This window comes from Moritella sp., from assembly GCF_013215705.1.
In the GTDB taxonomy this organism is placed as follows: Bacteria; Pseudomonadota; Gammaproteobacteria; order Enterobacterales; family Moritellaceae; genus Moritella.
This window is the reverse complement of the sequence record NZ_JABSQR010000012.1, coordinates 57,672-115,342: the sequence shown is the minus strand read 5'-3', so window position 1 is coordinate 115,342 and position 57,671 is coordinate 57,672. Positions and strand designations below refer to the sequence as shown.

Annotated in this window: 52 protein-coding genes and 2 pseudogenes (1 of these 54 only partly in view); 53 read left to right on the top strand and 1 reads right to left on the bottom strand. The window is 36.0% G+C overall.

The genetic code is table 11. From position 1 onward, the window contains the following. Positions 1-163: 163 nt before the first annotated feature. The 5 genes from HRT96_RS09975 (at position 164) to HRT96_RS09955 (ending at position 3,600) form a co-directional block, all read left to right on the top strand. Positions 164-1,090, top strand: coding sequence for an ABC transporter ATP-binding protein (locus HRT96_RS09975; protein ID WP_293155746.1), 927 nt, complete (start codon positions 164-166; stop codon positions 1,088-1,090). Positions 1,091-1,237: 147 nt separating this feature from the next. Beyond that, positions 1,238-2,008: an ABC transporter permease gene (locus HRT96_RS09970; RefSeq protein WP_293133509.1), complete on the top strand. Its 771-nt coding sequence runs from the start codon at positions 1,238-1,240 to the stop codon at positions 2,006-2,008. Positions 2,009-2,080: 72 nt separating this feature from the next. Further along, positions 2,081-2,368: a type I toxin-antitoxin system antitoxin YafN gene (yafN, locus tag HRT96_RS09965; protein ID WP_293155743.1), complete on the top strand. Its 288-nt coding sequence runs from the start codon at positions 2,081-2,083 to the stop codon at positions 2,366-2,368. A 37-nt stretch (positions 2,369-2,405) separates the two neighbouring features. Then, positions 2,406-2,699: a type II toxin-antitoxin system YafO family toxin gene (locus HRT96_RS09960; RefSeq protein ID WP_293155740.1), complete on the top strand. Its 294-nt coding sequence runs from the start codon at positions 2,406-2,408 to the stop codon at positions 2,697-2,699. Between the two features lie 199 nt (positions 2,700-2,898). Next, the gene (locus HRT96_RS09955; protein WP_293155738.1) at positions 2,899-3,600 is read left to right on the top strand and encodes an SAM-dependent methyltransferase; all 702 of its coding nucleotides are present in this window, start codon (positions 2,899-2,901) and stop codon (positions 3,598-3,600) included. Between the two features lie 404 nt (positions 3,601-4,004). Here the strand turns inward: HRT96_RS09955 and HRT96_RS09950 are convergent, their stop codons facing one another. Then, the gene (locus HRT96_RS09950) at positions 4,005-4,220 is read right to left on the bottom strand and encodes a hypothetical protein (protein ID WP_293155735.1); all 216 of its coding nucleotides are present in this window, start codon (positions 4,218-4,220) and stop codon (positions 4,005-4,007) included. Between the two features lie 279 nt (positions 4,221-4,499). On the opposite strand from HRT96_RS09950, the gene HRT96_RS09945 reads away from it, so the two are divergent. The 48 genes and pseudogenes from HRT96_RS09945 to pseC form a co-directional block, all read left to right on the top strand. Next, positions 4,500-5,666 carry a polysaccharide export protein gene (locus HRT96_RS09945; RefSeq protein ID WP_293155732.1) on the top strand — a complete coding sequence of 389 codons (1,167 nt, stop codon included), beginning with the start codon at positions 4,500-4,502 and terminating at the stop codon, positions 5,664-5,666. Beyond that, positions 5,666-6,097 (top strand): protein tyrosine phosphatase, encoded by a 432-nt coding sequence (locus HRT96_RS09940; RefSeq protein ID WP_293155729.1) that lies wholly within the window; start codon positions 5,666-5,668, stop codon positions 6,095-6,097. Before HRT96_RS09945 ends, HRT96_RS09940 begins: the two co-directional genes overlap by 1 nt. A gap of 144 nt (positions 6,098-6,241) precedes the next feature. Then, positions 6,242-8,431 (top strand): polysaccharide biosynthesis tyrosine autokinase, encoded by a 2,190-nt coding sequence (locus tag HRT96_RS09935; RefSeq protein WP_293155726.1) that lies wholly within the window; start codon positions 6,242-6,244, stop codon positions 8,429-8,431. Positions 8,432-8,630: 199 nt separating this feature from the next. Next, complete coding sequence (gene rfbB, locus HRT96_RS09930) at positions 8,631-9,710, top strand: dTDP-glucose 4,6-dehydratase (RefSeq protein WP_293155723.1); 1,080 nt, start codon at positions 8,631-8,633, stop codon at positions 9,708-9,710. A gap of 1 nt (position 9,711) precedes the next feature. Beyond that, positions 9,712-10,584 (top strand): glucose-1-phosphate thymidylyltransferase RfbA, encoded by an 873-nt coding sequence (rfbA, locus tag HRT96_RS09925; RefSeq protein ID WP_293155719.1) that lies wholly within the window; start codon positions 9,712-9,714, stop codon positions 10,582-10,584. Then, the gene (locus tag HRT96_RS09920) at positions 10,581-11,696 is read left to right on the top strand and encodes a DegT/DnrJ/EryC1/StrS aminotransferase family protein (RefSeq protein ID WP_293155716.1); all 1,116 of its coding nucleotides are present in this window, start codon (positions 10,581-10,583) and stop codon (positions 11,694-11,696) included. Before rfbA (HRT96_RS09925) ends, HRT96_RS09920 begins: the two co-directional genes overlap by 4 nt. Positions 11,697-12,612: 916 nt before the next feature. Continuing rightward, positions 12,613-12,802: pseudogene (locus HRT96_RS09915) on the top strand (ISAs1 family transposase); the annotation flags it as partial. A 63-nt stretch (positions 12,803-12,865) separates the two neighbouring features. Then, positions 12,866-13,441: an acyltransferase gene (locus HRT96_RS09910; protein ID WP_293155713.1), complete on the top strand. Its 576-nt coding sequence runs from the start codon at positions 12,866-12,868 to the stop codon at positions 13,439-13,441. Positions 13,442-13,681: 240 nt separating this feature from the next. Further along, positions 13,682-15,154, top strand: a complete 1,473-nt coding sequence (locus HRT96_RS09905) for a hypothetical protein (RefSeq protein WP_293155710.1) — start codon at positions 13,682-13,684, stop codon at positions 15,152-15,154. Next, complete coding sequence (locus HRT96_RS09900) at positions 15,151-16,140, top strand: glycosyltransferase (protein WP_293155707.1); 990 nt, start codon at positions 15,151-15,153, stop codon at positions 16,138-16,140. Before HRT96_RS09905 ends, HRT96_RS09900 begins: the two co-directional genes overlap by 4 nt. 803 nt (positions 16,141-16,943) lie before the next feature. Then, positions 16,944-18,056: an acyltransferase gene (locus HRT96_RS09895; RefSeq protein ID WP_293155704.1), complete on the top strand. Its 1,113-nt coding sequence runs from the start codon at positions 16,944-16,946 to the stop codon at positions 18,054-18,056. Next, positions 18,053-19,243, top strand: a complete 1,191-nt coding sequence (locus HRT96_RS09890; RefSeq protein ID WP_293155701.1) for a hypothetical protein — start codon at positions 18,053-18,055, stop codon at positions 19,241-19,243. The genes HRT96_RS09895 and HRT96_RS09890 overlap by 4 nt, the downstream gene beginning before the upstream one ends. A gap of 70 nt (positions 19,244-19,313) precedes the next feature. Then, the gene (locus HRT96_RS09885; RefSeq protein ID WP_293155698.1) at positions 19,314-20,150 is read left to right on the top strand and encodes a hypothetical protein; all 837 of its coding nucleotides are present in this window, start codon (positions 19,314-19,316) and stop codon (positions 20,148-20,150) included. Then, complete coding sequence (locus tag HRT96_RS09880) at positions 20,147-21,055, top strand: glycosyltransferase (protein ID WP_293155695.1); 909 nt, start codon at positions 20,147-20,149, stop codon at positions 21,053-21,055. The genes HRT96_RS09885 and HRT96_RS09880 overlap by 4 nt, the downstream gene beginning before the upstream one ends. A 1-nt stretch (position 21,056) precedes the next feature. Further along, positions 21,057-22,160 carry a glycosyltransferase gene (locus tag HRT96_RS09875; RefSeq protein ID WP_293155692.1) on the top strand — a complete coding sequence of 368 codons (1,104 nt, stop codon included), beginning with the start codon at positions 21,057-21,059 and terminating at the stop codon, positions 22,158-22,160. Positions 22,161-22,617: 457 nt separating this feature from the next. Next, positions 22,618-23,037 carry a MaoC family dehydratase gene (locus HRT96_RS09870; RefSeq protein WP_293155689.1) on the top strand — a complete coding sequence of 140 codons (420 nt, stop codon included), beginning with the start codon at positions 22,618-22,620 and terminating at the stop codon, positions 23,035-23,037. 357 nt (positions 23,038-23,394) lie between these two features. Next, a pseudogene (locus HRT96_RS09865) lies at positions 23,395-24,289 on the top strand (IS5 family transposase). A 118-nt stretch (positions 24,290-24,407) separates the two neighbouring features. Next, positions 24,408-25,523: a glycosyltransferase family 4 protein gene (locus tag HRT96_RS09860; protein WP_293155686.1), complete on the top strand. Its 1,116-nt coding sequence runs from the start codon at positions 24,408-24,410 to the stop codon at positions 25,521-25,523. Between the two features lie 28 nt (positions 25,524-25,551). Next, on the top strand, positions 25,552-26,718 hold the full coding sequence (locus tag HRT96_RS09855) for a nucleotide sugar dehydrogenase (RefSeq protein ID WP_293155683.1): 1,167 nt from the start codon (positions 25,552-25,554) through the stop codon (positions 26,716-26,718). Positions 26,719-26,855: 137 nt separating this feature from the next. Next, complete coding sequence (locus tag HRT96_RS09850) at positions 26,856-27,863, top strand: NAD-dependent epimerase (protein WP_293155680.1); 1,008 nt, start codon at positions 26,856-26,858, stop codon at positions 27,861-27,863. A 296-nt stretch (positions 27,864-28,159) separates the two neighbouring features. Next, positions 28,160-29,206, top strand: a complete 1,047-nt coding sequence (gene wecA / locus HRT96_RS09845) for a UDP-N-acetylglucosamine--undecaprenyl-phosphate N-acetylglucosaminephosphotransferase (protein WP_293155677.1) — start codon at positions 28,160-28,162, stop codon at positions 29,204-29,206. A 78-nt stretch (positions 29,207-29,284) separates the two neighbouring features. After that, positions 29,285-30,292 carry a UDP-glucose 4-epimerase GalE gene (galE, locus tag HRT96_RS09840; protein WP_293155674.1) on the top strand — a complete coding sequence of 336 codons (1,008 nt, stop codon included), beginning with the start codon at positions 29,285-29,287 and terminating at the stop codon, positions 30,290-30,292. 157 nt (positions 30,293-30,449) lie between these two features. Next, positions 30,450-31,874, top strand: a complete 1,425-nt coding sequence (locus tag HRT96_RS09835) for an MBL fold metallo-hydrolase (RefSeq protein WP_293155670.1) — start codon at positions 30,450-30,452, stop codon at positions 31,872-31,874. A gap of 208 nt (positions 31,875-32,082) precedes the next feature. Continuing rightward, a complete protein-coding gene (locus HRT96_RS09830) occupies positions 32,083-33,999 on the top strand; it encodes a nucleoside-diphosphate sugar epimerase/dehydratase (RefSeq protein WP_293155667.1) in 1,917 nt (638 codons plus the stop codon). 92 nt (positions 34,000-34,091) lie between these two features. Continuing rightward, entirely contained in the window at positions 34,092-34,538 is a 447-nt protein-coding gene (locus HRT96_RS09825; protein WP_293155664.1) for a GDP-mannose mannosyl hydrolase, read from the top strand. A 38-nt stretch (positions 34,539-34,576) separates the two neighbouring features. Further along, positions 34,577-35,989 (top strand): mannose-1-phosphate guanylyltransferase/mannose-6-phosphate isomerase, encoded by a 1,413-nt coding sequence (locus HRT96_RS09820; protein ID WP_293155809.1) that lies wholly within the window; start codon positions 34,577-34,579, stop codon positions 35,987-35,989. A 29-nt stretch (positions 35,990-36,018) separates the two neighbouring features. Further along, complete coding sequence (locus HRT96_RS09815) at positions 36,019-37,434, top strand: phosphomannomutase CpsG (RefSeq protein WP_293155661.1); 1,416 nt, start codon at positions 36,019-36,021, stop codon at positions 37,432-37,434. Positions 37,435-37,456: 22 nt separating this feature from the next. After that, positions 37,457-38,581: a GDP-mannose 4,6-dehydratase gene (gene gmd / locus HRT96_RS09810; RefSeq protein WP_293155659.1), complete on the top strand. Its 1,125-nt coding sequence runs from the start codon at positions 37,457-37,459 to the stop codon at positions 38,579-38,581. Positions 38,582-38,590: 9 nt separating this feature from the next. After that, a complete protein-coding gene (locus HRT96_RS09805; protein WP_293155657.1) occupies positions 38,591-39,517 on the top strand; it encodes a GDP-L-fucose synthase in 927 nt (308 codons plus the stop codon). Then, positions 39,510-40,682, top strand: coding sequence for a DegT/DnrJ/EryC1/StrS aminotransferase family protein (locus HRT96_RS09800; RefSeq protein WP_293155654.1), 1,173 nt, complete (start codon positions 39,510-39,512; stop codon positions 40,680-40,682). Before HRT96_RS09805 ends, HRT96_RS09800 begins: the two co-directional genes overlap by 8 nt. 50 nt (positions 40,683-40,732) lie before the next feature. Continuing rightward, positions 40,733-41,389, top strand: coding sequence for an FkbM family methyltransferase (locus HRT96_RS09795; protein ID WP_293155651.1), 657 nt, complete (start codon positions 40,733-40,735; stop codon positions 41,387-41,389). Then, positions 41,389-42,417: a glycosyltransferase family 10 gene (locus HRT96_RS09790; RefSeq protein ID WP_293155648.1), complete on the top strand. Its 1,029-nt coding sequence runs from the start codon at positions 41,389-41,391 to the stop codon at positions 42,415-42,417. The genes HRT96_RS09795 and HRT96_RS09790 overlap by 1 nt, the downstream gene beginning before the upstream one ends. 1 nt (position 42,418) lies before the next feature. Then, a complete protein-coding gene (locus HRT96_RS09785) occupies positions 42,419-43,288 on the top strand; it encodes an alpha-1,2-fucosyltransferase (protein ID WP_293155645.1) in 870 nt (289 codons plus the stop codon). A gap of 65 nt (positions 43,289-43,353) precedes the next feature. Then, the gene (locus HRT96_RS09780; protein WP_293155642.1) at positions 43,354-44,280 is read left to right on the top strand and encodes a glycosyltransferase; all 927 of its coding nucleotides are present in this window, start codon (positions 43,354-43,356) and stop codon (positions 44,278-44,280) included. 211 nt (positions 44,281-44,491) lie between these two features. Further along, on the top strand, positions 44,492-45,898 hold the full coding sequence (locus tag HRT96_RS09775) for a hypothetical protein (protein ID WP_293155639.1): 1,407 nt from the start codon (positions 44,492-44,494) through the stop codon (positions 45,896-45,898). Between the two features lie 111 nt (positions 45,899-46,009). After that, positions 46,010-46,789, top strand: a complete 780-nt coding sequence (locus HRT96_RS09770) for a glycosyltransferase (RefSeq protein ID WP_293155636.1) — start codon at positions 46,010-46,012, stop codon at positions 46,787-46,789. A 47-nt stretch (positions 46,790-46,836) separates the two neighbouring features. Beyond that, on the top strand, positions 46,837-47,913 hold the full coding sequence (gene rfbB / locus HRT96_RS09765) for a dTDP-glucose 4,6-dehydratase (RefSeq protein WP_293155633.1): 1,077 nt from the start codon (positions 46,837-46,839) through the stop codon (positions 47,911-47,913). Then, positions 47,913-48,791, top strand: coding sequence for a glucose-1-phosphate thymidylyltransferase RfbA (gene rfbA, locus HRT96_RS09760; protein WP_293155630.1), 879 nt, complete (start codon positions 47,913-47,915; stop codon positions 48,789-48,791). The genes rfbB (HRT96_RS09765) and rfbA (HRT96_RS09760) overlap by 1 nt, the downstream gene beginning before the upstream one ends. A gap of 9 nt (positions 48,792-48,800) precedes the next feature. Continuing rightward, complete coding sequence (rfbD, locus tag HRT96_RS09755; RefSeq protein ID WP_293155628.1) at positions 48,801-49,679, top strand: dTDP-4-dehydrorhamnose reductase; 879 nt, start codon at positions 48,801-48,803, stop codon at positions 49,677-49,679. A 27-nt stretch (positions 49,680-49,706) separates the two neighbouring features. Further along, complete coding sequence (gene rfbC / locus HRT96_RS09750; protein ID WP_293155625.1) at positions 49,707-50,246, top strand: dTDP-4-dehydrorhamnose 3,5-epimerase; 540 nt, start codon at positions 49,707-49,709, stop codon at positions 50,244-50,246. A 47-nt stretch (positions 50,247-50,293) separates the two neighbouring features. After that, positions 50,294-51,001 carry a glycosyltransferase family 2 protein gene (locus tag HRT96_RS09745; protein WP_293155622.1) on the top strand — a complete coding sequence of 236 codons (708 nt, stop codon included), beginning with the start codon at positions 50,294-50,296 and terminating at the stop codon, positions 50,999-51,001. Between the two features lie 2 nt (positions 51,002-51,003). Continuing rightward, complete coding sequence (locus tag HRT96_RS09740; RefSeq protein ID WP_293155619.1) at positions 51,004-51,978, top strand: SDR family oxidoreductase; 975 nt, start codon at positions 51,004-51,006, stop codon at positions 51,976-51,978. Next, positions 51,971-52,525, top strand: a complete 555-nt coding sequence (locus HRT96_RS09735) for a sugar transferase (protein ID WP_293155616.1) — start codon at positions 51,971-51,973, stop codon at positions 52,523-52,525. The genes HRT96_RS09740 and HRT96_RS09735 overlap by 8 nt, the downstream gene beginning before the upstream one ends. 245 nt (positions 52,526-52,770) lie before the next feature. Next, positions 52,771-54,075 carry an O-antigen ligase gene (locus HRT96_RS09730; protein ID WP_293155613.1) on the top strand — a complete coding sequence of 435 codons (1,305 nt, stop codon included), beginning with the start codon at positions 52,771-52,773 and terminating at the stop codon, positions 54,073-54,075. A gap of 29 nt (positions 54,076-54,104) precedes the next feature. After that, positions 54,105-54,884, top strand: a complete 780-nt coding sequence (locus tag HRT96_RS09725) for a glycosyltransferase family 2 protein (protein ID WP_293155610.1) — start codon at positions 54,105-54,107, stop codon at positions 54,882-54,884. Between the two features lie 65 nt (positions 54,885-54,949). Further along, positions 54,950-56,029 (top strand): glycosyltransferase family 4 protein, encoded by a 1,080-nt coding sequence (locus tag HRT96_RS09720; protein ID WP_293155608.1) that lies wholly within the window; start codon positions 54,950-54,952, stop codon positions 56,027-56,029. Between the two features lie 193 nt (positions 56,030-56,222). Beyond that, positions 56,223-57,224, top strand: coding sequence for a UDP-N-acetylglucosamine 4,6-dehydratase (inverting) (gene pseB, locus HRT96_RS09715; protein WP_293155605.1), 1,002 nt, complete (start codon positions 56,223-56,225; stop codon positions 57,222-57,224). A 64-nt stretch (positions 57,225-57,288) separates the two neighbouring features. Further along, positions 57,289-57,671: the 5' portion of a UDP-4-amino-4,6-dideoxy-N-acetyl-beta-L-altrosamine transaminase gene (pseC, locus tag HRT96_RS09710; protein WP_293155602.1), read on the top strand. It continues 847 nt past the right edge of the window; 383 of the gene's 1,230 nt are visible here — the first part of the coding sequence; its start codon is at positions 57,289-57,291; its stop codon lies off the right edge, out of view.

Here is a 57,671-nt window from a genome sequence, read left to right as displayed (position 1 = left end):
CAGCAACCGCTGATCTTACTTTAAGCGACTCTCTTAAGTTATCGTTTTACTCGTCTTTAAGTTTTAGAGCCATGATTACAGGGAGGGTTAAGAGTTCACCCTCGCATTTCTACACCATTCCAGTATAATTCATCTCCCATTCTTCACTGGATCTATTCATCACATGACGTTAGCACTTGAAATAAAAGGTTTACGTAAAGTCTATAAAGGCGGTGTTGAAGCCGTTAAACGTATAGATCTGACGGTAGCTAAAGGCGATTTCTATGCGCTATTAGGGCCTAACGGTGCGGGTAAGTCGACGACTATCGGGGTGATGAGCTCACTGGTCAATAAAACCGCCGGGCAAGTAAAGATCTTCGGGTATGATATTGATACAGACCTTGAAGCGGCAAAGAGCCATATTGGTTTAGTACCACAAGAGTTTAATTTTAATCCGTTTGAAAAGGTTGAGAATATTATCGTCAATCAAGCGGGTTATTACGGTGTACCACGTAAAGAAGCCTTAATTCGCTGTGAAGCATTATTGAAACAACTGGAGTTATGGGATAAACGCCATGAAACGGCGCGTAATTTATCTGGTGGCATGAAGCGTCGATTAATGATCGCGCGGGCGTTGGTACATAACCCACAATTGCTTATTTTAGATGAACCGACTGCAGGTGTTGATATTGAGTTACGCCGTACCATGTGGGAATTCTTGAAACGTAAGAATGAGCAGGGTATTACTATTATTCTGACCACCCATTATTTAGAAGAAGCAGAAATGCTGTGCCGTAATATCGGTATTATTGATAAAGGTCTGTTGATTGAGAATACCTCGATGAAAACGCTATTATCTAAGCTAAATAGTGAGACCTACCTGCTAGATATCAACAGCCAATTAGTTAAACCTGAGTTAGAGGGTTACAGCTGTCGATTATTGGATGATCATACCTTAGAAGTGGATGTGGCGAAGAGTCGTGGTTTGAATTCGTTATTTGCGCAATTAGCGACGATGAATATTCAGATACAAGGTATTCGTAATAAAGAGAATCGTTTAGAAGCGCTGTTTATGGATATCGTGGATCAGGGGCGTCAAGCTCAAGATTAACACGAGTTAAGTAAAGACGAGAGCTCGCCGTAAACCCATCCATGGGGGCTTGCGTTGGCATCCATGCCAACAACAGTTGTCTTTCTTTATTTAACTCTCCACTAATTTGTATCGCCGTTTGCACCATATTTGAGTAGGTTAGTTAAAATGAAACAAAATTATTTAATTGCGTTTAACAGTATTCTGAATAAAGAGATCACCCGTTTTACCCGTATTTGGGTGCAAACCTTAGTACCGCCAGCGATCACCATGTCGTTATATTTTGTCATTTTCGGTAACCTGATCGGTTCTCGCGTCGGGCAGATGGAAGGCTTTAGCTACATGGCGTTTATCGTTCCTGGCTTGATCATGATGTCGGTGATCACCAACTCGTATTCGAATGTGGCCTCGTCGTTTTACAGCGCTAAGTTTCAAGGCAATATTGAAGAGTTATTAGTATCGCCGGTACCGACTTATATCATTATTGCCGGTTATGTCGGTGGCGGTGTTACCCGCGGCTTATTAGTCGGTTTTATCGTGACTTGCGTATCACTGTTTTTTGTACCCTTGCAAATACACAGCATAGTCGTGATCGTGGCTACGTTATTACTTACGTCGATCTTGTTTTCATTAGCGGGTTTATTAAATGCTATTTTTGCCAAAAGCTTTGACGATATTTCTATTATCCCCACGTTTGTATTAACGCCGTTAACCTATTTAGGCGGGGTGTTTTATTCAACGTCACTGTTACCACCAGTATGGGAAACCATTTCACACGTGAATCCAATCATTTATATGGTCAGTGCATTCCGTAATGGTTTCTTAGGTATCGACAACATCCCATTATTCTATTCATTTGCTGTCATCATCGGTTTTATCGCTGTGCTTTATGCATTGGTATACCGCTTGATCAGTAAAGGGGTAGGGCTAAGAAGTTAAAACACATCTATACCTTTGCAAATGTTTTATTTAGTACATAATTAAGTACACATCATGCAGGGGCGTGTAGTTATGACAATCCAAACAATTTATGCTGAAAAAACCGTATCAGTCACTGACGTTAGAAAAAACCCGTGTCAGTACTTCATAGAAGAGCCTGTTGCAGTACTGTCGAATAATAAAACGGCTGGTTATATGGTAAGTAAAGACATGTTTGAGAGTATGCTGGAGCTGATTGATAGTAAATTAATTCAAGCTAAGTTCCGCTTATCTAAAGATAGGTTGAAAGAGCTCGCAGTATTAAACGAAGAGTATTTACTTGCAGCTAGCGATGATGATTTAAATGAATTTATCGAATAATATTCGCATCTTTAAATCGAGACCTTTAATTGAGTAATTGAATGAATCAGAGCTTAGTTCGCTTGTCAGTGATTTTAAGCTCTATAAATTAACAGGTCAGTTACCTGATACCTTTGGCCGTGATGTTCCTTATGATCATCCCAATACGATGCCGACATTAAAGAATGAAGATGTACGGCATATCCATTTACTTGATGAGGATATGAAATGGCAGGTAAATAAACTGCAATTTTATAGAACCAGTGATACACATCTAGTCTATTGCCAAGGTGGAGTGGATGAAAATTGTTACTTATTAATCGCGATCTTATCTCCGAATGCTCATGAGTAGGCTAGAAATAACCAAGTTATGTTTAAAATAGCTATAATGGCGGAAAACTTTAGACGTAAATTCTGAAAATATATAAAGCCCTCCCTAGCCCACCCCTTACTTTTTATTAATAAAGAATAGGGGGAGGTAGGGGGTCGGCTCTTAGCTTTTTTGAAAGGGAAGCTGGGGTCATCACTAATATTTAAAATCGGTAATAAAAATGAATACTGAACAACAAGCAATGCAAGACGAAGCCGCTGGCAACTCTCGCGAGATCACCACCAACCAAACAGGCTTGAACGAGCATCTGGATGAAGTGGTATTAAAACATCTTAAGCACAAATTCCGTAAACCGTATCGCCAGCATACTGTTGAAGCCTTTAAACAGATGCAAGCGATTGTTGCGGCCGATCCGCGTCCAATCATCTTTGATTCTTGCTGTGGTGTGGGTGAAAGCACCGCCAAGATCGCACAGCTGCATCCTGACTGTTTAGTGTTTGGTATGGATAAATCGGCAGACCGGTTAGATCGTAACGACCAGCACCGTCATGCGCACCAAGTCGATGGTCAGGTTTATCATTTATTCCAGGTTGATTTAAACGATCTATGGCGTTTAGCGGTTGATGCCGGTTGGCTGTTACACAAGCACTACATTTTATATCCAAACCCTTGGCCAAAAGCCAAACATTTACAACGTCGCTGGCATGGTGCCGCAGTATTCCCGTCTATCTTAGCATTGGGTGGTGAATTAGAGCTGCGCAGTAACTGGGCGTTGTACTTGCAAGAGTTTCAACGTGCGTTGGCGTTGGCGAAGGTTAAGAGTGAATTACAGACTTATACGGCAGCAGAAGCAACAACGCCGTTTGAACGTAAATATTGGGCGAGTGGTCAAACCTCATGGCAATTATTGGCTGATTTATGAACATGATAGGCAAACTATGAAGTGGGTGTATGTGTATTTCTTACAAATGCTTACATGTTTAATGTTGACGACCTGCCAATATCAAGTGATAGCTGTTTTTTTGCGCATAAACCAAATTAAAGTGTAATTAAATCTGTGGTTTTATGTTTATTTTTAATTTTATTTATTATATTTCATAGTTGTGAGATATAGCTAATAATGAGTATGTTCATTACTTGCTCAACCTTATTATTTGTGCGAATATTGCGCGGACTTTATAAGTTGAATTCAAGAAGAGTAATTAGATAGAAATTCATACTATCTAATACTCTTTTTATTTTGGCTTGAAATGAACAATTGGCGAAAAATATCGGTCTTGGGGTACTGCTACCTTAGGGCGGTAGCGTGCATTTTTTAACAATAAGCTATTTATTCGTCGCTAAAAATTTACGTTTATAATCAGATGCACGCGCAAACATGACCACCGATAATAACGCGAAGGCGATACCGTTCGCATAGACTAGCTGTTCATTTTCAACTAATTGATAAACACTTACCAGCATGACGAATATAACGATCATTAAGTTTATATTATGTAACATCGGGAACTTGTTAGTGAAAATGGCATAACGTCTGAACATAAAAGCTCTCTATTGTGTATTGCGTTGACATTGAAAATCACCTCATTGTTGTACTTTTTATGCTTAACTATACAAGTTGAAGTGTAAGCTTGAGGCCGTTAACGCATATACGTAAATATGCATATGGCTAAAGTAACATATTTAGTTAAAATAGAATAAAATAAAAGTGGAAATAGAGACCTGTAAACGTGATTAGTGTCTCGTTGCTTTGCTCACTTTAGTTATGTTCTCATCATCGCGGTATAATTCCGCCAATTTTAAAAATAAAAAATGGATCATATGAAGCATTATAAAAAATTGCTGGTGGCGGTTGCCTTACCGGTAATCTTGGCTGGCTGTACCGTTCCAGGCGCTTACCTAAATTTAGACGATACGAATGATTCTGCAAATAATACTGAAACGGTGGATATTTTAGAACGGGTTAATGTGTATCCGTTAACGGCCGACAAGATGGCCAGTTATAAAGCCCCACGTCTGAGTGCGCGAATTAATCCTGAATTAGATGCCAAATTAGCCGTTTATGAATACCGGGTTGGTGCGGGTGACATTTTAAATGTGACAATTTGGGACCACCCTGAATTAACTATTCCAGCAGGCTCTTACCGTAGTGCCAGTGAATCGGGTAACTGGGTACATGCCGACGGTACTATTTTTTATCCCTATATTGGCTTTGTGCCGGTCGCAGGTAAAACCGTGGTTGAAATTCGCGCCATGTTAACCAAAAAACTAGCCAAGTATATTGAAACCCCTCAGGTTGACGTTAACGTTGCCGCATTCCGCTCGAAAAAAGCCTACATTACCGGTGAGGTTAATGAGCCTGGTCAACAATTTATTACTAATGTGCCATTAACACTACTTGATGCGGTCAACAATGCCGGTGGTTTGGCGGAAGATGCCGACTGGCGTAATGTCACCTTAACCCGTCAAGGTGTTGAGCAAAAATTGTCTTTACATGCCTTGATGCAACGTGGTGATTTAACTCAAAACCGTTTGTTAGTCCCGGGTGATATTGTGCATGTGCCACGTAACGATGGCCAAAAAGTGTTTGTAATGGGCGAAGTAAACGAACCTAAATTATTAAAAATTGACCGCGCTGGCATGAGCCTTACCGAAGCATTAAGTAGCGTAGGTGGTATTAATCAACTGGCTGCAGATGCGACTGGTATCTTTGTGGTCCGTGCTAACCGAGCGACTGTAGCAACAAATAGTGTAGCAACAGATACTGGTCAGGCTAAAAAGACGACCATTGCCGACATTTATCAATTAGACATTAGTAATGCGGCGGCGCTGGTTATCGGTACTGAATTTGAATTACAGCCTTATGATATAGTTTATGTAACTGCGGCACCTATTACCCGCTGGAACCGTGTGATTGGTCAGATATTACCAACTATCTCAGGGTTTAATGAAATTACTGAAGGCATTAGTCGAGTGAGGAGCTGGTAATGTTTAATAATATTTTAGTGGTGTGCGTGGGTAATATTTGCCGCTCACCATCAGGCGAGTATTTACTTAAGTCGTTATTACCAAATAAAAATGTGGAGTCTGCCGGTGTTGGCGCTCTGGTGGGTAAACCTGCGGATAAACTGGCTTGCCAGGTTGCAGAGGAACACGGTATTAGTTTAGCGGGTCATCAAGGCCGGCAGTTAACCTCGGCCTTGTGTCGTGAGTTTGATTTGATCTTAGTCATGGAACAAGGGCATATCAACGCGGTAACAAATATTGCCCCAGAAGCACGTGGTAAAACCATGTTGTTTAGTCAGTGGCTGCAAAAGCAAGACATTCCTGACCCGTACCGCCAGCGTAAAGAAGCGTTTGATCATGCTTACAAGCTGATTGAAGCCTCGGCAAAAGCTTGGGCCCAAAAACTAGGTTAAAAGTAACTCGGCTAAGAGTAGCTAGGTTAATCGCAGCTAGGTTAAAAGCAATTAGCTTAATACAAGATATGTTAGTAAAGCGAGATTGCTCAACAATCTCGCTTTTTAGCGCTTAAATTTAAACATTGGAATTAGATCACTATTATGAACAGCAATACTCTTAATCAGAGCAACAAATCGCAGGCGTCACCAAGCGGTGATGCGGACGAAATCGATTTAGGCAAGTTATTCGGCATATTACTCGATGCGGGTTGGAGCATTATTGCTGTTACCATTATCTTTGCTGTATTTGGTATTAGTTATGCGTTATTAGCGACACCGATTTATAAAGCTGATGCCTTGATCCAAGTCGAACAAAAAAGTAGTGGTATGTCTGCCCTTGTTGGTGACATGGGCGATATGTTTTCCAGTGAGTCTTCTTCGTCTACCGAAATTGAGATCATTAAATCCCGTATGATCTTAAGCCAAACCGTTGAAAAACTCAATTTAACCACGTTTGGTGTGCCTAAATACCTGCCTGTGGTCGGTAAAGGGCTAGCACGTATGAGCGGTCAACAGAATGACATCGTCATTAGCCGTTTTGAAATTCCAAGTTATGCTTCACCGGCATTTACTCTAATCATTGATGATGCCAGTAACGGTGCTTATTCATTATATGACGGTAATGAGCGCAAGATTTTATCCGGTGTTGTGGGTGAATTAGCCCAAAGCAATGATTATCGTTTATTTGTGCAAGCCTTGGTGGGTAACAACGCCGATGAGTTTTCGGTAATTAAACAATCTAAACTCGATGCCATTCAATGGCTACAGCGGGATTTATCGGTAAGCGAACGTGGTAAACAAACTGGTATTTTGCAACTGTCATTCAATGGTGAAGATAAAACCTTAATTGAAGATATTCTGAATGATATAAGTCAAAACTACTTCTTACAAAATGTACAACGTAATTCGGCAGAAGCAGAAAAAAGCCTGGCATTTTTACAAGGTCATTTACCCAACATTAAAATTGAGTTAACCGCGGCTGAAGATAGGCTGAACCGTTTTCGCCAAGACAACGACTCAATCGACTTAGGCTTAGAAGCCGCATCTACCTTAAAAGTGATGGTGGCGTTAGAGTCAAAGTTAAACGAGTTAACCTTTAAAGAAAGTGAAATAAGCCAACGTTTTACCAAGGATCATCCGGCTTATAAATCGCTGTTAGATAAACGCCAAGTGTTATTGGCGAAACAAAACGAGCTGAATGCACAAGTTCAAAAATTACCAAGAACCCAGCGTGACGTATTGCGCATGAAGCGTGATGTTGAAGTGAATCAACAGATTTATATTCAGTTATTAAACAAGGTGCAAGAGCTGAATATTTTAAAAGCCGGTACCGTAGGTAATGTACGTATTCTCGATAAAGCACAAGCGTATAGCAACGCGGTTAAACCGAAAAAGTCACTGATTGTAGTATTAGCGACGTTACTGGGTGCCATGTTAGCGGTAGCTGTTGTGTTGGTGCGCGCTGCGTTGCATAAAGGGGTCGAAAACCCGGATGAGATTGAAGCATTAGGGCTACCCGTTTATGCCAGCATCCCAATGTCAGATTGGCAAGCTGAGATGGACGTTAAGGTTAAGCACAATAAGCGTAAGAAGCATTTTGAATTACATGAAACCTTGTTAGCAGAATCTAACCCAGCGGATTTAGCGATTGAAGCATTACGTGGCCTACGTACCAGCATGCACTTTGCCATGATGGAAGCGAAAAACAATGTAGTGATGATCTCGGGTCCGGCACCTGGCATTGGTAAGTCATTTGTATCGGTTAACTTTGCGGCTGTGATTGCAAAAACGGGGCAAAAAGTACTGCTGGTCGATGGTGACATGCGTAAAGGTTACCTACAGCGCCACTTTAATCTGGCCTGGGAGAACGGTTTATCAGAAATGCTGTCGGGTAAATTAGAACCCAAAGATGTGATCAAAACATCAGGTATTGACAACCTCGATATTATTACTCGTGGGCAAGTACCACCGAACCCGTCTGAACTATTAATGCACCCACGCTTTGCTGACTTTATCACTTGGGCATCAAGTGAATATGATTTAGTGTTGATTGATACACCACCGGTACTGGCAGTAACAGACCCAAGCATTGTTGGCGCATTGGTGGGCACAACCTTAATGGTCGGCCGCTTTGGTCAGAATTCGGTAAAAGAAATTGAAGTTGCAAGGCATCGCTTTGAAATGGCTGGGATTGAAGTGAAAGGCTTTATTCTGAATGCGGTTGAGAAGAAAGCCAGTGCGTCTTATGGGTATGGTTATTATAACTATAGCTACGAGAGTGATAAATCATAACCTATTGGGGCCTGTTACTAAAAACCCGTAATAGCTAGGCTGTACAAGGGATTGTCCGATATGGAATGTCTCAAAATAGATAAAATATGTCTCAGTGGTATAAACATCACTGAGATATAAAAATGAATAATATCAGTTAATCTTCATTTATATACTCGCTTTCGTGAGTTAATTTTAGAATTTAATACAAGAGAAAAGTATGAAAATCCTCGTTACTGGCGGTGCTGGTTTTATCGGCTCAGCTGTTATTCGTCATGTTATCAACAACACAAATGACAGTATCATCAATGTAGATAAATTAACCTATGCTGGCAACTTAGAGTCATTAGTTGATATTGAAAACAATGACCGCTATGTGTTTGAACAAGTCGATATTTGCAGCCGTGAAGAGCTAGATAGAGTGTTTTCGGAATATCAGCCTGATGCCGTAATGCACTTGGCAGCAGAGTCGCATGTAGACCGTTCAATTGATGGTCCCGCAGCATTTATTGAAACCAACATTGTTGGTACGTATACCTTACTTGAAGCGACACGTTCTTACTGGAATAAGCTTGAAAAAATTCGTAAGGATGCATTTCGTTTCCACCATATCTCTACTGATGAAGTATATGGCGATTTAGAAGGAACGGATGACTTATTTACAGAAACAACATCATATGAACCAAGTAGCCCTTATTCAGCGTCAAAAGCATCAAGTGACCATTTAGTTCGCGCATGGCAGCGAACCTATGGTCTACCAACCTTGGTAACTAATTGCTCGAATAACTATGGCCCTTACCATTTCCCTGAAAAACTAATCCCGTTAGTTATTTTAAATGCAGTCGAGGGTAAACCTTTGCCTGTTTATGGTAATGGCATGCAGATCCGAGACTGGCTGTTTGTTGAGGATCATGCTCGTGCGTTATATAAAGTAGTTACTGAAGGTGAGGTAGGAGAAACCTACAATATTGGTGGTCATAACGAGAAAGCAAACATCGATGTTGTGAAAACTATTTGTAATTTACTTGAAGAGTTAGTGCCAAATAAACCAAACGGTGTTACTAACTATCAAGATTTAATTACTTACGTAACAGACCGACCTGGACATGATGTTCGGTACGCAATAGATGCATCAAAGATTGAGCGTGAACTTGGTTGGACACCAAAGGAAACGTTCGAATCAGGTATTAGAAGTACAGTTGAATGGTATTTAAATAATAAAACATGGTGGTCTCGTGTACTAGATGGTTCATATAGTCTTGAACGACTAGGCGCATCTGAAAATAGTAAGGAAAAATAAGATGAAAGGAATTATTCTTGCTGGAGGTTCTGGTTCTAGATTATATCCAATAACAATGGGTGTTTCTAAGCAACTACTTCCCGTTTATGATAAACCGATGATTTATTACCCACTTTCAGTTTTAATGCTGGCGGGGATTCGTGAGATATTAATTATTACAACTCCTGAAGATAATGAAAGCTTTAAACGTTTATTGGGAGATGGTAGCCAGTATGGCATTCAGCTTGAATATGCTGTACAGGAAAAACCAGAAGGTCTAGCGCAAGCATTCATTATTGGTGAAAAGTTTATTGGTGAGGAAAGTGTTTGCTTACTTCTTGGCGATAATATTTTTTATGGTCAGACATTTAGCCCAAAACTAATTGCTGCAACACAGCGGGAATATGGTGCGACAGTTTTTGGTTATCAAGTGAAAGATCCAGAGCGTTTTGGAGTAGTTGAATTTGATGAAAACCGTAGAGTATTGTCTATTGAAGAAAAACCAAAACATCCCAAAAGTCATTATGCAGTGACAGGGCTTTATTTCTATGACAATCAAGTTATAAAATTTGCTAAAGAAGTTAAACCATCAGAAAGAGGGGAACTTGAGATAACTAGCATTAATCAAATGTATCTGGAGCGAAACATGTTAAATGTTGAAATGTTAGGTCGCGGATTTGCTTGGCTAGATACTGGTACATATGAAAGTTTATTGGAAGCTGCTCAATTTGTAGAAACAATAGAAAAACGTCAAGGGTACAAAATTGCCTGTTTAGAAGAGATTGCTTTTAGAAATGGTTGGCTAACATGTAGTGAAATTATTAAAAGTGGCAAATTAATGAGTAAAAATAGCTATGGTAAATATTTATTAAGCCTAGTTGAGGAAACATCATGATTCCAGTAACCAAAGCTTATTTGCCTCCTATAGATAAGTATAAAAAATATGTTGATCGTATTTATGAGTCGGGCTGGTTAACAAATAATGGTTTTCTGGTACAAGAGTTAGAGCAACGCTTGAAAGAACATTTAGGAGTTAAGAATCTTATTCTTGTAGCCAATGGGTCATTAGCGCTGCAGTTAGCCTATAAGGCAATGAAATTGAAGGGAGAAGTTATTACAACACCTTTTAGTTTTATTGCAACTACAAGCACTTTAGTGTGGGAAGGTTTAACCCCTATTTTTGCGGATATAAATAAAGAAACATTTAACATTGTACCTGAACTTATTGAACAGAAAATAACATCTGAAACATCAGCAATATTACCAGTACATGTATTTGGCAATGCGTGTGAAGTAGAAAAAATACAAGCAATAGCTGATAAGCATAAGCTAAAAGTTATTTACGATGCCGCTCATGCATTTGGTATTAGATATAATAATAAAAGTATATTTAATTATGGCGATATTAGTACCGTTAGTTTCCATGCTACAAAATTGTTTCATTCTATCGAAGGTGGTGCTGTTATCACTAACGATGATGATGTAGCAGACAAAGTAAGGGAGTTAATTAATTTTGGAATTGTAAGCAGTGATAGAATTGGTGACGTCGGTACTAATGCTAAAATGAATGAATTTGAAGCTGCGATGGGTCTATGTGTTCTTGATGATATAGATTATATTACAGAACAACAACGAAAGTTAATTGAAATCTATAAATCGGAACTTAATGGCTTCGTCGATTTTCAGATAACGAATTCAAAAAGTACTGAAAGTGTTTCTTATATGCCGGTATTATTAAAGAATGAAAAACAAGTTTTAGATATACTAGAAAAATTAAAGTTGATTAATGTTCATCCTAGACGATATTTTCATCCGAGTTTAGACACCATTAAATATCTACAACCGCAAGTCAGTTGTGATTGTTCTAGGGATATATCATCAAGAATCCTTTGTTTACCCTTATACACAAGCTTAAGTGAAATGCAGGTTGTTGTGATATCTAAAATAATTAAAGAATCGATATCTGTAGGGCTGAATAACGTAGAGCTTGAAAAAGATATAGCCTAACTTCTAAAGTAAAGTGATTAATATCCAGAGTAAGATCATAATACCCTTATGTGGCAAGGGCTTCAAAGGGGGAAGCATTAATCTAAGTGAATCATTTTAGACAATATTATTAATTAATAATATTGCCAGTTCTGTACTCTCATTTGGGAGTAACAAAAGTGAACGGATTTAGGCCTTTTGAGCCAATTATCAATCGATGCCAAGCTTGGAAAATAAACCAAAAGCTATTAGATATTTTTTTGACAATTATAACTGTGATTGGTGGAGCTGAAAATTGGGAATAGATTGAAGGTTTAAGAATCGATCATCTTGAATGGTTAAAAAAGTACGATGATTTTGAAAATGCTATTCCGGTTCAGGATACTATTACGCGTGTTATTTTAATGATATCAGGTGAGATTTTACAGTTTTTTTTGCTACGTGGATGAAAAGTGTCCGACGTCAGCAAAGGAGACTACATATCGATGGAAAAACGATAAATCAAAGCGCAAAGGCTTGAACCACATGTCTATCGCCTTTAGTGCAGCGAATAGAGTAGTGTTAGTTTAGGCTGAAAAGTTTAACTAGATAACGGCTATCACTGAATGACTTAACTTGTTGAATATTGGTGGTTGTTTAATCACAATGGATGCAATTAGCTGTAAAAATAAGATCTTATCAAAGAATGTAGAGTACATTTTAATTGTTAAAGATGCCCAAGGTCGACTAAACAAGCCTTAATGATTACTTTAGTTTTGAATTGCTTGGTGTCGATACTGCAGTATTAAAGAAAAGTGCTCAGGCGAACAGAAACGTAACACAAGATACTTCAGTGCTTAGCGACATTATACTGGCCAAATTATCGGTACCTAGAGATAGGGTAAGTTGGTGATGCAGTGCCTCGATATATTGCGATAAATATTAAATTGGTTAAGTGAAATTCAATGCGAAAGAGCTGTTAGAAGCAACGCCTTCACATTGGTCTATCTAACTACAACGGCACTATCTGCTCGATGTAGGTATGAACGAAGATAAATCGTTTAAAGCGGGAGTAAAAGAAAAAAATAAAGGTAGGAAGACATAACGATTACCTATCGCGAGTCCTTAGTGACAGTGGATCTTCATAATCTTGCCCAAGTGTGAATATGAATTGTTTTCAATAAGAGTATTTTAAATATAAGGAGGATAATATGGGGTTTTATTCGAGAAGTGAACTTTATAACCTTGGATTAAAAAAAGTAGGCGTTAATGTTAAAGTATCAAATAAAGTATCAATATATAACCCTCAAAATATAGTCCTTGGAGATAATGTCAGAATTGATGATTTTTGTGTAATCTCAGCTGGCGAAGAGGGGATTATTTTAGGTCGAAATGTTCATATCGCGTGTTTTTCCTCATTAATAGGTCAAGCTCGTATCGAACTTGGCGACTTTTCAGGTGTGTCATCTAGAGTATCAATATATTCATCATCAGATGATTATTTAGGTCATGCTATGACGAATCCAACTGTACCGCAAAATTATACAAAAGTGGAACATAAAAATGTAATTATTGGACGTCACGCTATTATCGGTGCAGGCAGTATTGTTCTTCCTGGTGCTGATATTAGTGAAGGAGTCGCAATCGGAGCTCTAAGCTTAGTCAAAGGGTCTTGTTCTTCTTGGTTTATTTATGGCGGAAATCCATTACAAAAATTAGTAAAGCGAAGAAAAGGCTGTTTGATAAAAGAAAATGAGTATTTACTTGATGAGAAAAATAATAAATAAATTGATTACAATATATAATGTAATTATTTATTGTATATAATTTCTATTTTTAGACTTGATAATTAAAATTATTTTTATTGACTGAAATAATTCAGTCTCTGTAAATATACTTAGCTGAGTATTATCAATAGGAATTATGTAATTTTATATATTTACTTTCGTATATTTCATGACGTAATTATATGAGTATGTAGTAATTTTTAAGATCATTAAGATCATATAAATAATTTTGGTATTATAGTGAAAGAGTTAGTAATAATATATTTAGAAAGGATGTTACAAGTTTTTTTTGGCTTGTTTACAACTTATATTCTTGTCAATAATTTTGATGCTTCTGAGTATGGTTTATATAAGTATATGTTGAGTTTTTCTGCAACGTTTATTTTATTTGCTATGTTAGGTTTTAATTTTTCCAACATTAGATTTATACCAGAATATTTGTCAAGGGGAGAGTATGGTAAGATTAATGGTCAATTGTTAATTTTTTCAGTTATTCACGTGATAGTTCTTTTTATTTCCATATTAGTGATGTTATTGCTATATGAAAATGGTCTTATAAAAATAAACAACCAAATAAATATTACGTGTTTATTTCTAATTATAATATTTAATTTTTTTAAATATTTTTTTTCAGAAAGTATATTGTGTTCTTTTTCAAAAAGATTGATGTTAACGTATTTTAGGATTGGAATATATGTAATTCAGTTTGGTATTGTTATGTATGCTGTTTTAATGAGAGACGTTAATTTTGAAAAATATGTCTTTTATTATACATTGTCTGCAGCAATAGAATTTCTTATTTTATTTTCTGGTGTGTTATTTGTTTACCCAAGTGTTGTTAGAGAAAAATGTGTCACAAATATAAATTCAAAAATGGTTTATCGACATGCTTGGAATAATTATGGATTTACTATTGTTAATTATTTAAGAGATAATGCAGTAACTATAATTTTAGTGTCATATTTATTTGGTTTTACTGAAGTATCTTATTACTCTATGGCATTGATAATACCAAATGTTATAAGAACATTTACTCCAAGCAAAGTTTTTAGTGGATTTATCGTACCCCAATATGTCAGGAAATATAATAAAACAGGTGACGATAACATCATATTTGACGGTTTGAATTTATTATCTAAAATAAATGTAATATATTTAGTGCCGGCCATTATTTATTCTATATTTATGTATAAAACTGTAATTGGTTTAGCATTTGGCGATATATATGTTGAAAATAGCTATGTGTTAAGTCTGTTTATTTTTGGTAATGTTTTTTTTCTTTCATTTTTTGATGTGAATTTGCTACTTTTAAATATAATAAAAAGATCTGATTTAGTATTTAAGTTGAATTTGTTATCGGCAATAAATATTTTCATTATTCTTACTTATCATGAATATGGACAGTTTGTAATTGGTATCGGTAATCTGACTAGTACTTTTTTGACAGTCCTATCTTTTTGGATTGTTATTAACAAAATATACAAAAAACGAATTGAATTTAACTTCATTGATATAAAAGTTTTTTTGTACGTTGTGTTTTTATTGTCAATATCTCTAATGTTAAATGATATAAATAAAATAATATATAGTATCATTTTTTTACCATTGTCTTTATATGCTGCAGTATTATTGATGAAGTCAACATTTCTTAATGATCAAGAGTACTCTGTAGTGGTTAAAATAATCCCGAAAAAATTGAGAGCGTTAATATGAACAAGCCTAATATATTATTGATCGCAGATAAGCCTAATTGGGCATATGATCACATGGCTAATTATATAATAGAAGAACTAGGCCATAAATACAATTTTTATAAGATTTATGCTCATTACCATAAAAAAAAGGAGTTACAAAATTTTGATTATAAAATAAAGCAGCCTTTAAGAAAGATAAAAGCAAAAATATACGAAAATTATAATAAAAATTTACATTATGATATTGTAGTATATTTATGGTGGTTTATTCCTGAAATACTTGATATGAAAATTTCATTCGATTATCAAGTGAAAGGTATATTTACTGAATCATTTCCACCAGGTAAAACAGTAGATTTTAACGGCAATGAAAAAGAATTCATCGAAAGGTACATTGAACCTACGAATGGAATTATTGCAGGTAATAAAAATATTTTTAACTACTACTCAAAATTTTACAAGTCAGTTTATTATGCAACGGGTGCTACGGATACTAAACTATTTAAACCATTATCTAATAAAAAAGAAAGCTTAGATTTTAATGTTTGTTGGACTGGTAACCCTAATCGAAACTTTAAAGGTTTTTTTGATTTTGTGGAGCCTGCTGTTAAATTGGCCCAGTCCAAAAGGCCAAACATAAAACTTATAACGAGACAGAGTGGAAGTATGAAAACTCTTCCTCTTTTTTATAGTAATGTTGATTTAATGGTAAATGCATCTATCGGAGATGCTGGCCCTGGTTTTATTATTGATGCTGGAGCCTGTGGTATACCAACAATATCAACTGACACAGGTTTTGCGAGTGAGATAATTAAAGATTATCAAAATGGATTATTTGTAGATAGAAATATCGAAGCAATATCTGAAAAAATAATTGAACTATATGATAATAAAGAACTTCTTAATAAGTTATCGAATAATATTCGTATAGATATACATAGAGACTGGGGACATAATACTAGAGCAAACGATTGGGATAATGTTTTTAAGGATTTGCTAAGTTAGATATAAATTTTTAATTCATCTAATTATCATCTAATTATCATCTAATTATATGAATTAAAAAATAGAACATTGGGCTGTTAGTGTAATCTGATAATTTAATGCATTATAAGAAATATCATTATGGATAAATCTAAACGTAAAATTATCAATTGGTCCCTGTATAAGAAGGTATTTGTTAATTTAGGGGATACTGACTTTCGGGATTGATGAGTAACGATTCAATCTTGGTGCTGTACTGGACATCATGGCATAGTTGTAGAGATTATATTTACTCTGATATGGCCATTGAAACCGCCCTGATTGTCAATAGTGCATTCAATGTGTTACTGCGAACATTCGGAGCTTTCACCTGTCGTATATGCAGACGTTGATTCTAGTGGCCTAAAAGCTAGCAATAAAGGGAATATAAAACCTATAAACACGACAAAGAAGAACGCCGTACTTGGCGTAATTTACACTTAGCTCTCGATAACAAGAAGCATGATATTATAGTCGCTGAAATATCCTTAGTTAACTTTGCTAATAATGAAGTGATTTTCACATTATTCAATCTTTGAAGAGATGTATAAAAAAATATTGATTGATGGCTCGTATGATATCAAGTCATGTCACAGCCTACTTCAACGTTAGGTTTGAATATTGGGAACATGGACATTCTCGAAAAAGCTATTAAGGCACTTAAAATAATAATTTGAAGAATGCTCCAACACTATTCAGAAGTGTTGAAAATTAATTGTAAAACATTGATCATACAATTAATCAAAAACATTGGTTTAGGTGTCTGAAAAAGTAATAGGAAGTATATGAAATATAAAAGATTTTTAGTTTTGGATAGTTTTCGTGGGTTATGTGCTTTATCTGTAGCACTGTTTCATATGCATATATCGGGTGGGTTTTCTGAAATCGACTTTTTTAGGGGAAGCGCTATTTTAGTTGATTTCTTTTTTGTATTAAGTGGGTTTGTTTTAACACACCGATATGGAGTAAATATTTGCAATTCATTTGGAGACTTTTTTGTTTCTAGATTCGCAAGAGTTTATCCGTTACATTTATTCACATTTTTTCTTTTTTTTATGATGGAATTATTCAAGGTTATTGCTACTAAATATGGTTTTTCATTTAATAATGAACCATTTTCTGGGGTGAATTCTTTGGATAATATTATACCAAACCTATTATTGCTGCAATCTTGGTTAGAGGTATTCCCTCACGAAAGCTTCAATTATCCATCTTGGAGTATAAGTGTTGAATTTTACTTGTATTTAATATTTTTCTTTACATTACAAATGACAATTAAATTAAGATTACTTACATGGTTTTTATTACCATTTTTATCATTTATTATTTATGATATATCCATTATTCCTAATGAAGCACTACGAGGTATTATTGGTTTTTTTGTTGGAGCTTTAACATATAAAGTATTTACTTGCTCTCAAAATTTGATATTAAAACCAATGACTACAAATGTTCTTGAGGCTTTCTTACTAATTACGTTGTTCTATGTTGTTTCTAATCATTTTATTTATAGAGAATTAATTTCTTATTTACTTTTTGCTATGATAGTTCTTATCTTTTCTAAAGAAAAAGGTTTAATTTCAAATGTATTGAGGAATAAATTATTTGTTAAATTAGGAAGTTTGTCTTTTTCTGTTTATATGTTGCATGCTTTCATTTTACAAACAAGTAGTTTTGCTATTAGCGTTGTTGAGAAATTATCAGGTGAAAACCTCAGTGTATATTATAATGGAATAAAGTATCTCGATTTAGGTGGTGTGATTACTAATAATGTTTTTATTATATTTCTTGTTTGTATAATATTATTTATGTCAGTTTTATCTAATAAATACATAGAAATTCTAGGAAGAGATAAAATATTATCATTTAAAAATGTTTTTTATAGGATTATTAGGTGAAAATTGTAACTTCTTTATTTTTAGTCGGATTTGTTATTTTTCCGAATGTAGGCGGAATGGATTTTTCATTTTTATCTCTGCTAATAGGATTTGTTTTTTGTGTTATAAAGTATGGACATAAATGTTCATTGGTTGTTTTTTCTAAGGAAGTAATCTATTTTGTTTTAATTTTTATATTTCTATGGGCTTTAACCATAATCTTGTTTTTTATTCACGGAGGGTATGCGATAGACCCTCAATTCATGTTTAAACCACCAAGGGTTGTATTAATATTATTTTTGATGTCTGTAATAATACAGGTATCACAAATAACTATGATTGAAATTTTTAAAATAATTCTATTATCAGCGACAATTAATGCAGTTGTGATCTATCTTCAATATATATTTCATATGACTGGTGTTACTGATTCATTCCTTCTTAATCCTAATACCGGTGAAAATGCACTAACACCATACCGTAAACCTGGTTTGATGGCTGGTTATCCAATTTCAGGTATGCTTTCATTTATTGGATCTCTAATATCAATTTATCTTTATTATTTTAAAAGAAAAATACATTTTTTACTTCTGTTTTTTATTGTAGGCTTTACTTGTTTTATAACATCGAGAACGTCGATGTATATGTTTATTTTTTTTGGAATGTTATATTATTTATATTTGATGTTAAAAATGAATAAGATATTTTATGTAATAGTCCCTGCTACTGTTATATTCTTATTATTTGGTTACTTAAGTGCTACTGATAATGAATTCTTTTCAGGCACAATTAATAAAATGTTTGCTAATGTAAATAACTATATTGAAAGTGGGTCATTTCATGATAATTCAACATCTGATTTGATGGAAAATCATTATCAGTTACCTAGTGATGATAAGACTATGTTGCTAGGTACATCACTTCCTAATGATCTATCCCCTGTTAACTCTGATGTTAGTATTTTTAGAATCACGTGGTATAGTGGAGTATTTACAACATTACTGTATATCGCACTTTACTTTTACCTTTTTATCGGTACTTTTGTAAAAATGGATACGAGAACTGAAAAAACACTTATTATTTTTATTTTCATTGCAATGTCTATAGCAAATATGAAAGGTTCTTATTTATTCTCAAGAGTACTGGGAGATTGTTTGTTGATGATTTGGTTGGCCGTTCAAAATAATTTTATAAAGATTAAAGATTAAAGATTAAAGATTAAAGATTAAAGATTAAAGATTAAAAATTAAAAATTAAAAATTAAAAAATAGGAATAATATGTCAAAACTAGTTTTACTTGCAACATACTGGAATGAAGACGAATGGATTGAGCGTTCATTAAAACAAATAGATAATATAAAACCTGATTTTTCTATTATTTGTGATGGTTGTTTTGATGAGAGCAGAGTTAATAAATCTGATGATGGAACAAGAGAAGCTATTTCTGATTTTTGTTCTAAGCAATCAAATCGTTTAATGTTTTCTGCAATTAGAGGTTCTAGACTGACGTCTTTATTTAAACTTTTAATTTTTGGTCTTAAGAAGAAATTCTCCTTAGCTTATATATATTGGGTAGTTAGACACTGTGTGTTTACTGATAAATATAGACTTAATCAAGCCGTAACCTTTAATAAAATGCTTGAGCATTGTATAAATAAATTTGGCGATGACTTTTGGTTTATGACTTATGATGCTGACCAGTTTTATTCTGATGAGTTCATCTATGGTTATCGTGAAGCAATCAACTCAAGCTGCGGGTACAAACTACTAATTGCAAAAGAAATGACATTTAATAATGGTTTTGATCAATACAATGATCATTATGAAAAACGAAATTGGAATAACTTACCACATAAACACATGAAAAATAGCGTTATTCTTCCAACTAGAGATATAAAAATTGCTAGTTTGTTTAAACTTAAATTTTATGCTAATACGGTAAAAACCTTTGATTTTGGTCATTATTTTCACTATAAATTTAGAGTAGATAGTGGTAGAGCCGATGAGTCATATAAAGTTGGAGACCGAAAGCAACCTTCTAGTGAGCGAATGAAAGATACTTTAACATTTAAGGGGTGTCACCCAAAAGTTATAAGAGAGTTTATGAGAAAATGAAAATATCGGTTTTAATGGCTATTTATAAAGAACCTTTGGGTTATATCGAAGACTCAATTAATTCAACGGTTAAATCTTTAGAAAGTTTTGATTATGAATTTATTATTGTAGTTGACAATCCTAATCTGAGTCCAGTTATTGAAGATTTTTTAAAAAAATTAGATGGAAATTTTATTATTCATCATAATGAAAACAATATCGGATTAGCTAATTCTTTAAATGTTGCAATAGATATGATTTCTGGTGATTATGTCATGCGTATGGATGCTGATGATATATGTCATCCTGATCGAGTAAAGAAACAGTTATCTTATTTGAATGAAAATGATGACCTTTGTTTAATTGGTTCTGATATTATTAAAATTGATAATTCTGGAAATCGGGTCGGAGTTGGAATATCGGTTAAAGGAAAGTACAACTCTATTGACTTAAAATGTCCTATATTATATAGAACACTTTGTTTTCATCCTACATGGTTTGCTAAAAGTGAAGTTTTTAGAAAGTATAAATATAATGATTTAAAAACTTCACAGGATCTTGATTTTCAATTTAGATTGTTACAGTCGGGTGAGTCTATAGGTAATATTCCTGAGAAGTTGCTTTATTATAGGATTTCCAATGAATCATTATCTTTAAAAAAAGGTTGGGAACAAACTATTATTCGTTATAGTCTCAACAGCCTATTTAAGTCAGGTGAGATAATTAACTTTGTTAATTTGACTAATAATATTAATATGTTCAAGTCAAAAAAATATTTAAAAAAAGTTTTTGAAAAAATGCATGTGAAATTTATTGACGCATTAATTAATCGACACATATTAACATTGATTTTTTGTTGTCTATTTTCACCTATGCATTTTTATAAAATGATTTTAATTATAAAGTCAAAACTATTAGGTAAATAAAATGAGTAGAGATGTTTTTGTATGTAATAGTTTCTCTGATGGTGGAGGGGAAAAAGTTTTTTCTTTGCTATATTCTGATTTAAAGAAAAAAGCTATATTTGTATCACTATTTGATTCATTTACTTTTATAAAAAAAACTAACAGAATAATAGTACTAGAACGAGGTGTTAAAAAAAATAAAATTATAAATGTTTTTTTTATGTTTTTTTTCTATTTTAATCTTATAAAAAAGTCAAATCCACAGAGAGTCATTAGCCACTTACATCTTTCAAATGTATTTAATGTTATTGGTTCATTTTATTTTAATTATGATTCTCATGTTGTTATTCACGGTTTTCTTTCCTATTATACTAAATCACCGAATGTTTTTAAAAGATTATATGGTGAGCTATTGATATTTTTATATAAAAAAAGTACATCTGTAATAGTTGTATCTGATGGGCTTGTTAAAGAGATGTCTAGCTACGGTATTAATAGTACTCTAATTTATAATCCAGTGACAACCACAAAAAAAAATAGCTTAATTGGAGATGATTTAAATTTTGATTTTAAAAAAGATAGTTTTAATTTTATTGTAATAGCCCGCCTTGTTAGTTTAAAACGAATAGATGATATTTTGACCGCTATTTCTTACGTTGAAAAAGTTAATTTATATGTAGTAGGGTCAGGAAATGAAAGTGATTTTCTAAAAAAAAGAACTCAAGAGTTATGTATTAATGATCGTGTTTTCTTTTTGGGTTTTGTTCGTGACATAAGCTCACACTTATTGAAATTTGATTGCCTTGTTTCAGCTTCTGAAATTGAAACTTTCGGGTTGACAATATTAGAGTCATTGTTAAGTGGGATTCCTGTTATTTCTTCTAACTGTGATTCAGGACCTAGAGATCTATTTAAGTCTAAGTTAATTAATGGTTCTGGAATTGTAAGAGTTCCAGGAAAAGGAATGTTATATGATGTAGGTGATGTTGAACAATTGAAAGTATGTATACATGAAATGATAAATAACAAATCTAATTATAAGCCATTAGAATGTGATAACGTACTGATGCAGAAGAAATTTTCTACATCTAAATTTATTTCAGCATATAGTTCTTATTTAAATTGATTGAACCTTCTTATTCTATTAATCGTAAATTTTCTGATATATCTATCGCAGAATTGGTGAAAGGAATATCAGGATTGGATAAAAATACCGATAAACAGGTTTCACACTTTGAAAAAAATACACAACACCTGTATATCGTTTACAAGGTACTATTTTTATTTAAGAGATAACGTATTTAAGCTTTTTCGTAATCGTTGCATTCGTTTGTGATATTGGGTTTCTTTTAATTATTTAATGTTATAGAAATGTTTTACAATCCTAAAAAGCGTCATTCACATACAGACGGTCTAGTGAAAGCTGGGAAGTCCACAACAGCAAAAAAATAGATAAAAATAACCCACTTTTAAAAATTAATCACCAGAAATTGGAGACTCATTATCGAGTCAAATTAATGATAACTTTCAACTGCTCGAATCTGGATATCTTGGAATAGAGCGGATATAGATAGGTAAGTATTATGAGTTATACAATTGAGCAATTAAGTCTTGGCCAGAAAGCTAGTTTTGAGAAAACCATCACAGAGGCTGATATTCAGCTTTTCTGTGGTATCAGTGGAGATATTAACCCTGTGCATGTCAGTGACATTGCGGGAAAAGAGAGTGTTTTCGGTGCGCGAGTTGCCCACGGGATTTTGGTGTCAAGCCTGACATCCGCTGTACTTGGCATGCAGTTACCTGGTCCTGGGACTATCTATTTAGGGCAGGATTTGCGCTTTAAAGCGCCTGTGTATATCGGTGATACTGTAAGAGCTGAGGTAACCGTAGATGAAATCATAACCCATAAAAATATTGTCAAGCTTAAGACTCAAAGTATTAATCAAAACGGCGTGATCGTGATTGAAGGCGTAGCAACTGTTATGCCCCCAAAAGCTATCTAACAAAATAAAATGGGGGGGGTAATACTTTATGTAACCAGCACCTGAATCAACGCGGCCAGTATAATTGAGTATAACCTACACTAAGCGTTTGCTACCGCAAAGTATTGTTATGTGCTGTCACTTCATTTGATTGATATTTTTTCCTGTGAAGGCTTAGAATAAGCCGTAGTAAAGAGGTTCACCGGTGCATTTCAAGTGTTGGGTGCAGAAGCCATAAGTAAATCATATATGTGTACAGGGAAATGTATGAACAACCTTGATATATAAGAACTTTAACTGGCGTTGTTGACTAAATTAGGGAACCTTTCGTAAATCTTGTGATCCGATCATTATCACGGATTTAAAAAGGTTCATCTGATGGGTAAGTCGAAGAACAAAATCACAAACTGGCCAGAGTATAATCGTGCGTTAACTCAACGTGGCTCAATTACATTTTGGGTAGACGAATCTGCCATCGAGGCATGGACTTGCACTAAACATCACGGAAAGCGTGGTCGAGGATTTCAATTCTCTGACGTGGCGATTGAAACTGCATTAATAGTGAAAGGCGTGTTTTCTCTGCCATTACGCTCATTACAAGGCTTTATCGATTCCATTTTTTCTCTGATGAATGTTCCACTGCGTAGTCCCAATTATTCGAGCATAAGTAAACGAGCCAAAATGGTTGAAATAAAATATCGTAACCCATCGAGAGGTGCCATCCGACATATCGCCATCGATTCAACGGGCTTAAAGTGTTTGGCGAATGGAAGGTTAAGAAGCACGGCAGAGAAAAGCGTCGAACATGGCGGTCGATGTTGATACTCATGAAATTATTTCTGCTGAAATGACGCTTGTTAATGTTGGTGACAGTGAAGTACTACCTTCGTTGCTCAACCCACTACGTCGACGCATTTCAGAAGTCTCAGGTGATGGGGCGTACGACACAAAAAAGTGTCATAAAACACTTGAGAAAAAGAAGATAAAACCACTTATCCCACCACGAAAAAATGCTGGATTGTGGGAACCTGGACATCCGAGAAATGACGCTGTAATAGCACTCAAAGCGGGTGGCCTGAAACAGTGGAAAGTCGATACTGGCTACCACGATAGATCGTTATCGGAAACGGCTATGTATAGATATAAAACGCTCACAAGCGGAACTTTATCACTTCGGTCTTACAATGCTCAAGTCGGTGAAGTCTATGCCAATGTTAAAGCGATCAATAAAGTCATTAGACTGGGTATGCCTGAAAGAAACACAAGTACTTAGAATTTAATAATAAAGGGGATGATAAAACCTTTAACTGATTTGATCAACAAGGCCCTTATAAGGCAATAATTCTCGTGCGTATCCTTCTTTGTAATAATAAAATTTAAATGAGTTTGTTATGAAAATAATGGCAATTAGTGCAAATACAAGTTGGTATTTATATAACTTTCGAAAAAATACCATTCTTTCATTAATAGGGCAAGGCTATAAGGTTATAGCCATAGCTCCCAAAGATGAATATTCAAATAAATTATCTGAATTAGGTTGCCAGTTTATCCACATTGATATCGATCAAGGTGGGACTAATCCTGTTCGAGATCTGAAAACGTTATTAGATTTTCATAATATTTATCGTAAACAAAATATTGATGTTGTATTGAATTTCACCCCTAAAAATAATATCTACAGTACACTTTCGGCAAGTTTCAATGGTACTAAAGCTATTAATAATATTGCAGGTCTTGGAATTCTATTCATTAATGAAAGTATAACATCTAAAATTGCCCGATTTTTGTATAAAATAAGCCAATCAAAAGCATCTAAATTATTTTTCCAAAATGAAGATGATCGGAAATTGTTTTTAGAGACAAAAATTACGACAACCGTTGAAACTGACCGCTTACCTGGATCTGGAGTTGACCTTAGTCGTTTTGTTGTTTCTCCAGCTCCTGATGATGGTAAAGTTCGTTTTTTATTGATTGCCCGTATGTTATATGACAAAGGTATTGGTCAATATGTCGAAGCGGCAAGAACTCTTAAGGCTAAACATGGTAACAATGTTGAACTATGCCTATTAGGTTTTCTTGACGTTAATAACCCATCTGCCGTATCAAAGCAAGATATGCAATCTTGGGTTGACGAAGGTATTGTTAATTATCTTGGTATTTCTGATAGTGTTGAGCAAGAAATAGCAAAAATAGATTGTATGGTATTACCTTCTTATTACCGCGAAGGTGTACCTAAGTCTTTACTGGAGGCCGGTGCGATGGGTAAGCCTATAGTGACAACTGATAACGTAGGTTGCCGAGAAACTGTTGACGACGAAATAAATGGTTTCTTATGTGAACCTCGTTCGTCTGAAAGCTTAACAGAAAAGTTAGAATTGATTATTAACATGACTCACCAAGAACGCCTCACAATGGGTGAGAAAAGTCGTATAAAAATCGAAAATGAATTCGATGAACGTATTGTCATTAACAAGTACCTTGATGCTATCAAGCAATGCTTATCTTAGAATGAATATATTAGAAATGAGTATAAAAATGAAAATTGCTATTGCTGGAACTGGCTATGTCGGTCTATCAAACGCAATGCTTCTTGCACAACACAATGAAGTAATTGCCGTTGATATTATAGAAGAAAAAATTATTCAATTAAACAAAGGTTTCTCACCAATCGCAGATGCTGAAATTGAAGATTTTTTAAAAAATAAAGAATTAAACTTTATTGCTACATTAGATAAAGTATTAGCTTATAAAGATGCTGACTTTGTCATTATCGCCACACCAACAGATTATGACAGTGTTAATAACTACTTTAATACGTCGTCTGTTGAAGCCGTAATTAAAGATGTTATGGAAATTAATCCAACAGCCGTAATGGTGATTAAATCAACAGTCCCTGTTGGTTATACTAAGCGTATCAAGCAAAAGTTATGCTGTAGCAACATTATATTCTCACCAGAATTCTTACGTGAAGGTAAGGCGTTATACGATAACTTGCATCCTTCACGTATTATTGTTGGTGAAAAATCGGAACGAGCACAAGTATTCGCTAATTTATTAGCACAAGGTGCGATTAAAGAAAACATCGATATTTTATTTACAGATTCAACAGAAGCAGAAGCTGTTAAGTTGTTTTCAAATACTTATCTTGCCATGCGTGTATCTTATTTTAATGAACTCGATACGTATGCTGAAACTCATGGTCTAAACGCGCGTCAAATTATCGAAGGTGTTGGGCTAGACCCACGTATTGGCAGTCATTACAATAACCCATCATTTGGTTATGGTGGCTATTGCTTACCAAAAGACACCAAACAATTACGAGCCAACTTTAAAGATGTACCTAACTCGTTAATCAGCTCTATTGTAGAGTCGAATACAGTGCGTAAAGATCATATTGCATTTTCTATTATCAATAGACAGCCAAAAGTAGTGGGTATCTACCGTTTAATCATGAAAACGGGATCTGATAATTTCCGTGCATCGTCTATCCAAGGCATCATGAAGCGTATTAAAGCCAAAGGCATTGAAGTTGTTATTTATGAGCCGGTGTTAGAAGAAGACACCTTCTTCAACTCGCGTGTAATAACTGACTTCGAAGAGTTTAAGCAGATGTCTGATGTGATTGTGTCGAACCGTATGGAAGATGCGTTAATATCAGTTGTAGATAAGGTTTATACTCGCGATTTATTTGGTTCTGATTAACTATCTATTAGCTGTCCTTTAAGTCAGCCTATGTACGTTTCAACAAAGCACTAAAGAACCACTTTAGTGCTTTGCTATTTTTGTAATACTTATTCTAACAATCTTGCATCTCTTTTCAATTTTTAAAGGTTATCATCATGAAATATTTAGTGACCGGCGTTGCTGGTTTTATTGGTTCACAAGTGGTTGCCCGTTTGTGCGCTTTAGGCCATCAAGTTATTGGTATTGATAACTTAAATGATTATTACGATGTGAATTTGAAACTAGCGCGTTTAGATGAAATAAAACCACTAACAACATTTCAATTTATCGAAATGGATTTAGCTGACCGTGATGGTATAGCTGCATTATTTAAAGAACAACAATTTGATAAGGTGATTCACTTAGCGGCACAAGCGGGTGTTCGTTACTCTATTGATAACCCGATGGCATACGCTGACTCTAATCTTATTGGTCATCTAACCATTTTAGAAGGTTGCCGCCATAATAAGGTTAAACACCTTGTATACGCATCATCAAGCTCTGTTTATGGCTTAAACAGCAAAACACCATTTGAAACCAGTGACAGTGTTGATCACCCTGTGTCTTTATATGCAGCAACGAAAAAATCAAATGAGTTGATGGCACATTCTTATTCTCATTTATACAATATGCCAACCACAGGTTTACGTTTCTTCACTGTGTATGGTCCTGCTGGCCGTCCAGACATGGCACCCTTTATCTTTACTAAAAAGATATTAGAGGGTGAAACGATTGATATTAATAACAATGGTGATATGTGGCGTGATTTCACTTATATCGACGATATTGTTGAAGGCATCATTCGTATTCAAGATGTTATTCCAACTGTCGATGCTGATTGGAAAGTTGAAACAGGTTCTCCAGCAACAAGCTCAGCGCCATATAGTGTTTACAACATAGGTCACGGCAGCCCAATTAGTCTAATGGACTTTATTGAAGCGATTGAAGAAGCTTTAGGTATTGAAGCGAAGAAAAACTTCCGTGAGATGCAACCGGGTGACGTATACAAAACGTATGCTGATACAAGAGACTTATTTGCAGCGACTGGTTACAAAGCGCAAGTGGGCGTTAAAGAAGGCGTAAAAGCATTTGTTGATTGGTATAAAGAGTTTTATAACAAATAGTCATTGTTTTTAGATCTTTTCTAATCGTACATAATCTCAATGCTTTACTTTTTAGCTGAGACAGTTTGTGTTCTGCGAACTGTCTAAAATTTTTAATATTTTCTTTTAAATGAAAAGATTATAATTTAATATTAGGTCAATGCTATGATGATAAATGTCTATTTCCTGCGGCAGGTTAGGGTACGCGTTTCCTTCCTGTAACTATATCTATGGCCCCTCATTAATACTTTCATTCAGGTATATTGCTATATCAAGTATACCCACTAAATTTCGAACTAATCAAGGTTGTAATAAGCATGTTCATTGAACTCGGTTTTGTTTTCTTTTTCTCTTTAACTACGCTATTCACGATGCGTAAAATAGCTAAGGAGATTGGTTTAGTTGATAAACCCAATGAACGTAAACACCATGATGGTGCTATCCCATTGGTTGGTGGTATTACTATCTGTATTTCGTTTATGTATTTCTTATTCAATAATCCAGATCTGCTGCCGAACTACCGCCTGTACATGCTGTCTATTTTTATCCTTACCTTGGTTGGTGCACTGGATGATAAATTTGATCTGAGTTTTAAAATACGCTTTGTGATACAGGCCGGATTATCAGTCGCGATGATGCTAGTCGCAGATATCCAACTGCATACTTTAGGCGACATGTTGGGTTTCGGTGATATCGATTTAGGTGTTATTGGTTACCTGGTCACTGTTATTGCCGTGGTCGGTGCGATCAACGCTTTTAATATGGTTGATGGTATTGATGGTCTGTTAGGTGGCTTATCTATGGTAACCCTGGGCGGTTTAGGCTTTGTGCTTAGTGTCGGCGGACAAAGTAATCTTGGTTATTTATGCTTGGTACTTATTGTCATCATTTTACCTTATGTGCTGTTCAACTTAGGGTTATTAGGCCGAGAACGTAAAGTATTTATGGGAGACGCGGGTAGTATGTTGATTGGCTTTACGGTGATCTGGTTTCTATTACTATCATCACAAAAAGGCGAAGCGCTATTACGTCCGGTAACGGCATTGTGGCTAATAGCGGTACCGTTAATGGATATGGCGGCGATTATGATCCGTCGTATACGCCGTGGTGATTCACCATTTAAACCCGACCGTGAACATTTACATCACATCTTCCAACGTTTGGGTTTAAACAATACCCAAAACTTATGCGCTATCTGTTCTATCGCAATCGCCTACGCGGCTTTTGGGATTTATGCTGAAATTGTTGATATTCCAGAATACATCATGCTGGCACTATTTTTGGTTTGTTTTTTCATCTATCAATTACTGTTATCAAAAGTCTGGGTGATTACCGTAAAGCTTCGTGCTTGGCGTGCTAACTAGAATGAACAACGGGTTATTATTACTTTTAGACACATACATGTATGATATTTATAAAATACAAATAACAGGAACAGTTTCATGACAATTTTAGTCACAGGTGGTGCCGGTTATATCGGTAGCCATACCGTATTGGAGTTATTAAACAGCAATCAAGACGTGGTTGTGATTGATAATTTGTGTAATTCAAGTGAAGAATCATTACACCGTGTAAAAACGATCACGGGTAAAACCGTTAAGTTCTACTGTGGTGATGTACTGGATAGTGAATTATTAAACCGTATTTTTACTGAGCATGATATTAACGCGGTGATCCACTTTGCCGGTTTAAAAGCGGTCGGGGAGTCAAATAACATCCCATTAACCTATTATCGTAATAACATTGCTGCGACAATTAATATTTTAGACGTGATGGGCGCGCACAATGTGAAGAACTTTGTATTTAGTTCCTCAGCAACTGTGTATGGCGATCCGGCTTCTGTGCCGATTGATGAAAGCTTCCCAACGTCAGCAACCAACCCTTATGGCCGTTCTAAATTAATGGTCGAAGAGATCCTTGCCGACTTGTATAAGTCTGATAGCAGCTGGAACATTGCCCGTCTACGTTACTTCAATCCAGTCGGTTCACACGAGAGTGGCTTGATTGGTGAAGATCCAAATGACATTCCTAACAACCTGATGCCATACATTTCACAAGTGGCCGTGGGTAAACTTAACACGTTAAGTGTGTTTGGTGATGACTATGCTACCGTGGATGGTACTGGCGTTCGTGATTATATCCACGTAGTTGATTTAGCATTAGGGCATTTAAAAGCCTTAGACAAGCTAATGACCAATCCTGGTCTGGTGACGTATAACTTAGGTACCGGCCAAGGTTACAGCGTGTTAGAGATGGTTAAAGCCTTTGAGCAAGCATCGGGTAAAACCATTGCTTATCAAATCGCGCCACGACGTGAAGGCGATATTGCCCAGTGTTATGCTGCCACCGATCTTGCCGAACGCGAATTAGGCTGGAAAGCAGAGCGTAGTATTAGTGATATGACCGCGGATACCTGGCGCTGGCAATTAAATAACCCTGATGGTTATTAAAGCGTAAGTCGTTAAGCTTGGCGATATAAATCGCTCAGCTTGGCTTTTAGTTAAAGTCATACCTAAATCAGTATCATGACCTATTACTTTCTTGGGTTAAGCATTTTAAACTAAACGTTATATTTATCGTTTAACTTGCTTTCCAAGGACGGAAACAATGCGTATTTTACATCATGGTGCGGTTAATGGCGTGACCGGCTCTTGTCATCAACTGTATATGAATGATTATAATTCAGTGTTGATTGATTGTGGCTTATTTCAAGGTTCAGAAGCCGCTGGTAACAGCAACACAAACCAACTCTCTATCGACTTTAATGTGCGGACTATTAAAGCGCTTATCATTACCCATTGCCATATCGATCATGTCGGTCGCATTCCATATTTATTAGCCGCAGGCTACACTGGCCCTATTTATGCCACACAAGCGACTGCAGCTCTGCTTCCCCTTGTCATTGAAGACGCCCTTAAAGTCGGTGTCACCCGTGATAAAAAACTCATCCAAGCTTGCCTTTCCCTATTACAAAACCAACTCATCCCCGTGCCGTATCAAAAATGGCAAACAATTGAGGTACTGAAAATACCCAAAGAAGATATAAAGCCGAATGAAGTCTGCTATCAACGCCAGAAGATCCGCTTTTGTCCTGCCGGACATATCCTTGGTTCCGCCTATGTCGAAATTGAACTTGCCACCGATAAACCCATTTGCCGTCACCGTCTGGTATTTTCCGGTGATCTTGGCGCGTCTTACAGTCCGTTATTATCCTCACCCCGAGCGCCATATCGCGCTGATACGTTAATTATCGAAAGTACTTATGGTGATAAACGGCACGAACATCGCAATTTGCGTAGTCAAAAGTTACAAGCGGTGATCGAGCATGCGGTGAGCGATAATGGCGTGGTGTTGATCCCGGCATTCAGTATCGGCCGTACCCAAGAGTTACTTTACGAAATCGAACAGTTTATTTATGCTGCGCCAAAGAATAGCTTATGGAAAAACATCGAAATTATTGTCGACTCGCCAATGGCTGCCAACTTCACCGATAAATACCGCGACTTTAAAGGGCTGTGGGATAAAGAAGCATTAGGTAAACTCAAGCAAGGTCGCCATCCGCTGGATTTTGAGCAACTGTATACCATCGACAATCATCAAGACCATCTCTCTGTAGTTCAATATCTGTCTAAACGTAACAAACCCGCCATCGTCATCGCCGCGAGTGGCATGTGCAGTGGTGGTCGTATCGTCAATTACCTGACGCAATTCTTACCGGATGCCAAAGCCGATGTTATTTTTGTCGGTTATCAAGCCCAAGGTACCCCCGGCCGCGATATTCAACGCTATGGCCCTAAGGGTGGTTATGTGGATCTTAACGGTAAACGCATCACCATTAAAGCCGGTATCCATACCATCAGTGGTTATTCGGCCCATGCGGATCAACTGGATCTGATTAATTTTGTCAAACATATCAAGCATAAACCACGCGAGATACGGATAGTGCATGGTGATGAAGCTGCGAAACAGGCGTTAGCGGAAAAACTAGGACTATTAGTGCCTGATGCGCGGATATTACGGCCAAGTAACTAAGTTGGCATTGATTATGCTGTGTTTTTGGTTTGGAGAGCGGATGAAAGTTGCGAAACAAATACAAAAATGGTAATTTTGTCGGCTATTCTGACAGAGAAAATGCTATTATTGTCAGTTCTGATATTACGGTTTTAAGTGATAAAAGCTATTTTTTTGTACATAACTAGCAGATAGTTATTCACAACACATTATTTTCACTGGAAAATTTATGCAAACACAGTTTATTTCGCAAATATTTGATTTACCCAAATCGCTAAAAAATACCATTAAGCTGTCATTTGACTTTTTCTGCCTGTTGTTTTGTTTTTGGGCTGCATTTTTTACCCGTACCGATGCCAGTGCTGAATTTATGGATCCGGTGTACTGGGGCTGGGCAATAGCGATTATATTTTGTTCCCTGTTCTATTTTGTCAAGGTCGGCATGTATCGCGCGGTATTTCGCTATGTGAGTGCCAGTTTTACTAAGGTGGTGATACAAAGTATCTTCGTTGCATCATTATTTTTAGTATTGGGTTTCTATATCAATGGTTTAATGTTGCCACGCTCGTTACCTTTTATCTATTTTTCTTATGCTATGGTGATGATTGGTGGCTCGCGATTACTGTACCGTAATTTAGTTCATCAATTAACGGGCATTAAACATGGGGAGCCTGTCATCATTTATGGTGCTGGTTCTGCAGGCCGACAACTTTATACCAGCCTAGCACAGTCATCAGAATATCGACCAATCGCCTTTGTTGATATTGACCCTAAGCTGCATTTCCGCATCGTGCATGATGTGAATGTGTTTCCGGTAGCCGATTTAGCGGAATTAATTGAACAAAATCGTGTGCAAAAGGTGTTACTGGCGATCCCGAGTGCAACCCGTCACCAACGTAAACAAGTACTAGCAGAATTAGAACACTTGCACGTTAAAATATTAACGGTGCCTGGCACGACGGACTTAGTCAACGGCGATTATAAAATAGATCAAATTAAAGCCATTGATATTACAGATTTATTAGGTAGAGAATGCGTAGAGCCTAATGATGATTTAATGCATGCCAACATTAAAGGTAAAGTGGTGATGGTGACTGGTGCAGGTGGCTCGATTGGCTCTGAATTGTGTCGTCAGATCATTCGCCAGCAGCCGACTAAGTTAGTCTTGTTCGATGTGTCTGAATTTAATCTTTATAGTATTGAAAAAGAATTGAGCCAGCTGATCAGCCAAGAACAGTTAACGGTATGTTTATTACCCTTAATGGGCTCAGTGCAGCTAGAGACTCGATTACACTCAGTAATGAAGACATTCAAGGTAGAAACCATCTATCATGCCGCCGCGTATAAACATGTTCCGCTGGTGGAACATAACGTCACCGAAGGTGTATGTAATAATATCTTTGGGACGCTAAATACTGCGCGCGCTGCGATTAGTGCTGGGGTGAAAAATTTCGTCTTGATCTCCACCGATAAAGCCGTACGACCAACCAATGTCATGGGTGCAACCAAACGCATGGCTGAATTAGTGCTACAAGCATTAGCAAAGGAACAATCTTCGACGCGTTTTTGCATGGTACGCTTTGGTAATGTACTCGGTTCTTCGGGTTCGGTTGTCCCTCTATTTAAGCAGCAGATTAGTCAGGCTGGCCCTGTGACTGTCACAGACAAAGATATCATTCGTTATTTTATGACTATTCCAGAAGCTGCGCAGCTAGTCATTCAAGCTGGTTCTATGGGCAAGGGCGGCGATGTGTTTGTGTTAGATATGGGTGAACCTGTTAAAATTTATGAGCTAGCCAGAAATATGATCCACCTCAGTGGCTTTGATGTCAAAGATGAAAATAACCCTTATGGTGATATCGAGATCAAGATAACCGGATTACGTCCTGGAGAAAAACTGTACGAAGAGCTATTGATCGGCGATAATGTCGCTAAAACGCAGCATCAGCGGATCATGAGCGCGAATGAGGTTTGCTTGTCTTGGGTTGAACTGGAAGCTTTGTTAGCGAGATTGCAGATTGCTTGTCTGGGGTTTGATAATCAAGTGATTCGTGAGATTTTGTTGTCGGCACCTACGGGGTTCCAGCCAAAAGATGGGATTTGTGACTTGGTTTGGGTTGAGCACTTGGAAAGAAATAAAATTTAAATTTCTTTATTAAAAATTAACAATGAATGCTACCAGGTTTGAGGGATCTATAAACCTTAGGTGGAAATGTTGTTTATAAAAGATAATTAATAATGTTACCTTTAGAATTATTTAAAAAAATTATAGCTTCAACACCATTAATATCTATTGATTTAATAGTGACAGATAAAGAAGGGAATGTTTTGCTGGGGATGAGAACTAATCGACCTGCCAAAGGTTACTGGTTTGTACCTGGTGGGCGTATTCAAAAGGATGAATCAATGGCTAGCGCATTTAAACGATTAACATTAAATGAGCTAGGTAAAGCATTTGATATATCTCAGGCTGAACTCATTGGCCCCTTTGAGCATTTTTATAGAGATAACGTAACTGGTGATGATTTTAGTACTCATTATATTGCGCTTGGTTATCGACTTGTTGTTGATGACGCTCAACTAGTACTCCCAACAGAACAGCATAGTCAATATACTTGGATGAGTATAAACGAATTACTTGAACATCGAGATGTACATACTCATACTCGTTGGTATTTTGAATAACCTTTTTGACTTTATTCTTTTAGATTTTGGAACTCATGATGATTTTACCTGTAATTATGGCGGGCGGCACTGGTAGTCGGTTGTGGCCTCTTTCTCGCGAACTATATCCGAAACAATTTTTAACTGTTTCGGGTGATCTGTCCATGCTACAACAAACGGTTGCTCGTTTATCTGGTATTCCACACCAAGCACCACTATTAATTTGTAATGAAGAACACCGCTTTATTGCTGCAGAGCAATTGCGTTTAGGTGGTTTTGAGCATAGTGGTATTATATTAGAGCCTGTTGGCCGTAATACAGCGCCTGCGATTGCTTTGGCTGCATTACAAGCATTAAAGACCGCGAAACAAGACGAAGAACTTATTTTACTCGTGCTAGCAGCAGACCATTTAATTGAAGATACTGCTGCATTTCAATCATCAGTTGAAAAAGCATTACCTTTTGCTCAAGAAGGTAAATTAGTTACATTCGGTATCGTACCTACGTCACCAGAAACTGGCTATGGTTATATCAATGCAGGTGACGCTGAAGGTGCTGCATTTAGTGTAAATCAGTTTGTAGAAAAACCAGATTTAGGAACTGCACAACGTTATCTTGATAGTGGTGATTATTACTGGAACAGTGGTATGTTCTTGTTTAAAGCCTCACGTTATATTGAAGAATTAAAAATTCATCATCCAGAAATTATTGCCGCGTGTGTAGATGCTATGTCTGAATCCAATGCGGATATGGACTTTATTCGTGTTGATAAAGCTGCATTTGAATTATGTCCTGACGATTCGATTGATTATGCAGTAATGGAGAAAAGTGCTGATGTAGTGGTTGTACCAATGGATGCTGGTTGGAGTGATGTTGGTTCATGGTCTGCACTATGGGATGTTTCTGTAAAAGATGAAAATAACAATGTCATTAAAGGTGATGTAATTAGTGTTGATTCTTCAAATGGTTACTTTTACTCTGAGAATAAGCTTATTGCAACTTTGGGTATTGATAATATTGTTGTTGTTGAAACAAAAGATGCGATTTTAGTTGCCAATAAAGACCGCGTTCAAGATGTAAAGAAAATTGTTAATCTCCTCAAACAAGCTGGACGAACAGAGCATAAGATACACCGAGAAGTATACCGTCCTTGGGGGAAATATGACTCACTTGATTTTGGTGACCGCGATCAAGTTAAACGTATTACAGTAAAACCGGGTGCTAAACTATCAATTCAAATGCATCATCACCGCGCAGAACACTGGATCGTGGTATCGGGTACTGCAAAAGTAACGAATGGTGATAAAACATTCTTAGTAACAGAAAATGAATCGACATATATCCCTCTTGGTCAAATTCACGCATTAGAAAATCCTGGCGTATTACCTCTTGAACTGATTGAAGTGCAAACAGGTTCTTACCTTGGTGAAGATGATATTGTACGTTTCGATGATAAATATGGCAGAGTTTAAGTATTAAGGTTAAGCGTTAAGGTAAAAGTATGACAACTAAATTAACAGCATTTAAAGCTTATGACATTCGTGGTCAATTAGGCTTAGAGTTAAACAATGACATAGCCTATCGTATTGGTCGTGCTTTTGGTCAGTATTTGTTTTCAGAAAGTAAGTGTTCAACAACAGCGCAAAAAAAAGTCGTTGTTGGTGGTGATATTCGCCTAACATCCGAAGAGTTAAAACTTGCATTAGCGAATGGTCTAATGGACTCGGGTGTCGATGTTATCGATATCGGTATGACAGGCACTGAAGAAATATACTTTGCGACAAAATACCTTGGCATCGATGGCGGTGTAGAAGTCACAGCAAGTCATAATCCAATGGATTATAACGGTATGAAATTGGTGCGTGAGGACTCAAAACCCATTAGTGGTGATACAGGTCTACGTGAAATTCAAGCGTTAGCAGAAGCAAATGATTTTGTCGATGTTGTTGCAAGCGAACGTGGCACGTTAACGCTGCAATCAACATTAACTGCTTATGTTGACCACTTAATGACATACATTACGCCTGCTAACATTAAGCCGATTAAACTGGTTGTTAACTCAGGTAACGGCGCTGCAGGTCATGTTGTCGATGAATTAGAGCTGCGCTTTAAAGCATTAAATATACCTGTTGAATTTATTAAAGTACATCATGAAGCTGATGGTCACTTCCCCAACGGTATCCCCAACCCATTATTAGATGATTGTCGTGCGGATACCGCTAATGCAGTTATTGAGCATAATGCGGATATGGGTATTGCCTGGGACGGTGACTTTGACCGTTGTTTCTTGTTTGATGAAAATGGCGAGTTTATCGAGGGTTACTATATCGTTGGTTTATTAGCTGAAGCATTTTTACAAAAAGAGGCTTTACAAGGAAAAAGTGGCGCTAAAATTATTCACGATCCTCGTTTAAGCTGGAATACCATCGATATCGTAGACGCGAACGGTGGTGTAGCAATCATGTCTAAGACTGGACACGCTTTCATTAAAGAACGTATGCGCAAAGAAGATGCGGTATACGGTGGTGAAATGAGTGCACATCATTACTTTCGTGATTTTGCTTATTGTGATTCTGGTATGATCCCTTGGTTACTGGTGACAGAATTATTGTGTGTGAAAAACATGAAACTGTCAGATACTGTGAAAGCGCGTATTGAAGCCTACCCATCATCAGGTGAAATTAACTCTAAGCTTGCGAACCCAGTTGAAGCTATTGCCAGAGTGCGTGCAGAATATGAAGTGAATGCATTAGTTGTGGATGAAACAGATGGCATTAGCCTAGAGTTTGCTGACTGGCGCTTTAACTTGCGTTCATCAAATACCGAACCTGTAGTTCGTTTAAATGTAGAATCAAAACAAAACATTGCATTAATGCATGAAAAAACAAAAAATATTTTAGCGTTATTAAGAAAGTAACGATTTAAGTTAAGGAATTCAAATGAATAAGAATAAAGTTGCGTTAATCACAGGTGTAACAGGTCAAGATGGTTCATACCTTGCAGAATTATTATTAGAAAAAGGTTATGAAGTTCACGGTATTAAACGTCGTGCATCATCATTAAATACAGACCGTATTGACCATATTTTTCAAGATAATCACGAGAAAAACCAGAAGTTTTTCTTACATTATGGTGATTTAACTGATTCATCAAATCTGACCCGTATCATTAAAGAAGTGCAACCTGATGAAGTATATAATTTAGGCGCACAGTCACACGTTGCTGTTTCTTTCGAATGCCCTGAATATACCGCAGATGTAGATGCAATGGGTACATTACGTTTACTTGAAGCTATTCGTTTTTTAGGACTTGAGAAAAAGACCAAGTTCTACCAAGCATCGACCTCTGAGCTGTTCGGTGAAGTGCAAGAGATCCCACAACGTGAAACCACCCCTTTTCACCCGCGTTCACCGTATGCAGTAGCAAAAATGTACGCTTACTGGATAGTCGTAAACTACCGTGAATCTTATGGTATGTATGCGTGCAATGGTATTTTATTTAATCATGAATCCCCACGTCGTGGTGAAACCTTTGTAACCCGTAAAATTACTCGTGCGATCGCTAATATTTCCCAAGGTTTAGAAAAGTGTTTGTATCTTGGTAATATGGATGCACTACGTGACTGGGGTCATGCCAAAGATTACGTGCGCATGCAATGGATGATGTTACAGCAAGATAAAGCAGATGATTTTGTGATTGCAACAGGCAAACAAATTAGTGTACGCGAGTTCGTTTCATTATCAGCGGAAGAAGCCGGTATTGAATTAGAGTTTACCGGTACCGGGCTGGATGAGGTCGCAACGGTTAAATCAATTTCAGGTGAGAATGCGCCAGCAGTGAAAATAGGTGATGTGATAGTGAAAGTTGATCCGCGCTACTTCCGTCCTGCTGAAGTAGAAACATTACTGGGTGATCCATCAAAAGCCAAAGAAATATTAGGCTGGGTACCAGAGATCACGGTTGAAGAAATGTGTGCAGAGATGGTCGATAATGATCTACAAAATGCCAAAAAACATGCAATTTTAAAAGCGCATGGTTATACATCATCTGTGTCAGTTGAATAGGTCGATTAAATGAAAATTTTATTAACTGGTGCTAATGGCATGGTTGGCAAAAATATTTTAGCGGTTGCCAGCCAGCATCAACATGTATTTTTATCGCCGAGTAGTGCTGAACTTAATTTACTTGATGCGGAGTCTGTTCGCCAATATTTCCATGCACATAAGCCAGATATGGTCATTCATGCTGCGGGCGTTGTGGGCGGTATTCAAGCTAATATGGCAGAACCGGTCAAGTTTTTAGTTGAAAATATGCAAATGGGATTGAATATTTTAACTGCCGCGAAAGATGCGGAAGTTAGGCAATTTTTAAATCTCAGCAGTTCATGCATGTATCCACGTGATGCGATTAATCCACTGTCAGAAGAGTTAATTCTGAAAGGTGAATTAGAGCCAACGAATGAAGGTTATGCGCTGGCAAAAGTAGCAAGCACGCGCTTGTGTGAATATATCAGTAAAGAAGATGCGACATTGATATATAAAACCATTATCCCATGCAATTTATACGGTAAGTTTGATAAGTTTGACCCGAATCATTCACATATGATCCCTGCTGTTATTCGTAAATTAGACGAAGCGGCCAAAGCGGGATTAGCTGAAATAGATATCTGGGGTGATGGTGAAGCGCGTCGTGAGTTTATGTATGCGGAAGATCTTGCAGACTTTATTTTCTACGCGATTGAACGTTTTGAGGCTATGCCACAGAACTTGAATGTAGGCCTTGGCACTGACTATACGATTAATGAATATTACCAGGCGATCGCTGATGTGGTTGGCTTTACGGGTAGCTTTAAGCATGACTTAAGTAAACCTGTCGGCATGAGACAGAAGTTAATTGATGATACAAAATTAACTGCATTTGGCTGGCGCTATAAAACGTCATTAACCGCCGGTATTAAGAAAACCTATCAATTTTATGTAAGTGAGCACTGTAATGATTAATTATTCGCTAGCAAGTAGTACCTGGGATGAGCGTGAATTTGGCGCGATTCAAAGTGTCATCGATTCAGACATGTTTACGATGGGTAAACATGTCGCGCAATATGAACAAGATTTTGCGAAATTTTTTGGTTCTAAATACGCGCTAATGGTGAGTTCAGGTTCTACGGCTAATTTATTAATGATTGCCAGTTTATTCTTTACAAAAAATAGTAAATTTAAGCTAAAACGCGGTGACGAAATTATTGTGCCGGTAGTATCTTGGTCAACGACTTATTTTCCATTGCAGCAATATGGTTTAAAAGTAAAATTTGTTGATATCGATCGCAATACCTTAAATATGGATCTTGATCAGTTAGAAGCCGCTATTACAGATAAAACACGCGCAATTCTGTCCGTTAATCTATTAGGTAACCCGAACGATTATAATCGTATGAATGAAATTATTGCGGGTCGTGATATTTTTATTCTCGAAGATAACTGTGAATCGATGGGTGCAACACTTGATGGTAAGCAAGCGGGTACGTTTGGCGTCATGGGGACATACAGTTCATTCTTCTCGCACCATATCGCGACGATGGAAGGCGGTTGTGTTGTTACTGATGATGAAGAGCTTTACCATATTCTGTTATGCATTCGTGCACATGGTTGGACACGCAACCTGCCGAAATTTAATCATGTTAGCGGTGAGAAAAGTGATGACCCATTTGAAGAATCATTTAAATTTATGCTGCCTGGTTATAACGCCCGCCCACTAGAAATGAGTGGTGCACTGGGTATCGAGCAATTGAAAAAATTACCTGGTTTTATTGCAATAAGACAGCGCAATGCAAAATTATTCCAATCATTATTTGCGAACCATCCTTATATTGATATTCAACAAGAAACAGGTCAAAGTAGCTGGTTTGGTTTCTCGTTAGTATTAAAAGAAAATGCACCTTATACGCGTGCAGAATTAATTAAACTATTAGTTAAAAATGGGATTGAATGCCGTCCGATTGTAACGGGTAATTTCCTTAAGAATACACAAGTGCTAGAGTATTTTGATTATGAAGTTGCTGGTAGTGTCGCGAATGCTGAATATATTGATAAGCATGGTTTATTTGTTGGTAATCATCAAAATGATATTGACGTTGAAATTAAGTTATTAGCTAAAGTACTTTGTTAGTTATTTAGCTAATAAAGTACTTTTGTATTGATATTTTATAAGGAAAGAAGATGAGTTATTTTTTAAATAAATTAAAAAACGCGTATAAATTGCTGACAAAAGATTTGTTCTATATGGCCATGCGTCAGTGGATCCGTGCTGATGGTGATAAAACACTACGCTTAAACTATCCACTTAGTAAAGATTCGGTTGTATTTGATATAGGTGGGTATAAAGGTGATTGGGCTGAAAATATATATAATCAGTATGGCTGTAATATCTTTATATTTGAGCCTGTCGAAGGGTTTTATAATGAAATTGTTACTAAATTTCAAGGTGTTGAAAGTATTAAAGCTTACAATTATGGACTTGCTGGTAGTGATCAGGAAATGAACATTACAGTACAAAATGATGCGTCCAGTACGATTGCTTGTTCAGGTATTGAAAAAGAGCTGATTCAGTTGAAAGATGTGTCTACTTTTTGTGAAGATCAAAAAATTGATGAAATTGATTTAATTAAAATTAACATTGAAGGTGGTGAGTTTGAATTGCTCGAGCGGATGTTCGAACAAGGACTTGTCGCTAAGTGTAAAAATATACAAATTCAATTCCATGATTTTTTTCCTGAAGCAAAATCGCTACGACAGGATATTCGAGAGCGGTTAAAGGAAACCCATCATCTTACATACGATTATTACTTTGTATGGGAAAATTGGGAGCGTATTTAATGTTGAAAGCTTCGCTTGTTGTTGATTATTATCTACAAAATAAAATGTTTGATTTAGACAATGAGTATATAAATAGAGATGATTGTTTATATAGTAGTTGGCTTTTAAAAAAAAAACTGAATGAAATCAATGTTGATTTATCGACTTGCGATATTAATGATCCTTCACGTTCAAAATTTGCGATATATTTCGATCTCCCTGTAAAGGGAGTTAAAATAACTTCAGATTTTTCTTATTTATTTTTATTTGAAAGTGCTGTTATAAAATCTTTTTCATGGGAGTTGAAGCAGCATGAACAATTCACTAAAATATTTACATGGAATGATGATTTAGTTGATAATAAAAAATATTTTAAAATGAATTTTTCCCATAAATTTCCAGACAATATTAATATATATAAAACGGGTATACTTCCGTTTGAAGATAAGACGTTATGTACTTTGATTTCTGGAAATAAAGTAGTAAATCATAAAATGGAACTTTATTCTAAACGAGTAAAAACGATTCGTTGGTTTGAAAAAAATGCTCCACATGATTTTGAGTTTTATGGTGTAGGATGGGAAATCCGAGTGTCAGCAAATCGTTATTTAAATTACTTTTTAGCTAGAACACCCTTGTTATCGAAAAAACTAGCTGTTAAGCATCCTTCATATAAAGGAATGGTCGATAGTAAACGAGATACGTTACATAATTATAAGTTTTCCATATGTTATGAAAATGCACAGATGATATCTGGCTATATAACAGAGAAAGTATTTGATTGCTTTTTTGCGGGGTGTGTACCAATTTATTGGGGGGCTCCTAATATAACTGAACATATACCTGAAAATTGTTTTATTGATCGTAGACAGTTTAAGACTCACGAAGAACTTTATTTATATTTAAAAAATATGACCAAAGAACAATATGTAGATATTCAAAATAATATTTCAGATTATTTATTTTCAGATAAGTCTAAGCCTTATAGAGCTGAAACATTTGCAAATATGATTGTGGAACATGTATTAGATGATTTAAATAGGCACTAAATTGATAAAAATTAAAATAATGGGTGGATTAGGTAATCAGCTTTTTCAATATGCAACAGCAAGAGCCTTAAGTGAAAAACTTAATACCTCGGTTGTTTTGGATGTAAGTGAGTTTAATTCTTATGATGTACATCCTTTACGTTTAAATGAATTTAATTGTAAAGGTATATTCTCGTCTAAGAAACAATTGCTTCGTTCTTTATTAGAAAGGAATGTAATTAAAAAACACGTAAGTAAATTAAAAGTATTTAACAAGTATTATTTTGAGCGTAATTTAGAATTTAATGAAGATGTGCTCAATGTGGAAAATGGAAGTTCGCTAATCGGATATTTTCAAACTGAAAAATATTTTGAAGTTATAAGAACTCAATTATTAGAAGAGTTGACCCTGAAAAATTCTTTAAATAACATTGAAACTAAAGTAAGCCATAAAATAAACAATACTAATAGTATATCAATCCATATTCGTCGTGGTGATTATATTTCCAATCAATATGCGAATAGTATACATGGTACTTGTGACAGTGCATACTTTTCTCGCGCTATCGCATATATGAGCGAAAATAATATACTCGATGATTCAAGTGAATTTTTTGTATTTTCTGATGATATTGAGTGGTGCCGTAATAACTTAGAACTTGGTTATAAATTGAATTTTGTAACGGGTAGTGCTGAACGACCAGAAGTAGATATGATTTTGATGTCGCAGTGTAAACATCAAATTATATCTAATAGTACATTTAGTTGGTGGGGAGCTTGGTTGAATAAAAATGAAAGTAAAGTAATAATCACACCAAAAAAATGGTTCGAAAATGATAATATGGCTAAAGAATCGGGGGATATAATTCCTCATTTATGGGTTAAATTGTAATAATACGAATGTGAGGGTCTGTGGAAGCATGATCTCGTGAGTAAAATATTTTAAAAGGGTTAATCGTGACGGGTGAAAAATTAGATATTTTGGTTAGTGTTATTATACCTGTTTATAATGCATCTAAATATATTCATGATGCATTGAGTTCAGTATGCAATCAAACATATAAAAATTTAGAAATAATAGTTATTGATGATGGCTCCAGCGATGATTCTTTAAGTAAAATTAAATATTTTTCAGAGATAGACTCTAGAGTGAAAGTTTTAAGTCGAGAAAATAAAGGCTTAATATATACTTTAAATGAAGCTATCTCTATTGCTTCTGGTAAGTATATATCAAGAATGGATGCTGATGATATAAGTTCATTGGATCGTATAGAAAAACAAGTGGATATTTTAGAATTAGGGTTTGATATTTGCGGTTGTCACTTTCATGTTATAGATGAACAAAGTAACTTAATGCATTCTATAGTCGTTTCAACAAATCCTGATTATCAGGCTATAATTCTTTCTCGTTCAGTGCCATTCGCACATGGTTCTGTGACATTTAGGCGTTCATTTCTTGAAAATAATGGATTGTCTTATGTTGATGATAAATTTATTTCAGCAGAAGATTATTTTCTTTGGGTACGTTTTTATGAGTCAGGTGCGAAAATTACAAATGTAGATGAATATTTATTTTATTATAGAGATTTTTCTTTATCATTGTCAAATGTTAACAAAACATCTAACTTACTGGATGCTATAAAAATTTCTAATTATTTTATAAATAAAAACTTTCATGAAATTGAATCTATTGTAGACAAGTTAAATCATTATACTAATAATAAAAGATTGAATTCATTCGAGTTAGAACAGCTAGGATACTATGTATTCAAAACTTTTTTTAGACGGAAACTAGGTAAAACATTTTTATTGATCAAGTCGCTCCCCCTTAATATCGTTTTACTTTCTGCTTTAAGAGTCGTTAAATATTTAATAGCTAGATAAATTTATTATCTCATAACGACTTCATAATAATGATTGATTAGACTAGGTTACCTTTAATCTCTGTAATCTAAAGAAGAGTCGAAGAGTCGAAGAGTCGAAGAGTCGAAGTATCGTCGATATACATACTATTGACGATATTGAAACGACGCTTAAGAAATGTATAGATCTATAAATAATATATTTAGATAACTTAGTGAGATGTGTTTAGACGATGTTAAAAATAAATAATAATTTCAAAGTTTTATTAGCCGGTCGTTTACTTCAAATTGTTATTACATTATGTGCATTGAGGATTTCAACAACAATATTACCTCAGATTGAACTTGGATTCGTATATTATATAATTACAGTACAATCTTTTTTTTCACTATTTCTTATAAATCCAATTGGACAGTATTTTAATAGACAAACGGCAAAATGGAATTTTGAAGGTCAGATTTATGGCGCCTACAAAAAACAGTTGTTGTATATATTATTAATCACAATATTTTCTTTTTTATTTATGTTCGTTATTAAATTATCCGGTCTGAATTTGTTACCTTATAATTTATTGATCATTACATCGTTTTTAATATTGAGTCAAAGTGCCAACCAAACTATAGTGCCATTGCTTAACATGCTGGAGCAAAGAGTTGCATTCGTTGTTTTTAATCTTCTTACCGCTTTACTCTCTCTTATTTGTTCATATGTGTTTATACAATATTTCAGTCCTACAGCATTGTCATGGCTTACAGGATTAGTTATTGGCAATGGTTTTGTCGTTATTTTAGCAACGTTTGGGTTTAGAGCTAAATACTTGGTGGAGACAAGTAAAAGGCTCCCTCTAGATTTTAATGAAATACGTAAATTTTGTTTTCCTATCGCTATTGCAACCATTTTTATGTGGTTCTTAAATTCGGGATATAGAATGATAGTTGAAAAAATGTATGGTTTAGAATTTCTTGCATTTTTAGGCGTAGGATTAGCCGTTTCTAGTCAGGTTTTTGCAATTGCAGAGTCATTATTAACCCAATACTTTATACCGGAACTTTATAAGAACTCAGAAAATTCAACCAAAGAAAAAAGAACGGATCTTGTTAACAGCTATTTTTATACAGTGATCCCTTTGTACGTATCTTTAGCTTTATTTCTAACTTTTTCGGTTAAATACCTTTTTCCTTTTGTTATCGGAGAGCAATACTACGATGCTTACATTTTCGCTATATATGGTGCATGGATCGAACTGGGTAGAGTATTAGTTAATACTTTTGCTGTTGTTAGTCAAGTGGAGAAAAAAACGGTAAAATTTATACTTCCATATGCGCTTGGTGCAATATATTTATCTGTTGGTCTATTTTTGAAAAGTTGGTTACAATTTGGAATTCAGATTCAAACTATTCTTGTTGGTTCTAGTATCGTGGTATTAGTTTCTATGTATATATCAATGAGGAGCTATCTATTATTTAGGATACCATTTAAAAGAATTTTACTGTCGATAGGTATGACGCTACCTGCTATTGGTTATTTTGTAGTATTTGATTTTAATGTAGCACTCTCTATTTCTAATTTTATAATGTGCTTTTTTGGCGGTGGACTTTATCTAGTAGGACTATTTTTTATGAATAAAAAACAATCTTAATTTTTAGTCCTCAAGTAATCTAAAAACTCAAGGTTGATAAAAATGACGAGATGAAATATAGATGTCATCAGTCGCCTAGAATTAAATAATATTGAAATTTGGTTGGTAATAATGAAACATAAATTTTCTATAGTAATACCATGCTTTAATGCTCAAGAGACTATTGTCAAGTGTATTGAAAGTTGTACATCTCAAACATTTGAAGATTTTGATATTATTATCGTCGATGATTTCAGTCAGGATTTTTCTTGCGATATTATCGATAATTTTATAAAGCGAAGCACTTTAAAACAAACGGTAAAATTGATAAAATTGAGTGAAAACCAAGGGCCGTCAAATGCTAGGAATGTCGGTATTGACGCGTCTAATTCGGAATATATTGCGTTATTAGACGCCGATGATTACTTTTATAAAAATAAGTTGTCTTTAATTTCTGATATATTAAATGATGAACCAAGCATTGATTTAATTGGACATGATTATTCAGTTAATGAATATTCGTTGTACGAAAACTCGTACAAAATTAGTTCTGTTAGCTTATTCGGTTTGTTAATTAAAAACTTTGCGGTTACTCCTTCTATTGTGTTTAAACGTAGTTTAAACACAAGATTTGATAAAAGTTTTCGATTTACTGAAGATCATGATTTTTATCTAAGAGTAATACTGGATGGCTACGTTATAAAATATTTAAATCGCCCTCTTGTTAGACTGAATAGATCACTGATGAGTGAGGGGGGCCTTAGTTCAAATAAATTTAAAATGAGAAAAGGTGAATTTAAGATGTATTTTAAATTTTGTACTCGCGAGGTTAAATATGTGCCTCTGCTACCGGTATTATTTTCTTTTTGTCTTTTAAAACATTTAATTAAAATGGCTAAACATAATCATTGATATTTCAAATGTTTTTATATGGATTGTTATTTTATTAAGGTAAACCCATGAAAGTATTAGTTACTGGCGGTGCTGGTTTTATTGGTTCAGCGGTCGTTAGGCATATTATTAAAGATACAAAAAACACGGTTGTTAATATTGACAAGTTAACGTATGCGGGAAATTTAGAGTCATTGAGCTATATTGAAAATGAAAAACGCTATTTCTTTGAACAAATTGATATTTGTGAACGATCTTCTCTAGATAAAATTTTCTTAAAATATCAACCAGATGCTGTAATGCATTTAGCCGCAGAATCACATGTGGATCGGTCAATTGATAGTCCCGCTGCATTTATTGAAACGAATATAGTCGGTACTTACACATTACTGGAAGCGACACGTACTTATTGGAATACACTGGATGCCGCTAAGAAATCTGCATTTCGTTTCCACCACATTTCAACAGATGAAGTATACGGCGACTTAGAAGGACCTAATGATTTATTTACTGAAGAAACTTCTTATGCACCAAGTTCTCCTTATTCAGCTTCAAAAGCATCAAGTGATCATTTAGTTAGAGCTTGGCACAGAACTTATGGGTTACCAATCTTAATCACTAACTGTTCAAATAACTATGGGCCTTATCATTTTCCTGAAAAGCTCATCCCATTAGTTATTCTTAATGTGTTAGATGGTAAAGCACTCCCTATTTATGGCGATGGACAACAAATTCGAGACTGGTTGTTTGTCGAAGATCACGCGCGTGCATTATATAAAGTGGTAACAGAGGGTAAAATCGGTGAAACTTACAACATCGGAGGTCATAATGAAAAAACCAATTTGGATGTTGTGTTAACTATTTGTTCATTGTTAGATGAATTAGTTCCGAATAAACCTGAAGGTGTGGTGAATTATAAAGATCTTATTACCTATGTAACAGACCGCCCTGGTCATGACGTTCGTTATGCTATTGACGCGAGTAAGATCGAGTGTGAACTGAACTGGAAGCCAGAAGAGACATTCGATACAGGCATACGGAAAACAGTGGAATGGTATCTTAATAACAAAGTGTGGTGGAGCAGGGTACTTGATGGCTCGTATTCCGGTGAGCGTTTAGGCATATCTGTAGAGGAACAAAAGTAATGAAAGGTATTATTTTAGCTGGCGGTTCGGGTACTCGTTTATATCCACTAACTCGCGGTGTATCGAAGCAATTATTGCCTATTTATGATAAACCGATGATCTTCTATCCATTGTCTGTATTAATGCTTGCTGGTATTCATGATATCCTGATCATAACAACCCCCGAGGATAATGTCAGTTTTAAGCGCTTGCTAGGCGATGGTTCTGATTTTGGCATAAACTTAGAGTATGCCATACAACCGAATCCTGATGGGTTAGCACAGGCTTTTGTTATTGGTGAGGAATTCATTGGTAATGATAATTGCTGTTTAGTACTAGGTGATAATATCTTTTACGGCCAATCGTTTACAGCTATTTTGAAAAGTGCGGTTAAACGAACTCGGGGAGCAACTATATTTGGTTATCAGGTTCGAGACCCCGAACGTTTTGGTGTGGTTGAATTTGATGATAAGATGAAGGCAATATCGATAGAAGAAAAGCCTGTAGAACCGAAATCAAACTACGCTGTCACAGGCTTGTATTTCTATGATAACCGCGTGGTTGAATTTGCTAAACAAGTTCAACCATCACACCGTGGTGAATTGGAGATTACCAGTATTAACCAAATGTATCTTGACGATGATTCATTACATGTGGAGTTATTAGGTCGAGGTTTTGCTTGGTTAGATACCGGAACCCATGAAAGTTTACATGAAGCATCTTCTTTTGTGCAAACTATCGAACATGTGCAAGGTTTGAAAGTCGCTTGTCTTGAAGAAATATCTTGGCGCAATGGTTGGTTGTCTAATGAGCAAGTGCTTGAGATTGCCAAATCCATGATGAAAAACGAATATGGCCAATATTTAAAACGTTTAATTGACGAATCTAATAAAAGGTAAAATATAAATATGCGGGTATTGATTACAGGCTGTAACGGTCAAGTTGGTTATTGCTTGACTGAGCAGCTCAACAGAAAAGAAAATACAGTTGTACTCGCTTTAACTAGAGATGATTTAGATATTACCGATGCAACAGCCGTACAAAAAATTGTATTTAAGTTTAACCCGAATGTCATTATTAATGCTGCTGCTCATACCGCAGTTGATAGTGCTGAAAAAGAAATGGAGTTGTCTTATAAGATCAATCGTGATGGACCTAAATACCTTGCTGAAGCGGCGCAAAAAATTAATGCTGCTATGTTACACATATCGACAGACTACGTATTTTCTGGTGATAAAGATGGTCAATATTCCCCTGAAGATCCTACCGCACCGCAAGGTGTTTATGGGCAAAGTAAACTTGCTGGAGAGCAAGCTGTTATAGAAGCATGTGACAAACATATTATTTTAAGAACAGCCTGGGTATTTGGCGAACATGGTAATAATTTTGTGAAAACAATGTTGCGTCTTGGTAAAGATAGGGATGCATTAAGTATTGTCGGTGATCAATTTGGCGGCCCAACCTATGCGGGTGATATAGCGGATGCATTAATTGAAATCGCGACTCAAATTGAGCAAGGTAAATCAATTGAATATGGTGTATATCACTTCTCTGGATATCCACACGTCAGCTGGTTTGAGTTTGCACAAGCTATTTTTAGTGAAGTGAAAACGCAACAGGTATTAAATAACATACCTGCTTTAAGTAGTATACCGACAACAGAATATCCAACACCAGCTAAGCGCCCAGCCAATTCAAAATTAGCCACCGATAAAATCATGCAATCTTTCGGTATTGAAGCGAGCGACTGGCAAGCGGCATTAAATCAAGTTAAACATTATACGTAGCAATAGTAGTTTTTAAGAGTAGTTTAAATGAACGTAATCGAAACAAATATCCCTGATGTAAAAATTATTGAACCGAATGTATTTGGTGACGAACGTGGTTTCTTTATGGAAACATGGCAGCAAAAAGAATTTGAAGAAAAAATCGCGAAGCGTACCTTCGTACAAGATAACCATTCAAAATCCTCAAAAGGTATTTTGAGAGGTTTGCATTATCAAACTGAAAATACCCAAGGTAAATTAGTACGAGTAATATCAGGTGAAGTATTTGATGTTGCGGTTGATATACGTAAAGGTTCACCTACTTACGGGCAATGGTGCGGAGTTTATTTATCAGCAGAGAATAAGCGTCAATTATGGGTACCAGAAGGGTTTGCTCATGGTTTTTACGTAACCAGTGAAGACGCTGAATTTGTGTATAAATGTACTGATTATTATAATCCAGAAGCTGAGCATTCGATAGCTTGGGATGATAAAGATATCGGTATTAAATGGCCTTGCTTAAATAGACCTATATTATCAGAAAAAGATAAAAAAGGGTTGTCCTTTCGAGATGTTATTGCTTTATGAATCATATATATATATCAGTTGTATCCCATGGGCATGAAAATTTCATAATGAATAATTCAAACCTAATTAAAATAAATGAAATTGATAATGTAACCGTTTTAATTAAAGATAATATTTTAAATGAAGAACTGAAAGAACATTGTGCTAAGTTTAACTTTAACTATGTTGCGGAAAGACCTAATTCAGGGTTTGGTGAAAATAACAATATTGTTTTTTCATCGGCATTAGAGTTAGGCTTATCTAATTCAGATTGGTTTTTTATTATTAACCCAGATGCTAACATTGAACTTGAACAATTTATTCTATTAACAAAAGAAATCGAAAAAACTAAAAATAAGCTTTTTACTGTGAGTTTATTTAAGGATGCTGGTTATCTTGAACATGAACACTCATTGCGGAACTTCCCTAAATGGATTGATGTGCTTAATCTGTTTTTAAAAAAACCAGTGAATAAAGCGTATGATAAAGTAAAATTAGATAACTTTTCTTATATTGATTGGGCATCGGGAGCATTTTTAATATTTAAAGGTTGTTTATATACTGAACTTGGCGGCTTTGATAAAAAATATTTCATGTATTATGAAGATGTGGACATTTGTTATAGAGCAAGAAATAAATTTGATCAAAAAGTCTGTTTTATAAAAAGTGTAAGTGCTGTACATGATGGTGCTTATGCAAATCGAAATATTTTCTCTAAACATTTCTACTGGTATCTCACTAGTCTGTTTAAATTTTTAGTTTCAAAAAGGCTATAGTTATGCTAATTGGTTTGACCGGTGGAAACGGTTTTTTAGGCAGTTATATTAAGCAATATTTAACTGAAAGTGATTCGAATTTATTACTAATAGGTCGAACTCCGTCTGTATTGATGGATGTAGATGATATTCTCATTGATACAATTAATAGTGAAACGAGTTATAATTTTATATCTGTTCCTAACGTTCTAATTCACTGTGCAGCCCGTGCTCACATCATGGACGACAGCTCTGGCGATCCGTTAGCTGAATATAGAACAGTGAATACAGCTGGTACACTGAACTTAGCAAGACAGGCTGCTGAAGCCGGGGTAAAACGCTTTATTTTTATCAGTTCAATAAAGGTAAACGGTGAAAGTACCTCGCATTCAGGAGCATTTACTGCAGATGATGAGCGTAATCCATTGGACCCATATGGTGTTTCAAAGTCTGAAGCTGAAATACAGTTATTAGTATTAGCTGAAGAAACCGGTATGGAAGTTGTGATTATCCGTCCGCCATTGATTTACGGTCCGGGGGTAAAAGCAAATTTCGCCTCGCTACTTAATTTAGTATCTAAAGGTTTACCATTACCTTTTGCGTGTATAAACAATAACAAGCGTAGCATGGTCTCGGTTGATAATTTAGTTGACTTGATCATGACTTGTATCGAGCACCCTAAAGCGGCGAACCAAGTATTTTTAGTGTCTGATGATGATGATCTGTCAACTGCTTCGATGATTAGTCAATTATCGAAGGCTTGTGGTAAAAGTGGCTGGATGTTACCTGTTCCTCTGCCATTGTTTCAATTAGTTGGAAAGGTGTTAGGTAAAAGTGATGTCATCAACCGGTTAACGGGTTCATTGCATGTTGATATAACCAAAACTAAAACCTTGCTAAATTGGACTCCGATTATGAGTGTCGATGAAGGTTTCAAAAAAACCGCAGATGCCTTGTTACAAAACAACGCTTTTACAAGAGAAGAAAAAAATGATTAGATTTTTAGACTTCATTCTGGCTTTTATCGGCTTGACACTGACTGCACCAATTTTAGTTATCATTACTGTTATCGGTTACTTTGATACTAAATCGCCGATATTTATGCAAAGCCGTGTCGGTAAAAATAAAAAACCATTTACATTAATTAAGTTTCGAACGATGACAGTGGAAACGGAATCGGTAGCCAGTCATCTGGCTAATTCTGCTTCGATTACTAGAATAGGTGGGTTCTTACGTAAATCAAAAATAGATGAGTTACCGCAACTTATTAACGTGCTTAAAGGTGAAATGAGCTTTGTTGGTCCACGTCCTAATTTGTTCAATCAGCACGAGTTGATTAATGAACGTGATGCGCGCGGTGTATACAATGTTTTACCTGGGATCACCGGATTAGCTCAGGTGAACAATATTGATATGTCGACACCTGAACTGTTGGCGAAAACTGACCGTAAAATGATTGATACATTAACAATAAAAGATTATTTTAAATATATCATTATGACTGCTACAGGTAGCGGTACTGGTGACGCAGTTAATACAAAATAACGACACTTAGATGTATAAACGTTATAATCCTCTACTTATTACAATTAAAAGCAGTATAATTCTGGAATATGTTTATCAATAACAGCGCGGTAATCATATTTTAGGTTTGGCGATTTGTTTTCTATTTTTAATAGAGGCCTGTGGCTAGTGATTTAAATGGTCGACAAATACGATACTTCAGGTGAGAATCGGATTTGATGGTTGTATCGGATAATATCCATATTGAAATAGGTTTATGGTTGTAAATGAAAATTAATAAAATATCTAAATTAAATACCAATATTAGCGCTAAACTGGTACCTATATTGGCCTGTCTATTTCCTATTTTATGTCTCGCATATGGAAAAGGTTATAAAGCAATACCAGCAATTTTATTACTATTTTCTTTACCAGTCCTATTTTCAACCTCTCGTAAAATATTAACTAAAGATGTAAATGTTTTGATAGGGGCATTCTTGCTTTATTTTAGTATTTTTGCTTTTTCTACATTATTAAATGGGGATAGTTTATCGCGATTGGATGACCCAAGTAGATTCATTTTATGTATTCCTATTTTTGTCGCCATACTTCGTTATCCCCCTCCTTTTGCTTGGATCACGAAAAGTCTCGTTATAGCAAGTTATATCGCGGGTATAGCTGCTTTAGTTCTGGTATTTTATTATGACCAGGGACGGGCGTTCGTATCAGGAAATGACTTTTTATCTAAAGGTTACATGCCGATACAATCTGGTAATATAGCGATGACATTTGGGATTGTTTGTTTACCAATTGCTATTTACCATCTAAATAAATCAGCACTAATCACATCTGTTTTATGTAGCTTTGGCGCCGCGTTCGGTATTTCCGCGAGCTATCTTTCTGGCTCTCGTGGTGGTTGGGTATTTGTTCCTATTGCTATCATCTTCTTGTTATATATGAATAGAAAGTATATACAAAAAACTAAAAAAACACTTGTTGCATTCATCATTCTCATCGCTCCAACATTGTCTATGCTTACTGTTATTAATATAACACCGACAATGCAACAGCAACCATCGCGCATCGCTCAACTTTCTCAGGAAATTGATATGTATGAAGGTGGGGTGAAACCTGAATCTGAGTCATCATCTGGCATTCGTTTAGAGTTATGGCGTGATTCGGGTTATACATTTATTGAAGCACCCTTTGTAGGTGTTGGTTATAAAAAACGGCTGGAATTAAGAGCTCAAAGGCAAGATGAAGGTCTGATTAATATCCCTTCGAACTATTTGACGAGCCATTCACATAATCAATACCTCGAAGCCTTATCTGTAAGAGGTGTCCTGGGGTTTATTGGATTAATGGGGATTTTTATCGCCCCTTTATTTATTTTTAGAAAAATTTACCGTGACGGTGATTTACAGGCAAAAACTATTGCTCAATGTGGAGCATTAAGTGTCATTATGATGATGGGTTACTGTTTGACTCAGGCAATGTTTAAACACAATTCAGGTGCTATATTTTATCCATTGATGACCGTTATTCTTCTAGGCTCAGGTCTAGTATTGGTAAAGAAAGAAACTGAAAAATAATTTTATAATAATAGAATAAGGTGTTATCAATGAGTAACAAAATATCAGTTTGTATTATCTGTAAGAATGAGGAACAAAAAATAGCAGCATGCTTACAGTCAGTAACTTGGGCCGATGAAATTGTGATTGTTGATTCAGGCAGTACTGATGCAACCCTTGATATTGTCAGAAAATATACCGATAAGGTATTTGTCCGCGAAGATTGGCCTGGTTTTGGTGAACAGAAACGTCGCGCCGAAGCCTTAGCAACGAATGACTGGATATTCTCGATTGATGCCGATGAAGTTGTGCCTGAAAAATTAGCGTTAGAAATTCAAGCTGCATTAGAAAGCGCTGATGATGAACAGGTGTTTAGAGTCAACCGCCTGACCCATTTTTGTGGTGAGTTTGTTTATCACAGTGGTTGGTACCCTGATAAATTACCGCGTATATATAATCGTAGCCGCTATCGCTATAACCAAAAAATGGTGCATGAATCATTGGAATGCAAAGGTGCGCCAATTATCGACTTACAACATAACCTGCTGCATTATACATTTTCTGACCTGAGTATTTATTTACAAAAACGTACTGGTTACGCAGAAGCTTGGGCGCAAGAAAAGTATAATAAAGGTAAAAAAGGGTCAATGTTAAAAGGTTCCTTGTCTGCTGTGTTTGCTTTTATCCGCCATTATTTTTTACGTCGTGGTTTTTTAGATGGCCGTATTGGTTTTTTGATCGCAGTAATACAATTTCAATATACCTTTAATAAATATACATTGTTGAAGTTTAAACATATCAGTGACAATAAAAAGAATAATACCAAGTAAGCAAAAAAAGATTAATGTAATCAGCTAACTGAGTATTTACTACTACATAATTTGATAGGTTAACAATGAGAATATTAGCATTTCCTGGTTTTGCCAATGCATACAATAGCGTACGTCCTGAAGTTGAAACATTTATTGGCCTTGCTAATAAAGGGCATGACGTCACTGTGATGATACCTGAGGATTCAAATGCCTTGAGTTATTATCAAGAGGCTGGCATTAAAGTTATATTCGGTTATCCGAAGCGTAAAATATGCTTTGAGACAATAAAGGCCTTACGTGCAGAGTTAAAACAGCATAATTATGATGTCGTTTATGCCACAAATTCTAAAACGATCCCCAATGCGGCTTTTGCTTGTATCGGTTTTCCGGTTAAGTTAGTCGCTTATCGTGGCACGACTGGCGGCTTGTATCGGCATGATCCAAGTGCATATTTGACTATATTACATCCACGTATTGATGGTGTTATCTGTGTTTCCGACGCAGTAAGACAAGATATTTTGCAACAAGTTTGGAAAGGTAAAGATCAAGTTATTACTATCCATAAAGGCCATAACCTGGCTTGGTATGATCATAAGGCGGCGGATTTATCTGAATTAGGTATTAAAGAAACCGATTTTACTGTGGTATGTGCTTGTAATGTTCGTCCAAGTAAAGGTATTGAAGTCATGTTGACGGCGGCTGAACAACTGGCCGATTTGACTAACTTCCACTTGTTGTTAGTCGGTAAAGGGCTAGATCAAGAACCTTACCTTAGTTTGATTGCGCAGCATCCGATGAAAGATCGGATCCATGTAACGGGTTATCGTCAAGATGCCCCTGAAATTATTACCGCCTGTGATGTACTTGTACAACCGTCGATCAGTGGAGAAGGTTTACCCCGAGCTGTCATGGAGGCCATGTCATGTGGTACACCGACAATCGTGACGACAACGGGTGGTGGTAAAGAAGTCGTCGTCGATGGCACGACGGGATTTGTCGTACCAGTAAAAGATGCGAATGCAATTGCTGAAAAAGTACGTTTTTTCCATCGTAATCCACAAGCGATTACTGAGTTCGGTATAGCAGGTAAAGCAAAATTAGCCAATGAATTTTCAACCAAGAATACTGTCGATAAATTTGAGCAATATTTTCAGCAGTTATAATTTCCTTGTGTATTTTTCATTTAATCCCCCTCGCCCTACTTTTATAAAAGAGTCAGGAGAGGGGGATTTTAGTATCTGCTTAAAAGCGGTATAATTATTGCTGATATTAATGATACGCTGATTTTTTGACACTCGAGAATTATATCTGAACATGCGTTTAGTCTCGTTTGTCTCGTGCTAAAGAAGGATAAATATGTTCAATAACAAATCCATTCTCATCACTGGTGGCACTGGCTCTTTTGGTCGAAAATACACCAAAACCATTCTTGCTAATTATAAACCAAAACGTTTAATTATCTTATCGCGTGATGAGCTCAAGCAGTTTGAAATGCAACAAGAGTTTAATGATCCGTGTATGCGCTATTTCATCGGTGATGTGCGTGATGCTGAGCGTATGATGCAAGCGATGCAGGATGTGGACTTTGTTATCCATGCGGCAGCGCTAAAGCAAGTACCTGCGGCAGAATATAATCCGATGGAATGCATTAAAACCAATATTCACGGTGCCGAAAATGTCATTAAAGCGGCCATCGCCAACAAAGTCGAAAAGGTAATCGCGTTATCTACGGATAAAGCGGCGAACCCGATTAATTTATACGGCGCCACAAAGCTAGCTTCGGATAAGCTATTTGTTGCTGCAAACAATATGGTAGGTAGTGGTCCAACCCGTTTTGCTTGTGTACGGTATGGCAATGTTGTTGGTTCGCGTGGTTCTGTGGTGCCATTTTTTAAAGGTTTGTTAGACAAGGGTGCAGAATCATTACCTGTTACTCACCCAGATATGACCCGTTTTTGGATCACCTTGCAAGATGGCGTTGATTTTGTACTGACCAACTTTAAACGTATGCAGGGCGGCGAAATATTTATTCCTAAGATCCCTTCTGTGCATATTATGGATTTAGTTGAAGCGTATGCGCCAGGTATTAAAACTGAGATCATCGGTATTCGCCCGGGTGAAAAATTACATGAGATCATGTGCCCTAAGGATGACTCGCATTTAACCTTAGCGTTTGAAGATCATTATGTTATCTGCCCAACCATTATCTTTTTTGATAAAAATATTGATTATAGTGTCAATCAATTAGGCGAAAAAGGCCAAGCGGTGCCACAAGGATACGAATACCATTCTGGTAATAATCCTGAGTTTCTGGATATTCAACAGATCCGTGATTTTGATCGTTTGGCAGAGTTATAACTCTTTATCAAAAGTTATAACGCTGTATAAAAAGTTGTAAGGCCTTCTAATAAAGAGTGTTGTCATGATCCCGTATGGTAAACAAGATATTAACCAACAAGACATTGATGCGGTTGTCGCGGTATTGCAATCCGATTTTCTCACCCAAGGTCCGCAAGTTCCTTTGTTTGAACAAGCTTTGATTGAGCATACTGGTGCTGAGTATGCGGTTGCTTGTAACAGCGCCACTTCGGCATTACACCTTGCTTGTTTAGCGTTAGGACTCGGTGAGGGTGATTGGTTGTGGACGACCCCCATTACCTTCGTTGCATCGGCGAATTGTGGCTTATATTGTGGTGCTCAAGTTGATTTTGTCGATATTGACCCTATCACTTATAATCTTTGCCCCAAGGCGCTTGAACAAAAACTTATTACAGCAAAGGCCGAAGGTAAACTACCGAAAGTGGT

What these genes read in the sequence shown, in the direction of transcription:
- HRT96_RS09975 (WP_293155746.1), top strand. Translation starts at nt 164, where the DNA reads ATGACGTTAGCACTTGAAATAAAAGGTTTACGTAAAGTCTATAAAGGC.
- HRT96_RS09970 (WP_293133509.1), top strand. Translation starts at nt 1,238, where the DNA reads ATGAAACAAAATTATTTAATTGCGTTTAACAGTATTCTGAATAAAGAG.
- yafN (WP_293155743.1), top strand. Translation starts at nt 2,081, where the DNA reads ATGACAATCCAAACAATTTATGCTGAAAAAACCGTATCAGTCACTGAC.
- HRT96_RS09955 (WP_293155738.1), top strand. Translation starts at nt 2,899, where the DNA reads ATGAATACTGAACAACAAGCAATGCAAGACGAAGCCGCTGGCAACTCT.
- HRT96_RS09950 (WP_293155735.1), bottom strand. Translation starts at nt 4,220, where the DNA reads ATGTTCAGACGTTATGCCATTTTCACTAACAAGTTCCCGATGTTACAT.
- HRT96_RS09945 (WP_293155732.1), top strand. Translation starts at nt 4,500, where the DNA reads ATGAAGCATTATAAAAAATTGCTGGTGGCGGTTGCCTTACCGGTAATC.
- HRT96_RS09940 (WP_293155729.1), top strand. Translation starts at nt 5,666, where the DNA reads ATGTTTAATAATATTTTAGTGGTGTGCGTGGGTAATATTTGCCGCTCA.
- HRT96_RS09935 (WP_293155726.1), top strand. Translation starts at nt 6,242, where the DNA reads ATGAACAGCAATACTCTTAATCAGAGCAACAAATCGCAGGCGTCACCA.
- rfbB (WP_293155723.1), top strand. Translation starts at nt 8,631, where the DNA reads ATGAAAATCCTCGTTACTGGCGGTGCTGGTTTTATCGGCTCAGCTGTT.
- rfbA (WP_293155719.1), top strand. Translation starts at nt 9,712, where the DNA reads ATGAAAGGAATTATTCTTGCTGGAGGTTCTGGTTCTAGATTATATCCA.
- HRT96_RS09920 (WP_293155716.1), top strand. Translation starts at nt 10,581, where the DNA reads ATGATTCCAGTAACCAAAGCTTATTTGCCTCCTATAGATAAGTATAAA.
- HRT96_RS09910 (WP_293155713.1), top strand. Translation starts at nt 12,866, where the DNA reads ATGGGGTTTTATTCGAGAAGTGAACTTTATAACCTTGGATTAAAAAAA.
- HRT96_RS09900 (WP_293155707.1), top strand. Translation starts at nt 15,151, where the DNA reads ATGAACAAGCCTAATATATTATTGATCGCAGATAAGCCTAATTGGGCA.
- HRT96_RS09895 (WP_293155704.1), top strand. Translation starts at nt 16,944, where the DNA reads ATGAAATATAAAAGATTTTTAGTTTTGGATAGTTTTCGTGGGTTATGT.
- HRT96_RS09885 (WP_293155698.1), top strand. Translation starts at nt 19,314, where the DNA reads ATGTCAAAACTAGTTTTACTTGCAACATACTGGAATGAAGACGAATGG.
- HRT96_RS09880 (WP_293155695.1), top strand. Translation starts at nt 20,147, where the DNA reads ATGAAAATATCGGTTTTAATGGCTATTTATAAAGAACCTTTGGGTTAT.
- HRT96_RS09875 (WP_293155692.1), top strand. Translation starts at nt 21,057, where the DNA reads ATGAGTAGAGATGTTTTTGTATGTAATAGTTTCTCTGATGGTGGAGGG.
- HRT96_RS09870 (WP_293155689.1), top strand. Translation starts at nt 22,618, where the DNA reads ATGAGTTATACAATTGAGCAATTAAGTCTTGGCCAGAAAGCTAGTTTT.
- HRT96_RS09860 (WP_293155686.1), top strand. Translation starts at nt 24,408, where the DNA reads ATGAAAATAATGGCAATTAGTGCAAATACAAGTTGGTATTTATATAAC.
- HRT96_RS09855 (WP_293155683.1), top strand. Translation starts at nt 25,552, where the DNA reads ATGAAAATTGCTATTGCTGGAACTGGCTATGTCGGTCTATCAAACGCA.
- HRT96_RS09850 (WP_293155680.1), top strand. Translation starts at nt 26,856, where the DNA reads ATGAAATATTTAGTGACCGGCGTTGCTGGTTTTATTGGTTCACAAGTG.
- wecA (WP_293155677.1), top strand. Translation starts at nt 28,160, where the DNA reads ATGTTCATTGAACTCGGTTTTGTTTTCTTTTTCTCTTTAACTACGCTA.
- galE (WP_293155674.1), top strand. Translation starts at nt 29,285, where the DNA reads ATGACAATTTTAGTCACAGGTGGTGCCGGTTATATCGGTAGCCATACC.
- HRT96_RS09835 (WP_293155670.1), top strand. Translation starts at nt 30,450, where the DNA reads ATGCGTATTTTACATCATGGTGCGGTTAATGGCGTGACCGGCTCTTGT.
- HRT96_RS09830 (WP_293155667.1), top strand. Translation starts at nt 32,083, where the DNA reads ATGCAAACACAGTTTATTTCGCAAATATTTGATTTACCCAAATCGCTA.
- HRT96_RS09825 (WP_293155664.1), top strand. Translation starts at nt 34,092, where the DNA reads ATGTTACCTTTAGAATTATTTAAAAAAATTATAGCTTCAACACCATTA.
- HRT96_RS09820 (WP_293155809.1), top strand. Translation starts at nt 34,577, where the DNA reads ATGATTTTACCTGTAATTATGGCGGGCGGCACTGGTAGTCGGTTGTGG.
- HRT96_RS09815 (WP_293155661.1), top strand. Translation starts at nt 36,019, where the DNA reads ATGACAACTAAATTAACAGCATTTAAAGCTTATGACATTCGTGGTCAA.
- gmd (WP_293155659.1), top strand. Translation starts at nt 37,457, where the DNA reads ATGAATAAGAATAAAGTTGCGTTAATCACAGGTGTAACAGGTCAAGAT.
- HRT96_RS09805 (WP_293155657.1), top strand. Translation starts at nt 38,591, where the DNA reads ATGAAAATTTTATTAACTGGTGCTAATGGCATGGTTGGCAAAAATATT.
- HRT96_RS09800 (WP_293155654.1), top strand. Translation starts at nt 39,510, where the DNA reads ATGATTAATTATTCGCTAGCAAGTAGTACCTGGGATGAGCGTGAATTT.
- HRT96_RS09795 (WP_293155651.1), top strand. Translation starts at nt 40,733, where the DNA reads ATGAGTTATTTTTTAAATAAATTAAAAAACGCGTATAAATTGCTGACA.
- HRT96_RS09790 (WP_293155648.1), top strand. Translation starts at nt 41,389, where the DNA reads ATGTTGAAAGCTTCGCTTGTTGTTGATTATTATCTACAAAATAAAATG.
- HRT96_RS09775 (WP_293155639.1), top strand. Translation starts at nt 44,492, where the DNA reads ATGTTAAAAATAAATAATAATTTCAAAGTTTTATTAGCCGGTCGTTTA.
- HRT96_RS09770 (WP_293155636.1), top strand. Translation starts at nt 46,010, where the DNA reads ATGAAACATAAATTTTCTATAGTAATACCATGCTTTAATGCTCAAGAG.
- rfbB (WP_293155633.1), top strand. Translation starts at nt 46,837, where the DNA reads ATGAAAGTATTAGTTACTGGCGGTGCTGGTTTTATTGGTTCAGCGGTC.
- rfbA (WP_293155630.1), top strand. Translation starts at nt 47,913, where the DNA reads ATGAAAGGTATTATTTTAGCTGGCGGTTCGGGTACTCGTTTATATCCA.
- rfbD (WP_293155628.1), top strand. Translation starts at nt 48,801, where the DNA reads ATGCGGGTATTGATTACAGGCTGTAACGGTCAAGTTGGTTATTGCTTG.
- rfbC (WP_293155625.1), top strand. Translation starts at nt 49,707, where the DNA reads ATGAACGTAATCGAAACAAATATCCCTGATGTAAAAATTATTGAACCG.
- HRT96_RS09745 (WP_293155622.1), top strand. Translation starts at nt 50,294, where the DNA reads ATGAATAATTCAAACCTAATTAAAATAAATGAAATTGATAATGTAACC.
- HRT96_RS09740 (WP_293155619.1), top strand. Translation starts at nt 51,004, where the DNA reads ATGCTAATTGGTTTGACCGGTGGAAACGGTTTTTTAGGCAGTTATATT.
- HRT96_RS09735 (WP_293155616.1), top strand. Translation starts at nt 51,971, where the DNA reads ATGATTAGATTTTTAGACTTCATTCTGGCTTTTATCGGCTTGACACTG.
- HRT96_RS09730 (WP_293155613.1), top strand. Translation starts at nt 52,771, where the DNA reads ATGAAAATTAATAAAATATCTAAATTAAATACCAATATTAGCGCTAAA.
- HRT96_RS09725 (WP_293155610.1), top strand. Translation starts at nt 54,105, where the DNA reads ATGAGTAACAAAATATCAGTTTGTATTATCTGTAAGAATGAGGAACAA.
- HRT96_RS09720 (WP_293155608.1), top strand. Translation starts at nt 54,950, where the DNA reads ATGAGAATATTAGCATTTCCTGGTTTTGCCAATGCATACAATAGCGTA.
- pseB (WP_293155605.1), top strand. Translation starts at nt 56,223, where the DNA reads ATGTTCAATAACAAATCCATTCTCATCACTGGTGGCACTGGCTCTTTT.